General features: G+C 68.0%; 22 protein-coding genes (2 of these 22 only partly in view). 8 read left to right on the forward strand and 14 right to left on the reverse strand.

Going from position 1 to position 57,671, the window contains the following annotated elements; genetic code table 11:
* Both NV2_RS05735 and cobM read right to left on the reverse strand, forming a co-directional pair.
* Nucleotides 1-35,228, reverse strand: the 5' portion of a protein-coding gene (locus NV2_RS05735) for a non-ribosomal peptide synthase/polyketide synthase (protein ID WP_245662457.1). Its footprint begins 8,632 nt before the window's first position; only the first 35,228 of its 43,860 coding nucleotides appear in the window; its start codon is at nucleotides 35,226-35,228; its stop codon lies off the left edge, out of view.
* Nucleotides 35,229-35,691: 463 nt separating this feature from the next.
* The gene (gene cobM, locus NV2_RS05740; RefSeq protein WP_067870222.1) at nucleotides 35,692-36,459 is read right to left on the reverse strand and encodes a precorrin-4 C(11)-methyltransferase; all 768 of its coding nucleotides are present in this window, start codon (nucleotides 36,457-36,459) and stop codon (nucleotides 35,692-35,694) included.
* 78 nt (nucleotides 36,460-36,537) lie between these two features.
* Here cobM and NV2_RS05745 point away from each other — a divergent pair, with 78 nt between their 5' ends.
* From NV2_RS05745 to NV2_RS05755, 3 genes are all read left to right on the forward strand, one after another.
* Nucleotides 36,538-36,864: a hypothetical protein gene (locus tag NV2_RS05745; protein ID WP_157102755.1), complete on the forward strand. Its 327-nt coding sequence runs from the start codon at nucleotides 36,538-36,540 to the stop codon at nucleotides 36,862-36,864.
* Nucleotides 36,865-37,060: 196 nt separating this feature from the next.
* Complete coding sequence (locus NV2_RS05750; protein WP_067870226.1) at nucleotides 37,061-37,726, forward strand: phosphoribosylanthranilate isomerase; 666 nt, start codon at nucleotides 37,061-37,063, stop codon at nucleotides 37,724-37,726.
* 147 nt (nucleotides 37,727-37,873) lie between these two features.
* Complete coding sequence (locus NV2_RS05755; RefSeq protein ID WP_067870228.1) at nucleotides 37,874-38,752, forward strand: phosphotransferase enzyme family protein; 879 nt, start codon at nucleotides 37,874-37,876, stop codon at nucleotides 38,750-38,752.
* 43 nt (nucleotides 38,753-38,795) lie between these two features.
* On the opposite strand, the gene NV2_RS05760 is transcribed toward NV2_RS05755, so the two are convergent.
* The 3 genes from NV2_RS05760 to NV2_RS05770 all read right to left on the reverse strand — a co-directional run bounded on the left by NV2_RS05760 (nucleotide 38,796) and on the right by NV2_RS05770 (nucleotide 41,160).
* Nucleotides 38,796-39,221 carry a PPOX class F420-dependent oxidoreductase gene (locus NV2_RS05760; RefSeq protein ID WP_067870230.1) on the reverse strand — a complete coding sequence of 142 codons (426 nt, stop codon included), beginning with the start codon at nucleotides 39,219-39,221 and terminating at the stop codon, nucleotides 38,796-38,798.
* A gap of 68 nt (nucleotides 39,222-39,289) precedes the next feature.
* The gene (locus NV2_RS05765; protein WP_067870232.1) at nucleotides 39,290-39,907 is read right to left on the reverse strand and encodes a response regulator; all 618 of its coding nucleotides are present in this window, start codon (nucleotides 39,905-39,907) and stop codon (nucleotides 39,290-39,292) included.
* Nucleotides 39,904-41,160, reverse strand: coding sequence for a sensor histidine kinase (locus NV2_RS05770; protein ID WP_084473924.1), 1,257 nt, complete (start codon nucleotides 41,158-41,160; stop codon nucleotides 39,904-39,906). The genes NV2_RS05765 and NV2_RS05770 overlap by 4 nt, the downstream gene beginning before the upstream one ends.
* A gap of 160 nt (nucleotides 41,161-41,320) precedes the next feature.
* On the opposite strand from NV2_RS05770, the gene NV2_RS05775 reads away from it, so the two are divergent.
* Both NV2_RS05775 and NV2_RS05780 read left to right on the forward strand, forming a co-directional pair.
* Nucleotides 41,321-42,370, forward strand: a complete 1,050-nt coding sequence (locus NV2_RS05775) for an ABC transporter permease (RefSeq protein WP_067870234.1) — start codon at nucleotides 41,321-41,323, stop codon at nucleotides 42,368-42,370.
* 23 nt (nucleotides 42,371-42,393) lie between these two features.
* Entirely contained in the window at nucleotides 42,394-43,122 is a 729-nt protein-coding gene (locus NV2_RS05780) for an ABC transporter ATP-binding protein (RefSeq protein WP_067870236.1), read from the forward strand.
* An 88-nt stretch (nucleotides 43,123-43,210) separates the two neighbouring features.
* Here NV2_RS05780 and NV2_RS05785 read toward each other — a convergent pair whose 3' ends face one another.
* The 6 genes from NV2_RS05785 to NV2_RS05810 are packed head-to-tail and all read right to left on the reverse strand — an operon-like array spanning nucleotide 43,211 to nucleotide 51,273.
* Entirely contained in the window at nucleotides 43,211-45,154 is a 1,944-nt protein-coding gene (locus NV2_RS05785) for an acetoacetate--CoA ligase (RefSeq protein WP_067870238.1), read from the reverse strand.
* 38 nt (nucleotides 45,155-45,192) lie between these two features.
* A complete protein-coding gene (locus NV2_RS05790) occupies nucleotides 45,193-46,005 on the reverse strand; it encodes an HpcH/HpaI aldolase/citrate lyase family protein (protein WP_067870240.1) in 813 nt (270 codons plus the stop codon).
* 3 nt (nucleotides 46,006-46,008) lie between these two features.
* Nucleotides 46,009-46,512: a MaoC family dehydratase gene (locus NV2_RS05795; RefSeq protein WP_067870242.1), complete on the reverse strand. Its 504-nt coding sequence runs from the start codon at nucleotides 46,510-46,512 to the stop codon at nucleotides 46,009-46,011.
* Nucleotides 46,509-47,669 carry an acyl-CoA dehydrogenase family protein gene (locus NV2_RS05800; RefSeq protein WP_067870244.1) on the reverse strand — a complete coding sequence of 387 codons (1,161 nt, stop codon included), beginning with the start codon at nucleotides 47,667-47,669 and terminating at the stop codon, nucleotides 46,509-46,511. The genes NV2_RS05795 and NV2_RS05800 overlap by 4 nt, the downstream gene beginning before the upstream one ends.
* A 3-nt stretch (nucleotides 47,670-47,672) precedes the next feature.
* Nucleotides 47,673-49,691, reverse strand: coding sequence for an acetyl-CoA carboxylase biotin carboxylase subunit (locus NV2_RS05805; RefSeq protein WP_067870246.1), 2,019 nt, complete (start codon nucleotides 49,689-49,691; stop codon nucleotides 47,673-47,675).
* A gap of 4 nt (nucleotides 49,692-49,695) precedes the next feature.
* Nucleotides 49,696-51,273 (reverse strand): carboxyl transferase domain-containing protein, encoded by a 1,578-nt coding sequence (locus NV2_RS05810; protein ID WP_067870248.1) that lies wholly within the window; start codon nucleotides 51,271-51,273, stop codon nucleotides 49,696-49,698.
* A gap of 94 nt (nucleotides 51,274-51,367) precedes the next feature.
* Between NV2_RS05810 and NV2_RS05815 the strand changes: the two genes are divergently transcribed.
* Complete coding sequence (locus NV2_RS05815) at nucleotides 51,368-51,961, forward strand: SACE_7040 family transcriptional regulator (RefSeq protein ID WP_067870250.1); 594 nt, start codon at nucleotides 51,368-51,370, stop codon at nucleotides 51,959-51,961.
* Between the two features lie 22 nt (nucleotides 51,962-51,983).
* On the opposite strand, the gene NV2_RS05820 is transcribed toward NV2_RS05815, so the two are convergent.
* Nucleotides 51,984-52,427 (reverse strand): SRPBCC family protein, encoded by a 444-nt coding sequence (locus tag NV2_RS05820; protein WP_067870414.1) that lies wholly within the window; start codon nucleotides 52,425-52,427, stop codon nucleotides 51,984-51,986.
* A 309-nt stretch (nucleotides 52,428-52,736) separates the two neighbouring features.
* Here NV2_RS05820 and NV2_RS05825 point away from each other — a divergent pair, with 309 nt between their 5' ends.
* A complete protein-coding gene (locus NV2_RS05825; RefSeq protein WP_067870416.1) occupies nucleotides 52,737-53,996 on the forward strand; it encodes a TetR/AcrR family transcriptional regulator in 1,260 nt (419 codons plus the stop codon).
* 36 nt (nucleotides 53,997-54,032) lie between these two features.
* On the opposite strand, the gene NV2_RS05830 is transcribed toward NV2_RS05825, so the two are convergent.
* Both NV2_RS05830 and NV2_RS05835 read right to left on the reverse strand, forming a co-directional pair.
* The gene (locus tag NV2_RS05830; protein WP_307613040.1) at nucleotides 54,033-54,878 is read right to left on the reverse strand and encodes an NUDIX hydrolase; all 846 of its coding nucleotides are present in this window, start codon (nucleotides 54,876-54,878) and stop codon (nucleotides 54,033-54,035) included.
* On the reverse strand, nucleotides 54,832-55,224 hold the full coding sequence (locus NV2_RS05835) for a hypothetical protein (RefSeq protein WP_067870254.1): 393 nt from the start codon (nucleotides 55,222-55,224) through the stop codon (nucleotides 54,832-54,834). The genes NV2_RS05830 and NV2_RS05835 overlap by 47 nt, the downstream gene beginning before the upstream one ends.
* A gap of 563 nt (nucleotides 55,225-55,787) precedes the next feature.
* On the opposite strand from NV2_RS05835, the gene NV2_RS05840 reads away from it, so the two are divergent.
* Nucleotides 55,788-57,671, forward strand: partial view of an ATP-binding protein gene (locus NV2_RS05840; RefSeq protein ID WP_084473931.1) — the 5' portion only. 177 nt of this gene lie beyond the right edge of the window; 1,884 of the gene's 2,061 nt are visible here — the first part of the coding sequence; its start codon is at nucleotides 55,788-55,790; its stop codon lies off the right edge, out of view.

Here is a 57,671-nt window from a genome sequence, read left to right on the forward strand (position 1 = left end):
CGGTCCCGGTGCGTGTCGATGGTGTCGTCCAGCAGTGCGGCCAGCGTCGCGGTCCGGTCCACCGGACGAGCGGTGGCATTACGCTCCGACACCAGCGCGGCGCGTTCGCTCGCCTGCAGCAGGTCGATATCGCCGACCGCCGCCGCGGGCGTCGCCACGATCGTCTCCAGCAATCGGACGAAGCGCTGCACGAAGCCGCCGACCGTCTCCCGATCGAACAGGTCGGTCGCGTAGGTGAAGATCCCGGTGATGCCCTCGGGCGTACCGGTCTCGCTGTAGCGGTCGGTCGCGATCAGGTGCAGGTCGAACTGCGAGAGCTGGGTGTCGAAGTCGACCCCGGAGACCCGCAGCCCGGGCAGTTCCAGCGTGGCCTGCGCCAGGTTCTGGAACGACAGGCCCACTTGGAACAGCGGGTGCCGCGCGGTGGAGCGGATCGGGTTGAGCACCTCGACCAGCCGCTCGAACGGCACGTCGGCATTGGCGAACGCCTGGATGTCGATATCGCGCTGGCGAGCCAGCAACTCGGTGAAAGCGGCGTTTCCGTCGACCTGGGTACGGAACACCAGGGTGTTGACGAACATGCCGATCAGATCGTCGAGCACCGCTTCGCCGCGTCCGGCCATCGGCGTGCCGATCGCGATGTCGTCGGCGCCGGACAGGCGCGACAGCAACACTGCGAGAGCGGTGTGCACCACCATGAACAGCGTCGCACCCTCGGTGCGGGCGAGATCGATGAGCGCCCGGTGCAATTCGGCATCGATGCGCACCTCGACGGTGCCGCCGGCGAAGCTCTGCACGGCCGGGCGCGGGCGATCCGCGGGCAGGTCGAGCTGATCGGGCAGCTCGGCCAGAGCGCGCTGCCAGTACGCAACCTGCTTGGCGGCCAGCGAATCCGGATCGTCCTCGCTGCCGAGCAGCTCCCGCTGCCAGATGCTGTAGTCGGCGTACTGCACCGCCAGCGGCGCCCAGTTCGGTGCCAGTCCCTCGGCCCGGGCCGCGTAGGCGGTCATCAGATCGCGCGTCAGCGGGCCCATCGAGGAACCGTCACCGGAGATGTGGTGTACCACCATCGCGAGGACGTATTCACCTGCGGCGGTCCCGGTTTCGGCGGCATCGGCGGCAGTGTTGTCGGGGCGCACCTCGAGCAGGGCGACCCGCAGCGGCACCTCGGTGGTGACATCGAAGCTGGTGCCCATCAGCGCGAGCACCTCGGACTCCACCCCGGCGGAATCGGTGACCCGGACCTCGAGCTCCGGAATCGCCTGGGCCGCGGGCAGGATCACCTGCACCGGCCCCTCGTCGGTCTGCGGGTACACGGTGCGCAGGATCTCGTGGCGCGCCACCAGATCCGCCATCGCCGCGCGCAGTGCCGAGATGTCCAGCGCGCCGCTCAGGCGTACCGCGACGGGCACGTTGTAGGCGGCCGACGTGGTGTCGAACCGGTTCAGGAACCACATCCGGTTCTGCGCCAGCGACAGCGGGATCCGCGCGGGTCGTGGACCGGCGGTCAGCGCGCGGCGCCCCCCGGCGCCGGCGTGCTGTTCCACCCGCACCGCGAGCGCCGCGACCGTGGACGCCTCGAACAGCAGCCGCACCGGTACCCGTGTATCGAGCGCCTCTCCCAGACGGGCGGCCACCTGCGTGGCCAGCAGCGAGTTACCGCCCCAGGCGAAGAAGTCGTCGTCGCGGCCCATGGTGCCGGTGTCCTTGCTGAGCACCTCGGCGAAGGTGCCGGCCACGATCTGTTCGATCGGGGTCACGGGCGCGCGGAACACCGCCTTCTCGAAGGCCGGTTCCGGGAGCGCGGCCCGATCCAGTTTGCCGTTCGCGTTGAGCGGCAACGCATCCAGCGGCATGAAGACCGACGGCACCATGTACGAGGGCAGCTGCTCCGCCAGCGCGGCCTGCAACACCTGCTTGTCGGTGGCGCTGCCGACCACGTAGGCCACCAGCCGGTCGCCGATGTGCGGATCGGTGTGTGCCACCACCGCGGTCGCGGTGACGCCGGGCTGCCGCGCCAGCACCGACTCGATCTCACCGAGCTCGATGCGGAAACCACGGATCTTGACCTGGAAATCGGTACGACCGCGATAGTCCAGCTCCCCGTCGGCATTCCAGGCCACCAGGTCGCCGGTGCGATACATCCGCTCGCCGGTGCCGAACGGATCGGCGACGAAGCGGTCCGCCGTCAGATCCGCGCGCCCGAAGTAGCCGCGCGCCAGCTGCGTGCCGGACAGATACAGCTCACCCGAGACACCCACCGGAACCGGCCGCAGCCGCGAATCCAGCACGTACACCCGGCTGTTCCACTCCGGCGCACCGATCGGCACCGAATGCTCGTCGGCCTCGGTGACACGGTGGCCGGTGATCGAGACCGCGGCCTCGGTCGGACCGTACAGGTTGAACAGTGCGGCTTCGCCGGCCTCCAGGAACCGGCGCGCGGTCGCCGCGGGCAAGGCTTCACCGATGGCCAACACCCGCTGCAGCGAGGAGCTGAGCATGCCCTCGCTCTCGGTGAGCAGGGCGTCCAGCATCGACGGCACCACATGCAGCGTGGTGACCGCGGTACCGAGCATCAGCTCGTTGAGGTAGGCCGGATCGCGGTGGCCGGCGGGCGCGGCCATCACCAGGCGGCCACCGCAGGCGGCCGCGGTCCAGAACTCCCACACCGACAGGTCGAACGTCGCAGCGGTCTTGAGCAGCACCGAATCCGCGGCGCCGAGACCGAATTCGGCGACCTCCCACAGCAACTGGTTGACAATGGCACCGTGCGAGACCACCACGCCCTTGGGGCGCCCGGTGGAACCGGAGGTGAAGATGACGTAGGCCGCATTCGCCGGAGTGAGCTCGCGCAGTCGTTCCGGCGCGGTGATCGGACCCGACGCATATCCGGACAGTTCCAGGCGATCCAGTTCGATGACCGGTCGCCGCGGGGTCCAGGCCAGGGCCGCGGGCGCCCCGTCGGTCCCGGAGGCCGCCACCGTCTCCGAGGTACTCAGCACACATGCCGGTGCCGCGGTCTCGAGGATGTACTCGATGCGCTCGGCGGGCTGTCCCGGATCGACCGGCACATAAGCGGCACCCGTCTTGGCCACCGCGTACATCGCCACGATCAGCTCGACCGAGCGATCCAGCGCCAGCGCCACCCGGTCCTCGGTACCGATACCGCATTCGATCAGGTAGCGGGCCAGGCGGTTCACCCGGATGTCGAGATCACCGTAGGTCAGCACCTGCTGCGCGACACCGGTCGCTTCCGCGTCTGCCAGCAGCGCAACCGCCGTCGGATCGGCAGCCACCGTCGCGTCGAGCAGCGAGACCAGGGTGGCCTCGGTATCGACCGAATGAGCGGTGTCGTTCCATTCGGAGAGGATTCGCGTGCTCTCCGCCGCGTCCAGTAGGTCGATATCCCCGATCGGGGCGCTCGCGTTCGCCAGTACCGCATCCAGCACCAGCACGAACCGGTCGGCGAAGCTCTGCACCGTCGACTCGTCGAAAAGATCGATGGCGTAACCGAATTCGGTGATGATCTCGGCCGGTGCACCGTCCTCGGCATACCGGTCGTAGAGCGTCACGTGCAGGTCGGTTTTGGCCAGCTGGGAATCGAAATTCACCGCGCTCACCGACAGACCGGGCAACTCCAGTTCGGTCTCGGCCAGGTTCTGGAACGACAGCCCCACCTGGAACAGCGGGTTGCGGGCGGTGGAGCGCACCGGGTTGAGCACCTCGACCAGCCGCTCGAACGGGACATCGGCGTGGGTGAAGGCCTCCAGGTCGCGATCGCGCACATCGGCGAGCAGTTCGGCGAAGCTCGCGTTGCCGTCGATCCGGGTGCGGAACACCAGCGTATTGACGAACATGCCGATCAGATCGTCGAGTTCACGTTCGCCGCGACCCGCGATCGGCGTGCCGACCGCGATGTCGTCGGTGCCCGACAGCCGCGAGAGCAGCACCGCCAGCGCGGCGTGCACCACCATGAACAGCGATGCGTTGTTGGCGCGTGCCAGCTCCTGCAGGCGGGCGTGCCGGTCCGGATCGATCTCGAACCGAATCGCCTTGCCTTGGAATGACTGTGCCGGCGGGCGCGGCCGATCGGTCGGCAACTCCAGCTGGTCCGGCAGACCGGCGAGGGCGGCGGTCCAGTAGGCCACCTGCTGGGCGGCCACCGACTCCGGATCGTCCTCGGAGCCGAGCACCGCCCGCTGCCACAGCGCATAATCGGCGTACTGCACCGGCAACGGAGTCCACTGCGGCACCTCACCCTGCACCCGGGCCGCGTAGGCAGCCATCACATCCCGCGCCAGCGGTCCCATCGAGGAGCCGTCGGCCGCGACGTGGTGCACCGTGAACGCGAGCACATGCTCGTCGACCCGCCCGTCGGGGCCGGTGATGGCGAACAGCGCAACCTTCAGCGGTACCTCGACGGTGACGTCGAAGGTGGTCATGGCGAATTCGAGGATCCGGTCGAGAAGCTCGTCCTCGGCAACCGCTACCGCTTCCAGGGCGGGTGCGGTGTCCGTCGCCGGCAGGATGACCTGCTGTGGGCCCTCCGCCGACCGCGGATAGGTGGTACGCAGCACCTCGTGCCGGGCCAGCACGTCACCGAGGGCATGTTCCATCGCCGTGACGTCGAGGGCGCCGGACAACCGCACCGCGAGCGGGATGTTGTCGACCGCGGAGGTCGTGGTGTCGAACTGGTTGAGGAACCAGTAGCGCTGCTGGGCCGGCGACAGCGGAATCCGGTCCGGTCGCGGTCCGGCGAGCAGCTTCGGCCGCGTCCGGCCGGAGCCGGCGCCCTGTTCCAGGCGTGCGGCCAGCGCCGACACCGTGGAGGCCTCGAACAGGTCCCGCACCGCCAGTTGGATATCGAGGGCGGCACCGAGCCGGGCGGTCACCTGGGTGGCGATCAGCGAGTTGCCGCCCAGGTCGAAGAAGTCGTCGTCGAGGCCGACTCGCGGCACCCCGAGCACATCGGTGAAGGTGCCGGCGACGATCTCCTCGATCGGCGTGGCGGGGGCCCGGAACTGCCGAGTCTCGAATACCGGCGCCGGCAGCGCCTTACGATCCAGCTTGCCGGTGGCGCCCAGCGGGAACGCATCCAGCACCACGTAGGCACTGGGGACCATGTAGCCCGGCAGCGCCGCGGTGAGCTCGGTGCGCACCGCATCGGGGTCGACGGTGGCGCCGGCTGCCGGCACCAGATAACCGACCAGCTGATCGCCGAGCCGATCGTCGGAGCGCACGACCACCACGGACTGAGCCACCGAGTCCAGCGCGGTCAGTGCGGACTCGATCTCGCCGAGTTCGATGCGCAGCCCGCGCAGCTTGATCTGGAAGTCGGTGCGGCCCAGATATTCCAGTTCGCCGTCGTGATTCCAGCGCACCAGGTCGCCGGTGCGGTACATGCGCTCACCGCTACCGAAGGGGTTGGCCACGAACCGATCCGAGCTCAGATCGGCGCGCGCGACGTACCCGCGGGCCAGTTGGTCACCGGCCAGATACAGCTCGCCCGCCGCCCCGGCGGCCACCGGATGCAGCCGTGCATCGAGCACGTACACCCGGGTGTTCCACACCGGGCGCCCGATCGGCACCGCGACGGTGTCGGCGGCACTCACCTCGTGATAGGTGACATCGACGGCGGCTTCGGTGGGGCCGTACAGGTTGTGCAGGCCGGCACCGGTCAGTTCGATCACGCGTTGTGCGGTCGTCGCCGGCAGCGCCTCACCCGATGCGAAGATCCGCTCCAGGGACACCGTGGTCTCCGAGGCTTCCAGCTGCGCGACGAACACCGACAGCATCGACGGCACGAAGTGCGCGGTGGTGACGTTCTCGGCTGCGATCAGCTCGGCCAGATACGCCGGATCGCGGTGACCGTCCGGTTTCGCGACGACCAGGCGAGCACCGACCTGCAGCGGCCAGAAGAACTCCCACACCGACACATCGAAGGTCGCGGGTGTCTTCTGCAGCACCACATCGTCGCTGTACAGGTCGTATTCGTCCTGCATCCAGGCCAGGCGGTTGACGATCGCGGCCTGGCTCACCGCCACCCCCTTGGGGCGGCCGGTGGAGCCGGAGGTGAAGATCACGTACGCCGTGTGCGCGGGGCGCAGCGCGGTGCGGCGGTCGGCGTCGGTCAGCGGGTCGCCGGAGTAGTCCGACAACTCCAGCTCGTCGATGGCCACGACCGTCCGCCCGTCGGCGCCCAGCGCCGGGTCGTGACTGTCGGCCGTGGTCAGTACGCAGACGGGTTCCGCGGTAGCCAGCACGTACTCGTTGCGCTCGGCCGGGTGGTCCGGATCCAGCGGCACATAGCCACCACCGGCGACGGTGACCGCGTACATGCCGACGACCAGTTCCAGGGAACGCCGCATATGCAGTGCGACCAGCGAATCCGGACCCACGCCCTGCGCGACGAGGTGGCGGGCGAGCCGGTTCACCCGGTCCGCCAGCTCACCGTAGGACAGAGTTGTCCCCTCGAAGGTGAGCGCCGGTTCCGCCGGATCGCGCTCGACCTGCATGGCGAACATCGACGCCAGGGTCAAGGTGGTGGTTCCGGCCTTGCGTCCGAGCACCACCCGGTCGACGTCGTAGGCGGTGGCGTTGCGGTTGCCCAGGATGGCGTGCCGCTCGGTGACGTCGAGCAGCTCGATGTCACCGAGCGGTGCGGCCGGATCGCCGACGACCGCGGTCAGCATCCGCACCAGGCGTTCGGCGAAGCCGGTGACCGTGCGCGCATCGAATATATCGGTGGCGTAGGCCAATTCGGCCGACATGCCCTGCGCGGAGCCGTCCTCGGCGAAGCGCTCGGTCAGGTTCAGATGCAGATCGAACTTGGCAGTCGCCACATCCAGCGGGAGCGCGGCGACCTCCAGCTCCGGCAGGGCGAAGGAGGCCGCACCGGTGTTCTGGAACGACAGCATCACCTGAAACAGCGGATGCCGGGCCTGCGAACGCGCCGGATTCAGAATCTCCACCAGCCGCTCGAACGGCAGATCGGCATGACCGAATGCGGCCAGATCGGAGTCCTTGGTGCGGGCGAGCAGTTCGGTGAACGACATCGCCGGGTCGACGCCACTGCGCAGCACCAGCGTGTTGACGAACATGCCGATGGCGTCGTCGAGCACCTGCTCACCACGGCCCGCCACCGCGGTGCCGATGGCGAGATCGTCGCTGCCGGACAGCCGCGCCAACAGGGCCGCGAAGGCCGCGTGGGTCACCATGAACAAGCTCGCACTGTGCGTGCGGGCCAGCGCGTTGAGCTGGTGCACCAGCTCGGCATCGAGTTCGAACTCGTGTACCGCACCGCGGTAGGAGGCCACCGCGGGCCGCGGCCGATCGGCCGGCAGGTCCAGCTGGTCGGGCAGACCGGCCAGCTGCTGCGACCAGTAGTCGACCTGCTGGGCGATCAGCGACTGTGGATCTTCCTCGGAGCCGAGCGTATCGCGTTGCCACAGTGCGTAATCGGCGTACTGCACCGGCAGCGGCGCCCAGCCCGGTGCGGTGCCGACCGACCGTGCGGCGTAGGCCACCATCACATCACGGGCCAGCGGCCGCACCGACCATCCGTCACCGGAGATGTGGTGGACGACGAACACCAGCACATGCTCCGGCGCGGCTTCCGCCGCACCATTGCTGCCGGGGTGCTCGACGCGCAGCAACTTGGCACGCACCGGTACCGCCTCGGTGACATCGAATCCGGTGAGTACCAGTTCACGGACCCGTCCGGGCAGTTCGGCCGCGCTGACCGGCTCGGCATCCAACTGCACCGCATCGCGGTCGGCGGGCAGGATCACCTGCACGCCTTGACCTTCGGAGGTTTCCGGGTAGACGGTGCGCAGCACCTCGTGCCGTTCCAGGACATCGGCGACCGCGTCACGCAGCGCGGCGACATCCAGCGTTCCGGTCAGCCGGACCGCCATCGGAATGTTGTTGACGGCGCTGGCGGTGTCGAAGCGGTTGAGGAACCACATCCGCTGCTGTGCGAGCGACAGCGGAATCTCGGCCGGGCGCGGGGCCGCGACCAGGGCGCGACGGCCACCGGAACCGGCGTGGGTTTCCAGCCGGGCCGCCAGTGCGGCGACGGTGGGTGCCTCGAACAGGGTCCGCACCGGCAGCCGGGTATCGAATGCCTGACCCAGCCGGGCGACCACCTGGGTGGCGATCAGCGAGTTGCCGCCCAGTTCGAAGAAGTCGTCGTCCAAGCCGACCGGGTTCGCCTCGATATCGATGCCGAGTACCTCGGCCACCGTCGCGGCGACGATCTCCTCGACCGGGGTGGACGGGGCGCGGAACGTACGCGCCTCGAAGGCGGGCGCGGGTAGTGCGCGCCGGTCCAGTTTGCCGTTGGCGGTCAGCGGCAGTGCGTCGAGCACCACGAGCGCCGCGGGGACCATATAGGACGGTAGCCGGGCCGCCAGCCGGGCACGGACCTCGTCGGTGTCGATCTCCCCGGCACCGGGTGCGGGCACGACATAGCCGACCAGCTGTTCGCCGACCCGGTCGTCGCTGCGCACCACGGCCACCGATTGGCCGACGGAACCCTGTGCGGTGAGCGCGGATTCGATCTCGCCGAGTTCGATGCGCAGACCACGCAACTTCACCTGGAAATCGGTACGTCCCAGATATTCGATGGCCCCGTCGGCACCGCGCCGCACCAGGTCACCCGTCCGGTACAGGCGGGCCCCACTGCGGCCGAACGGGTTCGCGACGAAGCGGTCGGCGGTGAGATCGGTACGGCCGAAGTAACCGCGAGCCAGCTGGGCACCGGCCAGATACAGCTCACCCGCGACGCCCGCCGGTACCGGATGCAGCCGCGCATCCAGGATGTAGGCCTGCGCATTCCACACCGGTGTGCCGATCGGCACCGCGCCGTCTATATCGGCGGCGACCGGCATGGCGGTGGCGTGCACGGTGAATTCGGTGGGCCCGTACAGGTTGTGCAGTTCCGCGGTGCCGATGCGGCGGTAGGCCCGCGCGGCGTCGGCGGTGAAGGCCTCACCGGCGATCAGCAGCACCCGCAACGAGGACACGTCCACGACGCCACCGGGGGCCGCGCTGCCGGACTCGACACTCTCGGAGAACACCGACAGCATCGAGGGAACGAACGACGTCATCGTCACCCGGTGCGCCGCAATCACTTCGGCGAGATAGCCCGGATCACGGTGGCCGTCGGGCGCGGCGATCACCAGCCGCGCTCCGGCAGCGGTGGCACCGAACAGTTCCCACACCGACACATCGAAGGTGGGCGGTGTCTTGAACAGCACCACCTCACCCGTGCCGATGCCGTATTCGCTGGTGATCCAGCGGATCTGGTTCACCGCGGCGGCATGCGATACCGCCACGCCCTTCGGGCGTCCGGTGGAGCCGGAGGTGAAGATCAGGTAGGCCAGGTGCTCGGGCCGCAGTGGCGCGCGACGCTCGGTGTCGTCCAGTTCACCGACCGCGAATCCGGACAGGTCCAGCTCGTCGATCCGGACCGGCCGGACGGTGTCCGCACCGCCCTGCGCTCGCTCGATATCGGCACCGTCACGCCCGGTGGTGAGCACCGCGACCGGCGCGGAGGTGTCGACCACATAGCGCACCCGCTCGTCGGGCTGGTCGAGGTCCAGCGGCACGTAGGCACCACCGGCCGCGAGCACCGCATAGGAGGCGACCACCAGATCGAGCGAACGCCGGATCGCCAGCGCCACCCGGGTTTCCGGTGCCACACCGGCCTCGACCAGATAGCGCGCCAGCCGCTGCACCCGCTGTGCCAGTTCGGCGTAGGTGAGCGTCACCCCGTACTCGGGGTCGACCACCGCGATCTCGTCGGGAGTCAGGCGGGTCTGCTCGTCGAAGTCGGCGAGCAGCGTCGCGGGCCCCTCGCGCCGCGACGGCAGATGCCGGGCGGTGTTGTTCCAGGCCCGCAGTTCACGGGCAGCTTCGGCGGGCGCGAGCAGATCGATATCGCCCACCCGGGCGCCGGGCTCGGCCACGATCGCGGTCAGGATCCGCACCAGGCGTTCGGCGAAACCGCTCACTGTCGACTCGTCGAACAGATCTGTGGCGTAGACGAATTCGGCGGCGATACCGGTCGGCGCCGTGACGCCGTCGACCGTGGCGCTCTCCTCGGTGAGTACCAGTTGCAGATCGAACTTCGCGGTCTCGATCGGCAGTTCGACGCCGCTCACGGTCAGTCCCGGCAGTTCCAGCGTGTTCTGCCCGGTGTTCTGGAACGACAGCATCACCTGGAACAGCGGATGCCGGGCCTGCGAACGCGCCGGATTCAGAATCTCCACCAGCCGCTCGAACGGCAGATCGGCATGGCCGAAGGAGGCGATATCGGTGCCACGCACCGCCTGCAACAGATCGGTGAAGCGCGCGCCGCCGTCGATCTCGGTGCGCAGCACCAGGGTATTGACGAACATACCGATCAGGTCGTCGAGTTCGCGTTCACCGCGGCCTGCCACCGGGGTACCGATGGCGATATCGGTTTCCCCGCTCAACCGGGACAGCAACAGCGCCAGGGCGGCGTGGGTGACCATGAACATGGTCGCGCCGCGGGTGCGGGCCAACTCGGCCAGCCGGGCATGTGTCTCGGCGTCGATGTGGAAGGTGTGGGTGGCGCCACGGCCCGAGGCGATCGCCGGGCGCGGCCGGTCGGCCGGCAGGTCCAGTTGTTCGGGCACGCCGTTCAGCGCGTCGCGCCAGTAGGCGATCTGGTCGGCGATCACCGATTCCGGATCGTCCTCGCTGCCGAGGACGGCACGCTGCCAGAGCGCGAAATCCGCGTACTGCACCCGCAACGGCGCCCACGCGGGCTCGCCGCCGTCGACCCGGGCACCGTAGGCGGTCATCACATCGCGGGTCAGCGGGCCCATCGAGAAACCGTCGGCGGAGATGTGGTGCACGACCAGCGCGAGCACATGCTCGGTGGGACTGATCTCGAACAGCCGGGCCCGGAACGGCACCTCGACGGTGACGTCGAATCCGGTGCCGACCAACTCGGAGATACGCAGCGGCAGTTCGGCTTCGGTCACCTCGATCGGGGACAGATCCGGAATGACCCGGCCGGTGGCGACGATCTCCTGATATGCGGTGCCGTCGACCTCGGGATAGCGGGTGCGCAGCGATTCGTGACGCGCCAGCACATCGGCGACCGCGATCTGCAGCGCCTGCCGGTCGAGCAGACCCGACAGCCGCACCGCGGCCGGGATGTTGTCCACGGCCGAACCGGGATCGAAACGGTTGAGGAACCACATCCGCTGCTGTGCCAGCGACAGCGGCACCAGCTCCGGGCGCTGCTGCGGTACCAGCGAGGCGTGCGCGCCGGCACCGGAGCGGGACTCGGCCCGCGCTGCCAGCCCGGCGACGGTCGAAGCCTCGAAGATCTCCCGCACACCGAGCCGGGTGTCCAGCGCGGCCGAGAGGCGTGCCGCCACCTGGGTGGCGATCAGCGAGTTACCGCCGAGGGCGAAGAAATCGTCGTCCAGGCCGACACGATCCGCACCGAGGATCTCGGCGAAGGTGCCCGCCACGATCTGTTCCACCGGCGTGATCGGGGCCCGGAACACCGCCGCCTCGAATACCGGCGCGGGCAGGGCCTTGCGGTCCAGCTTTCCGGAGGCGTTGAGCGGGAACTCGTCGAGCACCATCACCACGGACGGGACCATGTAGCTCGGCAGCCGCCCGCCCAGTTCCTCGCGGACGGCCTCGTCGTCGACCGGAAGGCCCGGGGTGGCGATGACATAGGCCACCAGCTGGTCACCGGTGTGCTGATCCCCGCGCACCACCACGACCGCGCGGTCGATCTCGTCGAGTCCGGTCAGCGCGGACTCGATCTCGCCGAGTTCGATCCGCAGACCACGCAGCTTGACCTGGAAGTCGGTGCGGCCCAGGTACTCCAGCTCACCGTGTTCGGTCCACACGACCAGGTCGCCGGTGCGGTACATGCGGTCACCGCGGCCGAACGGGTTGGCCACGAACCGATCCGAACTCAGGTCCACCCGTCGCACATAGCCGTGTGCGAGCTGGGCGCCCGCCAGATACAGCTCACCCGCGACACCCACCGGGACCGGGCGCAACCGCGAGTCCAACACGTACACCTGCGTGTTGAACACCGGGCGGCCGATCGGCACCGTATCGGTGTCGGCGTCGGTGACCTGGTGATACGTGACGTCCACCGCGGCCTCGGTCGGGCCGTACAGATTGTGCAGCGCGGTGCCGGTGAGCTCGCGCAGGCGTTGCGCGGCGGCCGGTGCGAGCGCCTCGCCGGAGGCGAAGACCAGTCGCAGCGTGGTGCATTCGGCCGCACGGGCTTCGGCGACGAATACCGCGAGCATCGACGGCACGAAGTGGGTGACACTGACCTGCTCGGTCACGATGGTCTCGGCCAGATAGGCGGGGTCACGATGCCCGTCGGGACGGGCCACCACCAGGCGGGCGCCGATCTGCAACGGCCAGAAGAACTCCCACACCGACACATCGAAGGTCGCGGGCGTCTTCTGCAGCACCACATCGTCGGCGGTCAGACCGTACTCGGCCTGCATCCACACCAGCCGGTTCACGATCGCCGCATGCGGCACCGCCACACCCTTCGGGCGGCCGGTGGAACCGGAGGTGAAGATCACGTACGCGGTATCGGCCGGCCGCAACGGATGGCGCCGGTCGGCGTCGGTGATCGGCTCGGTCGAATAGGCGGACAGCTCCAGCAGGTCGATCCGCACCTGGGCGGTATCCATACCGAGATCGTCGCCGGAGGTGAGCACGCAGATCGGATCCGCGGTCTCCAGGATGTACTCGGTGCGCTCGGCCGGATGATCCGGATCCAACGGCACATACGCACCACCAGCAGCCACCACCGCGTACATACCGACAACCAGATCGACCGAACGCCGCATCCCCAAGGCCACGAAGGTATCGGGGCCCACACCACGTTCGATCAGCCAGCGCGCCAGCGCATGGACGCGGGCGGCGAACTCGGCGTAGGTGAGCGACTCGGATTCGAAGCTGAGCGCGATGGCGTCGGGGGTGCGCGCCGCCTGATCCTCGAACATCGAGACCAGCGTCGCGGTCCGGTCGACCGGGTGGCCGGTGGCATTCCAGCCCGACACCACGAGATCGCGTTCGGCCGGTTCCAGCAGTTCGATCGCACCGATCCCGGACTCCGGTTCGGTGACCAGGGTGTTCAGCACCCGCAGCAACCGGTCGGCGATGCGCTGGATCATGTTCTCGTCGAACAGGTCTCGCAGATAGCCGGCGCGGATCCGCAGCTGGTCACCGAGGGCGGCGATCAGGCTCAGCGGATAGTGGGTGGCGTCGGTGGCCTCCAGGCCCGCCACTGCCATACCGTCGATATCGGCGGCCTGGCGCTGGATGCCCTCGGCATCCACCGGATACGACTCGAACACCACGAGGGTGTCGAACAGGCCACCGATGCCGATGGCGTCCTGAATGTCGGCCAGACCGAGGTAATGGTGATCGAGCAGGTCGGCCTGCTCGCCCTGCACGCGGGTGAGCAGCTGCTGCGCCGATTCCGCCGGGTCGATGTGCACCCGCACCGGAACGGTGTTGATGAACAGCCCGACCATCGACTCCACCCCGGCCAGCTCCGGCGGGCGGCCCGACACGGTGGTGCCGAACAGCACGTCGTCGCGACCGGTCATCCGGCCCAGCACGATGCCCCAGGCGGTCTGCAGGACGGTATTGGTGGTGACGCCCATCCGGGCGGCGAACTCGGTGAGCCGCGTGGTCTGCTCCCGGTCGAGTTCGAACACGTACTCGTCCGAGAGTGCGGTGATCTCACGCCCGGCGTCCGGCCGGGCCAGCAGGGTCGGTTCGGTGACCCCCGACAGCGCCGCGTTCCAGGCCGCGAGCGAAGCCGGACGATCCTGCTGCGCCACCCATTCCAGGAAGTGCCGGTAGGAACGCACGGCGGGCAGCGCACTGGCGTCGGCGTGCGTGGCGTACAGCATCAGCAGATCCCGCATCAGCAGCGGCATCGACCAGCCGTCGAGCAGGATGTGGTGATTGGACACCACCAGCGACCAGCGCTGCTCGGCGACCTGGATCAGAGTGAACCGGATCAGCGGCGGCGCAGCCAGATCGAAGCGATCGGTGCGGTCGGCCTCGATCAGGTCGGCGGCCTCACCGCTCGCGCGGCGATCGTGTTCGGCCCAGGCGACACGCACGCCGTCGAGGACCACCTGCACCGGATGGCCCTGTTCGTCGGTGACGAAGGCGGTGCGCAGAGTGTCGTAGCGATCGATCAATGCCTGTGCGGCACTGCGCAGCCGGGCCGGATCCACCCGACCGGTGAGGTCGAGGACCGCCTGCCCGGTGTAGACGTCGACCGAGGCGGCCGCGAGTTCGGCGTGGAACAGCAGACCGGCCTGGAGCGAGGACAGCGGCCAGATCTGCGAGACCGCACCGAAACGCTGCTCCCAGCCCTCGATATCGGTCTGTTCGACCCGCACCAGCGGGAAGTCCGAGGGGGTATGACCGCCCGCACCGGCCGATTCGGCATGCCGGGCAACCGCTGCCAGTGCGGTCGTCCACAGTGCACCGAATTCGCGGACCGCAGCCTCGTCGAGCAGGGTGGTCGGATAGCCGATGCGCGCGGTCAGGCGGTCCCCCACCACGATGGCATTGATATCCAGCGGCGCCATCGCCGGCATATCGTCGTCGTAGGCGCCCGACAACTCGCCGAGTTCCGGCGCCGGAATCCAGCCGAAACCGCGCAGTGCCTCGGGCACCGCGTTGTCGGAGACCCGGCCCAGGTAGTTGAAGCTCACCTGTCCCGGCAGCTCGGCGGGCAGCTGCGCCGCCGTGCGCGGGTTCAGGTAGCGCAGCATGCCGTAGCCCAGGCCCTTGTCGGGCACCGCGAGCAGCTGTTCCTTGACTGCCTTGAGCACCGGCCCCATCGCCGGTCCACCCGTCAGCGCGGCATCGATGTCGAGGCCCGACAGGTCGAAGCGGACCGGGAAGATCGCGGTGAACCAGCCGACCGTGCGGGACAGGTCCGCGCCCGGGACCACATCTTCCTCACGACCGTGCCCCTCGAGGCGCACCAGCGCACTGTCGGAATGGCTATCGGCGTGTGCGGCACGCCATTTCGCGACCGCAAGCACCAGCGCCGCCAACAGCGCATCGTTGACACCGCCGTGGTACAGCGCGGGCACGGTGGTCAGCAGGGCCTTGGTGACCTCGGCGGAGACCTCGACCTCGACCTTGTCGGCCACCGCGGACACGTCCACGCTCGGATCGAACGCACGCTCGGTCAGCAGCGGATCGGGGCCTTCGACGACCGCACGCCACAGATCGAATTCGTCGTCGCGCTCGGCGGCGACCCGTTCCAGCGCGTGCGCCCAGGTGCGCATGCTGGTGGGTGGTGCGGCCAGTTCCGGGGTCTGCCCGGCCGACAACTGTCCCCAGGCGGTGACGAAATCGGGGACCAGGATGCGCCAGGACACACCGTCGATCACCAGGTGGTGGGCGACGACGATCAGACGTCCGGCGCGGTCGGCGGAGCTGGGCTCCAGCCACGCGAAGCGCACGACCACACCGGCTTCGGGATCCAGCCGGTCGAGTGTGGCGTCGAGCGCGGTGGTCGCGATCTCGAACAGTCCGGCGTCGTCGACCGCGGCATCGAATGCGGTGTGATCGACGAGCGCGTCCACATCGACGGTGCCCGGTGCGGCGGTCTCCACGATCCATTCCGCGCCGGCATGCCGGCGCAGCCGCGCACGCAACATGTCGTGGCGGTCCACGACGGCGGCGACGGTGGCCAGCAGCCCCGCCCGATCGATGCCGAGCGGCAACTCCAGTGCCAGCGCCTGATGGAACCGGCCGAACGAGCCGGCCCGCTCCACCATGAACTTCGCGACCGGCGTCAACGGCATCGTGCCGACGCCACCGCCGGGCAGCTCGGCCAGTGCGGGCACCGAATCAGACTGTCCGGCAGCGGATTCGGCAACGGCAGCCAGTCCGGAAACAGTGCGCTGCTCGAAGACGTCACGCGGGCTGAACACCACGCCGCGGGCCTTCGCGCGCGACACCAGCTGGATCGAGACGATGGAATCGCCGCCGAGCGCGAAGAAGGAATCGTCGACGCCGACCCGCTCGATGCCCAGCACCTCGGCGAACACCTCGGCGATGGCATGCTCCACCGGCGTGCGGGGCGCCCGGAAGGTGGTGTCGGTGGCGAACTCCGGTTCCGGCAGCGCCCTGCGGTCCAGTTTGCCCGCCGGGGTCAGCGGCACCCGGTCGATCACCATGATCGACGACGGCACCATATACCCGGGCAACCGCTGTTCCAGCGCGGTGGTCACCGCAGCCACATCGATCGTATTTCCCGGCACCGCAACCACATACGAAACCAGCGAAGTGGCGCCGGCACCCCGGGTGTGACCGAGGGTCACGGCGAAATCGACCGTGTCCTGCGCGGTCAGCGCCGCGTCGATCTCGCCCAGTTCGATGCGGAAACCGCGGACCTTGACCTGGAAGTCGGAGCGGCCGACATATTCGACCTCACCGTTGTGATTCCACCGCACCACGTCACCGGTGCGGTACATCCGCTCCCCCGGCTCGTACGGGTTGGCGAGGAATCGTTCGGCACTCAGACCCGGCCGCGCGTGATATCCACGGGCCAGCTGGACACCGGACAGATACAGCTCACCCGCGACGCCCACCGGGACCGGGCGCAGCCGCGAATCCAGTACCAGTGACTGCATACCGCGGATCGGGCCGCCGATGGTGACCGGATCGCCCGCGACCAGCGGATCACTGATGTTGGTGGCGACGGTGGCCTCGGTCGGGCCGTAGGCGTTGTGGAAGCGGCGCGGCGTGCCGTCCGGAGTCACCGACCACTTGGCCACCTGTTCGGCGGTCACCGCCTCACCACCGGCGATCACCACGCGCATCCCGGCCAATGCCTCGGGATCCAGCGTGGCCAGCACCGACGGGGTGATCAGGCCGTGGGTGACGCCGTCGCGGGCGATCAGTTCGCTGAGCTCGGCACCACCGTAGGTGCCGGGCGGCACCACGACCAGCGCACCGCCCGCACCGACGGCGAGCAGGAATTCCAGAATCGAGGCGTCGAAGCTGGGCGAAGCGAAATGCAATGCGCGCGAATCGGAATCGAGCTGGTACCGCTCGTTCTGCTCGGCGCGGAAGTTCGCCAGGCCGGCGTGGGTGACCACGACCCCCTTGGGCACACCGGTGGATCCGGAGGTGTAGATGACGTAGGCCGGATGGTCGATCCACAACGCACGCACCAGGTCCGCGTCGTCGATCTCCATGGCGGAGTAACGGGCGGTGTCGAGTTCGTCGAGGATCAGCCAGTCCGCCGATTCCGGCAGATCCGCACGCACCGAAGCCACGGTCAGGCCGACCGGGGAACCGGAATCGGTGACCATGTGGTCGATACGGTCGGCCGGATAGGACGGGTCGATCGGCACGAACGCCGCGCCGGTCTTGGTCACCGCCCATTCGGCCAGATAGCTGTCCGCCGATCGCGGTACCGCCACCGCGACCAGATCTTCGGCGCCGATACCGCGTTCGATCAGCACCCGGGCCAGGCGGTTGGAGCGCTCGTCGAGTTCGCGATAGGTGAGCGTGACACCGTCGGCGATCACCGCGGGCGCCTCCGGATCGCGCGCGACGGCCTCGGCCAGCAACTGCGGCAACGTCCGCGCCGCGACCGCCGGGCCGCCGGTACGGGCGAGCAGATCGGCGCGCTCGGCCGGGTCGAGCACATCCACCGCGCCGACCGCGATCCGCGGGTCGGTGGCGACGGCATGCAGGACCCGGATCCAGCGATCGGCGATCTCGGAGGCGGTCTGCTCGTCGAACAGATCGGTGGCATAGATCAGGCTCAGCGCCATCCCGTTGGCGGCCGCACCACCGGCGGCACCGGAACGCTCCGACAGCGTGAACTGCAGGTCGAAACGGGCGATGTTCTCGTCCCGGTCCACCGTGGAGACGGTGAGGCCGGGGAGTTCGAGACCGGCGCGGTCGAGGTTCTGGAAGGCCAGCATCACCTGGAACAGCGGGTTGCGGGCCTGCGAACGTTCCGGTGCCAGCAGTTCCACCAGCCGCTCGAAGGGCACGTCGGCGTTGCCGAAGGCCTCCAGGTCGGTGTGGCGGACCCGATCCAGCAGTGCGGTGAACGGCTCGTCGGCCTCGATCCCGGTGCGCAGCACCAGCGTGTTGACGAACATGCCGACCAGATCGTCGAGGGCGGCCTCACCGCGTCCGGCGATCGGGGTGCCGACGGCGATATCGTCGGATCCCGACAGATGCGCGAGCAGCACGGTCAGACCCGCGTGCATGACCATGAACAGCGATGAACCCTGTTCACGGGCAACATGTTCCAACGCGCCGATGAGTTCGGGCGTCAGCGTGCGATGCAGTTCCGCACCGGCCAGCGAGGCGACGGCGGGGCGCGGGCGATCGGCAGGAAGGGAGAGTTCTTCCGGAATTCCGTCGAGGGAGCGGTGCCAGAAGTCGACCTGCCGGGCCAGCAGCGACTGCGGATCGTCCTCGGAACCGAGGACCTCGCGCTGCCAGACCGCGAAGTCCGCGTACTGCACCTCGAGGGGCGCCCAGGTCGGGGCGCTGCCCTGGGTGCGCGCGGTGTAGGCGGTCATCACGTCGCGGGCGAGTGGGTTCATCGAGAACCCGTCCGCGGCGATGTGGTGCACCACCACGACCAGCACGTACTCGTCGCGATGCACCTGGAACAGCCGGGCGCGCAGCGGCACCTGGTCGGCGACGTCGAATCCGGTGGCCGCGAACTCGGTGATCGCGGTGGTCAGATCGGTGTCGGACACCGGGTAGGTGCGCAGGTCCAGCACGATCTGCTCGGCCGGGACCACCACCTGGACCGGAGTGCCTCCGTGCTCCGGGTAGCGGGTGCGCAACGACTCGTGCCGGCGCACCACATCGAAGACCGCCAATTCCAAAGCGGCGGTGTCGAGTTCACCGGACAACCGCACCACCAGCGGGAGGTTGTAGGCCGCCGAGGAGGTGTCGTACTGGTTCAGGAACCACATGCGCTGCTGGGCGAACGACAACGGCACCGGGTCGGCACCCGCGCGGGTTCGTGCGACCAGGCGCGGACGGGCCGCGTCGCCGGTATGTGATTCCAGCCGTGCTGCCAGTGCTTCGACCGTGGTCGCCTCGAACAGCGCCCGTACTCCCACCGTGGCGCCGAGGGCGGCACCGATCCGGGATACCACCCGGGTGGCGATGAGTGAGTTGCCGCCGAGTTCGAAGAAGTCGTCGTCGAGGCCGACCCGTTCCACCTCGAGCACCTCGGCGAAGACCGCGGCCACGATCTCCTGGACCGGGGTCTCGGCGGCGCGGAAGGCGCGCGCCTGCACCGCCGGTGCGGGCAGCGCACGGCGGTCCAATTTGCCGTTGACAGTCAGCGGGATCCGGTCGAGCACAACGAATGCCGAGGGCACCATATAGGCGGGCAGCCGCTCGGCCGCGCCGTCGCGCACCTGTACCAGCGGCGGCTCGGTCTCGCCCGGGGGCGGCACCAGGTAGGCGACGATGCGCTGATCGCCGGGCTGATCCTCGCGGACCACGACCGCGACCTGCGCGACGCCCGGCTGTGCCAGCACCGCGGATTCGATCTCGCCGAGCTCGATCCGGAAGCCACGAACCTTCACCTGGTCGTCGGCCCGGCCCAGGTACTCCAGTTCCCCGAACCGGTTCCAGCGGGCCACGTCGCCGGAGCGGTACAGCACCGCACCCGGTTCGCCGAGCGGATCGGCGACGAACCGAGCCGCGGTCAGATCGGGGCGGCCCAGATATCCGCGCGCCAATTGCGGTCCGGCGATATACATTTCACCGGCCACGCCGACCGGTACTGGATGCAAGCGGTCGTCGAGCACGTACACCCGCTGTCCGGCGATCGCCCGACCGACCACCGAACCCGTTGCCGCGGCGATCGTTTCGGCATCGAGAACGCGATGCGATACGTGCACCGTGGTTTCGGTGATGCCGTACATGTTGACCAGTCGCGGCGCGGTATCGCCGTGCCGTGCCACCCAGTCGCCCAGCCGGCGCAGCTCCAGCGCCTCACCACCGAACACGACATAGCGCAGCTCCAGCGGTGCGCCGCCGGCCAGCCGGTCGGCCTCGGCCAGCTGGTAGAACGCCGAAGGGGTCTGGTTGAGCACCGTCACCCGGTCGCGGCGCAGCAGTTCCAGGAACTGTTCCGGCGAGCGCGAGGTGTAGTAGTCGACCACGACCAGGGTGCCGCCGAACAGCAGCGGACCCCACAGTTCCCACACCGAGAAGTCGAAGGCGAAGGAGTGGAACAGTGTCCACACGTCGTCGGCACCGAATCCGAACTCCCGATCGGTATTGGCGAACAGCCGCACCACGTTCCAGTGCGCCACCGCGACGCCCTTGGGGCGGCCGGTGGAGCCGGAGGTGTAGATGACATAGGCGATACTGCCCGGGGTGAGCGGCGCATTGCGGTCGGCGTCGGTGATCGGCTCCTCGCCCGCATCCACCATTTCCGGTGTGTCCGCGCTGAATCCGTCCATCAGCACGATCGGCAGGCCGGTCGGCAGTTCCACCTCGCTACCGCCGTCGACGATCACACCCGCCGGGCGCGAATCCGCGAGCACATAGGCGATGCGGTCGGCCGGGTAGCTCGGATCGATCGGCACGTATCCGGCACCGGACTTGATGACCGCGAGCAGCGCCACGACCAGGTCCAGCGACCGCGGCAGTACCACCGCGACCAGGGTCTCCGGCCCGGCACCATCGGCGATCAACCGGCGTGCCAGCTGGTTCGCCCGTCGGTCCAGTTCGGCGTAGGTCATCCGGTCGGTGCCGAACTTGACGGCCACCCGATCGCCGTGCGCGGCGACCGCGGCATCGAACAGGTCCGACAGGGTCACCGACGGATCGGCGAAGAGCCCGGCACCGCCGTCGGCACCGGAGGACACCCACCGCTGCGAGACGTCCAGGAGTTCGGATTCACCGAGCAGATCGATATCGCCGACGACCGTGCTGCCGTCGTCGGTGATGCTGCGCAGGATCCGCACCAGCCGCTCGGAGAATGCGGTGATCGTTTCGGGATCGAACAGGTCGGTGGCGTACGTCCACGCCAGTGTCAGCCCGGCGGCGTCGGCGGCCTCGCCCACGGTGAGCTGGATGTCGAATTTCGACATCCCGGGATCAGCGCCCTGCACCTCGAGGTCGAGGCCCGGTAGTTCGACGGTGGTGGCGTCTCGCGCACCGGTGGCCTCGAAGGTCAGCGCCACCTGGAACAGCGGGTGGTGGGCCTGCGAACGCACGGGGCTGATCACATCCACCAGACGCTCGAACGGCACATCGGCGTTGGCGAAGGCCGCCAGGTCGGTGGCCCGGACCTCACTCAGCAGTTCCGGGAAGGTCGCGTCGGGGCGCACCGGGGTGCGCAGCACCAGGGTGTTGACGAACATGCCGATCAGATCGTCGAGAGCACGCTCGCCGCGACCCGCGATCGGGGTGCCGATCGCGATATCGGTCTCCCCACTCAGCCGGGCTGCCCAGGTGGCCAGTGCCGCATGCATCAGCATGAACAGCGTCACCCCGTGTGCGCGGGCGTACTCGGTGAGCCGCTCGTGCAGATCGGCCTCGAGCGAGAACTCCTGTGTCGCACCGGAGTTGGTAGCGATTTCGGGTCGCGGACGGTCCGCCGGAAGGTCGATCTGCTCCGGCAGGTCACGCAGCTGTTCGGCCCAGTAGCCGATCTGACCCGCGGCGACCGAGGCTTCGTCGTCCTCGGCACCCAGCATGTCGCGCTGCCACAGCGCGTAGTCGGCGTACTGCACCGGCAGCGGCGTCCACTGCGGCGCCTCGCCGCGCGAACGCTCGGAGTATGCGGCCACCACGTCGCGCAGCAGCGGCCGCAACGAGAAACCGTCACCGGCGATGTGATGCATGACCAGGACGACCACATGCTCATCGGCGCCCGATTCCAGCAGGGTCGCACGGAACGGAACCTCGGCGGTCACGTCGAAGAAGACGTTCACCAGCTCGGCCACCCGCGCGGGGATCTCGGCGGCGGCCACCGTCTCGGCCACCAATTCCACTCCGGCCTCCGCCGCCGACAGCACCCGCTGATAGCCGTCACCGGCGACCTCCGGGTAGATCGTCCGCAGCGACTCGTGCCGAGCCACCACATCGGCCAGCGCGGCGGCGAAGGCCTCGCGGTCGAGGGTTCCGGTGAGCCGAATCGCCGCCGGGATGTTGTTGACCGCGGTGCGGCTGTCGAAGCGGTTGAGGAACCACATCCGCTGCTGCGCCGGTGACAACGGCACCAGTTGCGCCGTTTCGCCGCCGGGTAGCTGCACCGGTTCGGGGCGCTGCCGGGCGGTCAGCGGGTGCCGCCCGCCCTGTCCGGCACGGGTCTCCAGGCGCGCCGCCAGCGCGGCCACCGTGGTGGCCTCGAACAGGGTGCGCACGCCTACCTCGGTATCCAGAGCCGCGCCCAGCCGGGCGGCGACCTGCGTGGCGAGCAACGAGTTGCCGCCCAGTTCGAAGAAGTCGTCGTCGAGACCGACGCGTTCGACGCCGAGCGCCTCGCCGATCACATCGGCGACCGCCTGCTCCACCGAGGTCGCCGGAGCGCGGAAGGTCTTGGCGGCGAAGGTCGGCTCGGGCAGTGCCCTGCGGTCGAGCTTGCCGGAGGCGTTGAGCGGGAAGCTGTCCAGCACGACGAATGCCGCGGGCACCATGTATGCGGGAAGATGCTCGACCACAGCGGTTTTCACCGCTTCGACCTCGATCTGCGCACCGGCCGCGGCCACCAGGTAGGCCACCAGCTGGTCGCCGGTGCGCTCGTCGGAGCGCACCACCACGACAGCCTGGCCCACGGCCGGGTCCGCGGTGAGCGCCGACTCGATCTCGCCGAGCTCGATCCGCAGACCACGGACCTTCACCTGGAAGTCGGTGCGGCCCAGATATTCGAGTTCGCCGGCCCTGGACCACATCACCAGGTCGCCGGTGCGGTACATGCGCTCGCCGTCGGCGAACGGGTTGGCCACGAAACGATCGGCGGACAGATCCGGCCGCGCCACATATCCGCGGGCCAGCTGAGCGCCCGCGAGATAGAGCTCGCCCGCAACCCCGACCGGCACCGGGCGCAACCGCGAATCCAGCACGTACACCCGGGTATTGAAGACCGGGGCGCCGATCGGCACCGTGGCGGTGTCGGTATCGACGACCTCGTGATAGGTGACGTCGACGGCGGCCTCGGTCGGGCCGTACAGATTGTGCAGGCGCGCACCGGTGCGGCTGCGCAACTGCTGTGCCACGGTCGCGGGCAACGCTTCACCGGAGGCGAAAACATTACGCAGACCGGAACATTCGGCCGCGGCGGGCTCGGAGACGAACACGGCCAGCATCGAGGGCACGAAGTGGGTGACGGTCACGCCCTCGCGGCCGATCACCTCGGCAAGGTAGGCCGGGTCGCGATGCCCGTCCGGGCGGGCCACGACCAGGCGGGCACCGGCCTGCAACGGCCAGAAGAACTCCCACACCGACACATCGAAGGTCGCGGGCGTCTTCTGCAGCACCACATCGTCGGCGGCCAGGCCGTACTGGGCGTGCATCCACACCAGCCGGTTCACGATCGCCTTATGCGGGACCGCCACCCCCTTGGGGCGTCCGGTGGAGCCGGAGGTGAAGATCACGTAAGCGGTATTGGACGGACGCAGTGGTTCCGGACGATCGTCGTCGGTCAGCGGACCGTCGCCGTACGCGTCCAGCTCCAGCCGGTCGATCCGCACCTCGGGTGCGATTTCCGGTGCGGCCGAGACGGTGTCGCGCAACGGCTCACCCGAGGTGAGCACACATACCGGGCGTGCGGTCTCCAGGATGTATTCGGTGCGCTCGGCCGGATGATCCGGATCCAACGGCACATACGCACCACCGGCAGCCACCACCGCGTACATACCGACCACCAGATCGACCGAACGCCGCATCCCCAGAGCGACCAGCGATTCCGGTCCGACGCCCTGATCGACCAGCCAGCGCGCGAGCCGGCGCACCCGGATCGCGAACTCGGCGTAGGACAGACTCGTCCCCTCGAAGATGACCGCGGTCGCGTCGGGAGTGCGCGCGACCTGGGCCTCGAACAGCGAGATCAAGGTGGCAGCGGCATCGTCGGACACCGTCGGCAACGCGGCGTCGATCGGGAATTCGGTGTCGTTCCATCGCCGCAGTACCAGCGCCTGCTCGGCGGCGTCGAGGATCGGCAGCGCGTCGACCGCGATCGACGGTTCGGCCGCGACCGCACGCAGTACCCGCACGAAACGGTGTGCGAACGATTCGGCGAACGCGTCGTCGAACAGATCGGTCGCGAAGACCAGTTCGGCGTCCATCGCGGCATCCGCGCCGCTGCCGGCCGGCCCCTCGCTCAGGGTCAGCTGCAGGTCGAATTTCGCTGTCTGTGCATCGATTCCGAGTTCGGCGACCGTCAGCCCGGGTAGTTCCAGGGCCGTGCGGCCGAGGTTCTGGAACGACAGCATGACCTGGAACAACGGATGCCGTGCCTGCGAACGTGCCGGGTTGAGCACCTCGACCAGCCGCTCGAACGGCACATCCGCATGAGCGAAGGCCTGCAGGTCACGCTCGCGGACCTGTGACAGCAGTTCGTTGAACCGGATATCGGGATCGACTTGCGCGCGCAGCACCAGGGTGTTGACGAACATGCCGACCAGATCGTCGAGGGCGCGTTCGCCACGCCCGGCGACCGGAATACCCACGGCGATATCGTCGGTGCCGCTCAGCCGCGACAACAGCGCGGCGAACGCGCCGTGCACCACCATGAACAGCGTGCTGTGCTGGCGCTGTGCCACCCGGTTCAGCGCATCCACCAGATCGCCGGGCACCCGGAACCGGTGGGTGCCGGCCGCATAGGAGGCGACCGCGGGGCGCGGGCGGCTCGACAGCCGCAACTCGTCGGGCAGGCCGTTGAGCGCGTTGTGCCAGTAGCCGAGCTGTTCGGAGATCACCGAACGCGGGTCGTCCTCCGAGCCGAGCGATTCCCGCTGCCAGAGCGCGAAATCGGCGTACTGCACCGGCAACGGTGTCCACCCGGGCTCCGACGCGGCGGTCCGGGAGAGGTACGCGGTCATCAGGTCGCGTACCAGCGGGGTCATCGAGAAACCGTCGGTGGCGATGTGGTGTACCACCACTATCAGCACGTACTCGGGCTCCGCAGCAGCATCCACCAGCCGGTACAACCGCAGCCGGGTCGGCGGGACGGCCGTCACATCGAAGCCGCGGCCGACGAATTCGGTGAGTGCGCCCGGCAGATCGGCCTCGGTCGTGTCGACGACCTCGAGATCGGGGACGGCCCGGGTCGCGGGCAGCACCTGCTGATAGGCCACGCCCTCGTGTGAGGGATAGATCGTGCGCAGCGACTCGTGCCGCGCCACCACATCCGCGATCGCGATGCGCAGCGAGTCGACATCGAGTTCGCCGGTGAGCCGGACCGCGGCGGGGATGTTGTTGGTCGCCGAATCGGTGTCGAACCGGTTGAGGAACCACATCCGCTGCTGCGCCAGCGACAACGGCGGATATTCGGGGCGGTCCGCCACGGTCAGCGCCTGGCGGACACCGGAGCCCACATGCGATTCCACCCGCGCGGCCAGTCCGGCCACGGTCGGTGTCTCGAAGACGGTACGCACGCCGACCTCGGCGTTCAGCGCCGCGCTCAGCCGTGCCACCACCTGGGTCGCGATCAGCGAGTTGCCGCCCAGGTCGAAGAAGTCGTCGTCCACGCCGACCGGGTGTTCGGCGGTGTCCAGGCCCAGCACGTCGGCGAAGGTCGCCGCCACGATCTCCTCGATCGGGGTGGAGGGGGCGCGGAATTCGCGGGCGGCGAATACCGGCTCCGGCAGCGCACGCCGGTCCAGCTTGCCGTTCGGGTTCAGCGGCATCGCATCGAGCGTGACGATCGCCGCCGGAACCATGTAGGAGGGCAGTTGCTGCCCCAGGTGCACGCGCAGCGCCTCGAGATCGATCACACCACCGGGCGCCGGGACCACGTAGGCGACCAGTTGATCGCCCAGTCGTGCATCCGAACGCACGACCGCGACGGCCTGTGCCACCGATTCGTGTGTGACGAGGGCGGATTCGATCTCCCCGAGTTCGATCCGCAGGCCGCGCACCTTCACCTGGAAGTCGGTGCGGCCCAGGTAGACGATGGCCCCGTCGGCGCTGCGGCGCACCAGGTCACCGGTGCGGTACATGCGAGCGCTGTAGTCGGAGAACGGATTCGCCACGAACCGATCCGCGGTCAGATCGGTGCGCCCCAGGTAGCCGCGCGCCAGCTGATCGCCGGCCAGATACAGCTCACCCGCCACCCCTTGGGGGACCGGATGCAGCCGCTCGTCGAGCACGTAGGCCTGCGCATTCCACACCGGTAGCCCGATCGGCACGGCGCCGCGTACCGCGTCGGCCACGGCGGCGTGGGTGGCGTGCACGGTGAATTCGGTGGGGCCGTACAGGTTGTGCAGCCGCGCCGCGGACACCCGGCGGAACGCCTCGACCGCATCGGAGGTGAACGCCTCACCGGCGATGAACAGCGCCCGCAGCGAGGTCAGCGCGGAACTGTCGACTGCGCCGGAGAACACGGTGAGCATCGAGGGCACGAACGAGGTCATGGTGACCTGCTCTGCCGCGATCACATCGGCGAGGTAGCGCGGGTCACGATGACCGTCGGGTGCGGCGATCACCATCCGAGCGCCCACCGACAACGGCGCGAACAGCTCCCACACCGAGACGTCGAAGGTCTGCGGTGTCTTGAACAACACCACATCGTCGGCATCGATGCCGTATTCACCGGTGATCCAACGGATCTGGTTCACCACCGCACTGTGCGGCACGGCCACGCCCTTCGGCCGGCCGGTCGAACCGGAAGTGAAGATCGTGTAGGCCGGATTCGACGGTCGAAGCGGCGCGATCCGGTCGGCATCGGTCAGCGGATCCTCGGAATACCCGGACAGATCCAGTTCGTCGAGCCGCAGCACCGTCCGGTCGCCCGCATCGAAGTCCGCGACGTTCGCCGCAGTGGTCAGCACGCAGATCGGTGCCGCGGAATCGAGGACATGGCCGACGCGTTCGGCGGGCTGGTCGATGTCCAGCGGCACATAGCCGCCGCCGGCCTCGAGCACCGCGTACATCGCGACGACGAGGTCCAGTGAACGCCGCAGTCCCAGCGCGACCCGAGTCTCCGGACCCACACCCGCGGCGACCAGGCGGTGCGCCAGCCGATGCACCCGCGCGGCGAATTCGGTGTAGGTCAGCACGGCACCGGAATCGACGACCGCGACAGCATCCGGGTGTGCCCGGACGGCCTCGGCGAACAATTCCGGAAGCAGTGCGGCCGAACCGATCTCACGCGTGGTGTAGTTCCATTCGCGGATCTCGCGATGCGCCTCGAGTGCATCGATCAGCGCGATGTCACCGATCGGGCGATCCGGATCGGCCAGCACCGCCGCCAGGACGCGATCCAAGCGCTTGGCGAAGCCCGCGATCGTGGGTTCGTCGAAAAGGTCCAGCGCATAGGAGAACTCGGCGGACATCCCCGCCACATCGCCGTCGGCGTCGGGCGCCTCCTGCAAGGTCAGCTGCAGATCGAATTTCGCGGTGCGGGTGTCGTAGTCGACACCGTTGACCGACAGCCCGGGCAGTTCCAGGCTGGCCTGACGAATGTTCTGGAACGCCAGCATCACCTGGAACAAGGGATGGCGCGCCTGCGAACGCGCCGGATTGAGCACCTCGACCAGCCGCTCGAAGGGCACATCGGCATGCGCGAATGCCTGCAGATCGGTATTGCGCGCCTGGGCCAGTAGTTCGGCGAAGCTCGTCTCGGCGACGACCTCGGTGCGCAACACCAGCGTGTTGACGAACATGCCGATCAGATCATCGAGCGCGGCCTCCCCGCGGCCGGCCACCGGGGTGCCGATCGCGATATCGGAGGTACCCGACAGTCGCGCCAGCAGAATCGCCAGAGCACCGTGCACCACCATGAACGGGGACGCGTTGTTCTTGCGGCCGAGTTCCACGATGCGCCGCTGTGTTTCGGGCGAGATGACGAAGGAATAGGTGCCGCCGCGGTAGGTGGCCACCGCGGGGCGCGGCCGGTCGGCGGGCAGCACCAATTCGTCCGGCAGATCCGCGAGTTCGCGTGTCCAGTAGCGAATCTGGTTGGCGATCAGCGAGTTCGGATCGTCCTCCGAACCGAGTACCTCGCGCTGCCACAGCGCGTAATCGGCGTACTGGACCGGGAGTTCGGTCCAGGCGGGCTGTTCCCAGTTGGTACGCGCGGCATAGGCGACCATGACGTCGCGTGCCAGCGGATGCATCGACCAGCCGTCGGCGGAGATGTGATGCACCACCATACCGAGCACGAACTCGGTCTCGCTGACCTCGAAAAGCCGTGCGTGCAAGGGTACTTCGCTGGTGACGTCGAACGACATCGAACCCAGCTCGACCAGATGATCGATCAGATTGTGCTCGGTCACCGGCACCGGAGTGAGATCCGGAACGATCTGGGCGGCATCGAGCACCACCTGCACCGGTGAGCTACCCGTTTCCGGGAATACCGTACGCAGTGATTCGTGCCGGTCGATCACGTCGATGACCGCGACCTGCAGTGCCGCCACATCCAGCTCACCCGAGAGTCGCATGGCGACCGGGATGTTGTTCACCGCGGAGGACGTGTCGTATCGGTTGAGGAACCACATGCGCTGCTGGGCCAGCGACAACGGCACCTGCTGCGGACGTTCCCGCGCCACCAGCGACTTGCGGGCGCCGTCACCCGCGTGCGACTCCACCCGAGCCGCGAGCGCGGTGACGGTGCTGGCGTCGAACAGCATGCGGACCGGAACCCGGGTATCGAGTGCGCTGCCCAGCCGGGAGGCCACCTGGGTGGCGATCAGCGAGTTGCCGCCCAGATCGAAGAAGTCGTCGTCGGCGCCGACTCGCGCCAGACCGAGCACCTCTCCGAAGATCTGGGCAACGATCTCCTCGATAGGTGTTGCCGGAGTACGAAATTCGCGCACCTCGAAGACCGGTGCGGGCAGCGCTCTGCGATCGAGCTTGCCGGAGGCGTTCAGCGGGAACTCGTCGAGTACCACGACCGCCGAGGGCACCATGTAACCGGGCAGGCGGTCCCGCAGCGCGGTCTGGATCGCCGCAGCCTCGACCTCGTCGCCGGCGCCGACCACGTAGGCGACCAGCTGATCGCCGGCAACGGTATCGATCACCAGCACCGCGGCCTGGTTCACCTGCGGCAATTCGGTCAGCGCGGACTCGATCTCACCGAGTTCGATGCGCTGACCGCGGAACTTCACCTGGAAGTCGGTGCGGCCGATGTACTCCAGCACCCCGAGTTCGGTACCGGCCTCGACCTTCCACCGCACCAGGTCACCGGTGCGGTAGAGCCGCTGTCCGGGCTCCCCGAACGGGTCGGCCACGAAGCGCTCCGCGCTCAGATCCGCACGCCCGTAGTAACCGCGCGCGATCTGCGTACCGCTCAGATACAGCTCACCGGCCACCCCGGCCGGCACCGGTTGCAGGGCCTCGTCGAGCACGTAGGCGCGCGCGTTCCACACCGGGCGGCCGATCGGTACCGAGCCGCTGCCGACGGCGCCGACGGGCCAGGCGGTGGCGTTGACCGCGAATTCGGTCGGGCCGTACAGGTTGTGCACGGCGGCACCGCTGAACCGCCGGAACAGGGCCACCGTGGCCGGGGTCAGCGCTTCACCACCGACGAAGATGGCACGCAGCGAGGTGCATTCGGAGGCGGGCGCGGTGGCCGCGAACACCGACAGCAGCGACGGCACGAACGAGGTCATGGTGACCTGATGCCGCCAGATCACCTCGGACTGGTACAGCGGGTCCCGGTGCCCGTCCGGGGCGGCAACGACAACCTTGGCGCCGACCGCCAGCGTCGCGAACAGTTCCCACAGCGAGGCGTCGAAGGTGAACGGTGTCTTGTGCAGCACCACATCGGTGTCGCTGATACCGCTCGCGCTGATCTTCCAGCTGATCTGGTTGATCATCGCAGCGTGGTCGATCGCCACGCCCTTGGGCCGACCGGTGGAACCGGAGGTGTAGAGCACGTAGGCGAGGTTGTCCGGGCGCAGCGGGGTGCGGCGCTCGGCGGCCGTGACCGGGCCGGTCTCGAACTCGTCCAGCTCGAGCGTGTCGATCTCGAGCACCGGGCAGTCCCGGGCGGAGACTTCGTCGCGAGAGTTCGTCAGCAGCACCACCGGCCGCGAATTGGCCAGCACGTACTCGGTGCGTTCGGCCGGGTGATCGGGATCGATCGGCACATAGCCGCCCCCGGCCGCGAGTACGGCGTAGAGCGCCACGTACATATCGATCGAGCGGCGCATGCCGACCGCGACGAGCTGATCGGGCCCGACCCCGGATTCGATCAGCTTGCGCGCCAGGCGATTCACTCGTTCGGCGAATTCGGCGTAGCTGACCTCGCCCGCGGGATCGACGGCGCCGATGGACCGCTCGCCCGGATCGAACAGCAGGGCGGTGGCGTGCGGGCGAATGCGCACCTGCTCGTAGAACAGGTCCAGCACGGTGGTGAGTGCGGGCACCTCGTGCGCGGTGGCGTTCCACGCCTGGAGCACCTGGGCCCGTTCGGCCGGATCGAAGATCTCGATCTCGCGGACCAGCGAATCCGGTTCGGCCACCACAGCGTTCAGCACCCGCAAATAGCGGCGGTTGAATTCCGCGATGGTGGCGGCGTCGAAGAGATCGGTGGCGTACGACAGTGCCGCGGAGATGCCGGCCGGTTCGCCGTGCGCACCGCGCTGCTCGGTGAGCGTCCACAGCAGATCGAACTTGGCGATGTCGACCTCGAGCTCGTCCGCGGTGACCGACAGCCCGGGCAGTTCCAGAGCCGCATGCGACATCTCCTGGAACGAGAGCATCACCTGGAACAGCGGATGCCGCGCCTGCGATCGGGCCGGGTTGAGCACCTCGACCAACCGCTCGAACGGCACATCGGCGTGCGCGAAGGCCGACAGATCGGTGTCCCGGGTGCGGGTCAGGAAATCGCTGAACCGCTCGGCCCCGTCGACCTCCGAACGCAACACCAGCGTGTTGACGAACATGCCGATCAGATCGTCGAGCGCCTGCTCACCGCGACCGGCCACCGGGGTGCCGATCGCGATATCGGAGGTACCCGATAGTCGCGCCAGCAGTGCCGCCAGCGCCCCGTGCAACACCATGAACAGTGAAACACCCTGCGCGCGTGCCAGTTCCGACAGTCGAGCGTGCAGTTCCGGGTCGATGACGAAGGCCTCACGGCTACCGTGGAAGCTCTGCAGCGGTGGGCGCGGGCGGTCCGCCGGAAGTTCCAGCTGATCCGGAAGACCGGCCAATACCTCACGCCAGTAGGCGATTTCGCGGGACGCGACGGAATCAGGGTCGTCCTCGGCGCCCAATACCTGACGCTGCCACAGCGTGTAATCGATGTACTGCACCGGCAGCGGTGCCCACTGCGGCGCCTCCCCCTGGGCGCGGGCCAGGTAGGCGCCGGCCACGTCGCGGGCCAGCGGGCCGAAGGAGAAGCCGTCGGCGGCGATGTGGTGCACCACAAAGGCCACCGCGTAATCGTCGTCCACGCCCTCGGTATCGGTCACCCGGTAGATCCGTACCCGGATCGGCAGCTCACGCGAGACGTCGAAGCCGGTGGAGGCGAATTCGGCCAGCACACCGGGCAATTCGGTGGCCGGCAGCGGCGCCACCGGAATGACGAAGTCGACCTCGTCGATCGGCACCACCAACTGGAAACCGCCGTCACCGGATTCCGGGAAGACGGTATGCAGCGATTCCTGGCGCTGCATCACATCCAGCAAGGCCTTGCGCAATGCGTCGATATCGACGGTGCCGCGCAGCCGGACCACGAACGGCAGGTTGTAAGTGGGCGCGGCCGGGTCGAACTGGTTGATGAACCACATCCGCTGCTGCGCGGGCGACAGCGGCACCGGATCGGGGCGCTGCTGCGCGACAAGCGGTGGGCGAGAAGTGAATTCACCATCGGCACCGTGCTCGGCGGCCATCTCCGCACGGGCCGCGAGACCGGCCACGGTGGGGGTCTCGAACAGCGCGCGCACGCCCAGCGGCACCCCGAACGCCGCGGCGACCCGCGCAACCACCTGGGTGGCGACCAGCGAGTTTCCGCCCAGATCGAAGAAGTTGTCGTCGGCGCCGACCCGGGTCTGGCTCAGCACATCGGCGAAGACCCCGGCCACGATTTCCTCGGCCTGGGTTCGGGGGGCGCGGTATCCGGCGACATCGGCGCTGAACACCGGCTCCGGCAACGCCTTGCGGTCCAATTTGCCGGAGGTGTTGAGCGGGAAGGCATCGAGCACCATGATCGCGGAGGGCACCATGTACGCCGGAAGCTTCTCGGTCACGAACCTGGTGAGATCCGCCGCATCGATCGAATGTCCCGGCGCGGGAACGACATACGCGACCAGCTGTTGACCGGTCGCGGTATCGACCACCAGCACCACGGCCTGACTCACCGCCGGGTGGGCCAGCAGATCGGTTTCGATCTCGCCGAGCTCGATGCGCTGACCGCGGAACTTGACCTGGAAGTCGGTGCGGCCGATGTACTCCAGCACACCGGTTCCGTCGGGCCGCAACGCCCAGCGCACCAGGTCACCGGTGCGATACATCCGCTCGCCCGTGCCGAACGGACCGGCGACGAACCGATCCGAGGTCAGATCCGGGCGCCCGCGGTACCCGCGGGCCAGCTGCCGGCCACCCAGATACAGTTCACCCGGGGCACCGACAGCGGCCGGACGCAACCGCGAATCCAGCACGTACACATCGACATTCCATTCCGGAACACCGATCGGCACAGTGCCGGTGTCGGCCCCGGTGGCCTCCCAGTAGGTAACCGAGACAGCAGCCTCGGTGGGGCCGTACAGATTGTGCAGCCCGGCCGCCGGATTGATCGCGCGGAACATCGCGGCGGTCTCCGGCGGCAGCGCCTCACCGATGACGAACACCGCGCGCAGCGAATCACATTGACCGGCGGTGGCATGCGAGGCGAAGACGGTCAGCATCGACGGCACGAAGTCGGTGACCGTCACCGCATGCCGTTCGATCAACTGCGCGACGTACACCGGGTCGCGGTGCCCGTCCGGGTCGGCGACGACCAGCTTCGCGCCGACCATCAGGGGCAGGAAGTAGCCCCACAGCGACACGTCGAACGTGGTCGCGGTCTTCTGCAGGTAGACGTCGTCCTCGGTCAGCCCATACTCGTGCAGCATCCACAGCTGCTGATTGACGATCGCGTGGTGAGTGACGGCCACACCCTTGGGGCGGCCGGTCGAACCCGAGGTGTAGATGACGTAGGCGGTGTTGTCCGAACGCAGCGGCGCGAGCCGGTCGGCATCGGTCAGCGGCGCATCGGAGATATCGGTGGTGTCGAGCGTGTCGATCGGCAACTGGCGCACCGAATCCGGCAGCTCCACCCGGTCCGCGGAGCTGGTGAGCACGCAGACCGGTGCCGCACTGTCGAGGATGTACGCAGTGCGCTCGGCCGGATGATCCGGGTCGATCGGCACATACGCACCGCCGGCCTTCAGCACCGCATGCATGCCGACAACCAGGTCCAGCGAACGCCGCATGCCCAACGCCACCAGCGATTCCGGCCCCACCCCGTCGGCGACGAGGATCCGCGCCAGGCGATTGACCCGGGCACCGAATTCGGCGTAGGTCAGGGTCTGCCCGTCGAAGTCCAGCGCCGTGCGTTCCGGAGTGCGCGCGATCGCGGCATCCAGCAGGGCCGGCAGCGTCGTCGTCGGCACCTCGGCGACGACCCGGTTCCACCCGGTGACCGTGGCAGCGCGCTCGTCGGCAGTGGTGACCGGCAGATCCCACAGCCGGTCCTCGGCGGCGGCACCCAGGAAGCGATCGAAGAATTCCAGAAAGCGCGAATGATGCTGCCGCGCTTCGTCTTCGGAGTACAGGTTAGGGTTGGTCTCGAAGTCGATGGTCGACCGCGCGCCACCCTCGGTCTGGTAGAAGTTGACGCCGAGATCCTCGATGGAACCGGTGGAGAGCACATGCAACTGCCCCGGCGTGCTGTCCAGTACCAGCTCGTCCTGGAACAACATGATGTTGACCCACGGACCGAAGAACTCCGTGGTGACCACACCGTCGCCGGTGCCCGCCTCCTGGCTCGCGGCCGCACTGTCGCGGCGGATGTCCTCATGCCGGTAGCGCTGATGACGCAGCGCCCCCGAGACCTCCGTCTGCACCGATCCGAGCAGTTCGGCGACGGTGGTGTCGTGGCCGACATGCAGGCGCAGCGGGACAATATTGGAAGTGGCGCCACCCGAGCGCCGCATGACCGCGGTGGTGCGCGCGGTGACCGGCAGGCTCAGGATCACGTCCTCGGCGTCGGTCCACTGCGCCAGATAAGCGGCGAAACCGGCGATCAACAGTGCCGACGGCGCAGAGTCGTGCAACCGCACGGCCGCGGCGAGCAGCTCGTTGCGCGCGTCCGACAATGCGGCACCGACCACATTGTTGAGCGGGGCGGGCGGGGCCGTGCGACCGGCGAGGCTGGTGCCCTCCTCCAGCCCGGCGACCCGCTGCGCCCAGTGCTCCTTGTCGCTCCGGAATCGGGTGCTGTCACGGTAGGCGAGTTCGGATTCGACCAGCGCTCGCAGGTCCGACGCCTTCAGCGGCTTCGGCTCGGTCCCGGTGCGGTAGGCGGTGTAGAGCTCGGCGATCCGGTTGACCTGATTCACCGCGCCGTACCCGTCGAGCGCGATGTGATGGGCGCGCGAGTACCAGAACCAATGGTCGTCGGCCAGCTGCAGGGCGACCGAACGCACCAGGCGATCGGTGACCATGTTCAGCGGGTGCGCGATATCGGCACGCATCCACTCGTGCGCGGCCGCCTCCGGATCCTCGGCGTCCCGCAGATCGACATGGCTCACCCCGTCGTCGAGGGTGTGGTCGACATACTGCATCGGCTGCCCGTCGCGCTCGACGATGCGAACGAAACCGGAACCGAGTTCGTGCGAGGCGTCCAGGCTGGCCCGCGACAGCACCTCGACGTCGAGCGCACCGCGCAGGTCGACGTACTGGGCGATCGTGATCGGCACCTGGGGGTCCAGGTGCTGGGCATACCAAATTCCGAGTTGTGCCGGCGACAGTGGGAACAGCTCGTCCCCGGGCACTGCCGTGGGCGTTACCTCGCCGCCAGCTTCGCCGTTTCCGCCGAAATCCAGCCGGTCCAACCCGTAACCTCGCTTCCGGAACGCCTCGCGACGCTCCCCGATGACACACCGATACCGACGCTCACCTCAGCCGAGCGCAGCGTCCAATATCGGGGCACACTTCAGATTGCAATCAGACAAAAATTCTCAATGGACCTATCCGTCCACCGGCCCGATCTTGTTACATGGGCCCGACCACACCCGCCGGCCACGGATCGGGTTCGTTCCGAAATTCGCTGATAAACACCGAACCAATCTACCGCCCGGCACCGACAATCCGCGAAGATGCCTGGCTGCGCCTACAACAAACAGAGAACCGGAGCGAACAGCGGTCACGCAGGCCACATCGGGACCGATCCGCAGCCCCGATCACACCGCTACGACCCGCTCATACAGCCGAGGCGCCGGCGATGTCGCGAGTACGTCACGCGCCCGGACCGGACAGGGGCTGTCGCTCGCGGTGCGGGTCGTACAGATGCGACTGCGCGCAGTCGATCGCCGGGGTCAGCGCCCGCCCCACCAGCACCACCGCGGCCTGCCGCAGGCCCGCGGCGTCGACCTGGTCGGCGATATCGTCGAGGGTGCCACGCAGGATCTGCTGGCGCGGCTGGCTCGCCCGGTAGACCACCACCACCGGACAGTCGCCGCCGTACTCCTCCGCCAGCTCCACGGCGAGCTCCCGGATCCGAGTGATAGCCAGATGCAATACCAGGCTGGCCCGGGTCCGCGCGAAATTCCCGAGCGCCTCCGATTCGGGCATCGCCGTAGACCGCGCCCAGGTCCGGGTCAACACCACCGACTGCACCACCTCCGGCACGGTCAGCTCCCGCCCCACCACCGCGGCCGCCGCCGTATACGCGGGCACCCCCGGCGTCACATCCCACGCGACCCCCCGCTCGTCGAGCCGCCGCGTCTGCTCGGTCAACGCCGAATAGATCGACGGATCCCCCGAACACAACCGCGCCACATCCTTCCCGGCAGCATCAGCGGCCACACAGTGCCCGATGATCTGATCTAGGTCCAGCCCCTGTGTATCGACCAACTCCGCACCGGGTGCGCAATGCGCCAGCACCTCGGGGTCCAGATAGGTCCCCGGATACAGCACCACCGGCGAATCCCGGAGCAGGGCGACCGCCCGCAGGGTGAGCAGGTCCGCGGCTCCAGGGCCGGCGCCGATGAAATGCACGGTCATGTGGGGAGTGTAGGCACCCCTACCAGGGGCGTCCGAGCGCACTGCCCGCGTCATCCCTCCGTGCGCGATACTCGGCGTATGAAACGACTACTCGCTTGCGCAGGTATCGCTGCCGCCGCTGTGCTGGTGGCCGCACCCCTGGCCTCGGCCGACCCGAACACCGGCGGCGGACTCGACAACCGCCACGACTGGTCCGGCGAATTCGCCTCGCAGACCAACCCGCAGCTGTCCTCGCTGATCGTGATCAGCCCGTACGGCACCTCCCGGCCGCTCGTGTGCAGCGGTGGCGACGGACACTACTCGAAGTTCCCGCACGACTGCACCCAGATGGACGACCACAACGTCCCGCATGCCGTCGAGCGCGTCGTCCCGCTGGGCAGCGGCGGCATTTACATGTACCGCTGACCTTCGTCGTCTGCGCCGGCCCGAGTTCCGGTTCGGCGCAGACGTTTCCGAGGCCGGCGAAACGGACGGATGCGCCGCCGTCACCCCCGGCTCCAACTCCCAGCGCTACTGGACGTCTCCGGGAGTGCCACATCGGCGGCGTCAGCAGTCGCTCCGGGTAGGTCGTGCGCACATACTCAGAGAATGGGGGTAATCGGTGACCGTTCGGACGAAGATCTGCGGTATCCGGTCCGAGAACGATTTACGCATTGCGATCTCAGCAGGAGCGGATGCGGTGGGGTTCATCTGTGGGACAACCCATTTCACCGAGGACGGGCTGACGCGTGCACAAGCTCGAGAGCTCTCGGAGTCGGTTCCGCCTTTTGTCGACCGGGTGCTGGTGACCCACCTCGAAAACCCGGACGAGATCATCGAACTCGCGGCAGCAGTCGCGGTCGACACTATCCAGGTGCACGGCATGGTCACCGACGACACAGTCCGCCGGGTCGAGGAGAACTCCGGTGGACGGCGGATCGTGAAGGCCGTCCATGTGACGGGTAGTGCGGCTGTCTCCGCGGCAATCCGGACCGCACCGTACTGCGATGCGGTCCTGCTGGATTCGCGAACGGACGACCGTCTGGGCGGGACCGGCACCGTGCACGACTGGTCGATCAGCGCCGCGATCGTCGACGAACTGCGTGCACTGCACGTTCCGGTGATCCTGGCGGGTGGGTTGAACCCGACGAACGTCGCCGAGGCGATCGGGCGCGTCCGCCCCTTCGCCGTCGATGTCAACAGTGGCGTCGAGATCCCGGCGACCGGGGACAAAGATCCGGCGGCCTGTGCCGCATTCGTGCAGTCCGCACACAACACCCCGTTCTGACCCGCAGCAACGCGGGGCAGCGGCGGATCTGCGACACCGGCTGACTCCTGCCTGCCCGGTCGACCGGTGGGTGAACGCACATCGGGTCTCGACGTTGCCCGTGAAATTCGTTGGTGCGGCCGCCGACCTGGCTGGTAGAAGTCCGGTGTGGTCTATACCGATGTTCCGTTGACCGACGCCGTCCGGACCGCGGTCGCGGCCGAGTGGGGGTACACGGGCCCGGGTGAGCGCCTGCACGGTGGGGAGGAGTCCGCAGCCTATCGAGTCGGTTCGGCGGTGGTGAGAATCGGGCCGCTCGGGCGCGATGCCGCCGAGGTCGAGTGGTGCCACGGCATCGCTGCGGCTGCCCGTGCCGTCCCCGAGGTGGTGGCGCCGCTACCACGGGCGAACGGCTCGACAGTGGCCGTGGTGGCAGGTCGTCCGGTCACGGTCTGGCCGCTGGTCGAGGGGCATTGGGCAGACAGCGCGGATCCAGTTCAGTTCACCGAGGCGGCCGCCCTGCTGGCTCGCCTGCATCGGGCCTGGGCGGAGCATCGGCCACCGCGTCGGCCGCGTCGATCGTTCCTGGAGATCGGGCTCGACGGTACGCCTTCGGCCGAACTACCCGACTCCGAATTGGACCAGTGGCTGGCCGAGTTCGGCCGAACCGCGCGCACCCATCCGCTGCACGGCGACTACTACGAGGGCAATTTGCTCTCCCTCGACGGCCACGTGACAGCGGTACTCGATTGGGACGAAGCTCTCGTCGGCGCGCCGGAGCTCGAATTGGCTTCTGCTGCACTGGAGTTCGCCGATGTATTGAGCACCGACCTGTCCGGCGCCCGGGCGTTCGTCGACGCCTATCTCACCGCCGGCGGCACAGCCCGCGACTTGGACGACACCTCGCTCGCCCAGCTGATGCGGCACCGGCTGCGCCGGGAGGCGGTGTACTTCGGCGTCGCGGTCGGCCGTGGTGTCGAGCACGACGCCGGCGACCTCGACTACCACCGCAAACGCCTGGCTGCCTTCCACGCGCTGCGGCCGTGATGCACCGCGTCGGGCTCGGAACGGCCGACCGGCACAGCCCCGGCTACGCGGTCATATCGATCCCGCCCAGCACCTTCACCGGCCGCACCCGTACGACGAGCTCCCCCGGCACCGCATTGCGCTTACCGAACTCCTCGGCCTGGTCGGCGCCCATGTACCGGGCGGCGATGGCGGTGGCGGTACGCAGCAGTTCCGCGGGATCCTCGGAGACGGTTGCCCTGCCCTGCACCTGGAAGTATCCGTAGGGCGGTTCGTCGAGATCCACGCAGATGGCCACGCGCGGGTCGCGGAGTATCGCCTTGCCCTTCGCGGTGGTCTTACCGGTGTTGAACACCAGATCGTCGCCGTCGAGGATGAACCAGACCGGATTGACCACCGGTCGCCCATCCGAGGCGACGATGGCGAGCTTGCCGGTGCGAGTACCGGCCGAGAGGAATTCACGCACTTCGGGATCGGTAATGGAAGGCATGGGTCCACCTTAGGTGCCGGGCGACCATTCCGTTCGCCACGCCGGCACAGCCCGGACGCTCGGCGTGTTCAGATCGCCCCGCGCTCGCGGGCGCGGGCGACGGCGGAGGTGCGGGACTTCACGCCGAGCTTCGAATAGATGTGCACCAGATGGGATTTCACGGTTGTCTCACTGAGGAACAGATGTTTGCCGATCTCCCGGTTGGAATGCCCCTCGGCGACCAGGCGCAGCACCTCGATCTCGCGGGCGCTCAGGGTGGTGTCGGGTTTGCGGACGCGCGTCATCAGGCGCGATGCCACCGAGGGAGACAGCACGCTCTCGCCGGTCGCCGCACCGCGCACGGCGGCCAGGAGTTCCGGTGGCGGGGTGTCCTTCAGGATGTAGCCGCAGGCACCGGCTTCGATGGCACCGAGGATGTCGGCATCGGTGTCGTAGTTCGTGACGACCAGGACATTCGGCGGATCGGGCAGGGCACGCAGCGACAGCGTCGCGTCGACACCGGATTTTCCGGGGCCGAACCGCAGGTCCATCAGCACCAGATCGATGTCGGTGGTGCTGCAGACGGCGACGGCCTCCTCGGCGGTGGCGGCTTCACCGACCACCGTGATGTCGTCGGCGGAATCCAGCAGCGCACGCAGGCCGGCCCGGACTATCGCGTGGTCGTCGGCGAGCAGGAGGCGAATCACGACAGCCTTTCTTGCGGGATACGTTCGGCGGCAACAGGTTCTGCGATGGCAGCGGAAGGGTCCGAATCGGCGGTGTCGGTTCGCGGTGCGGTGTCTGCACCGCCCGGTTCCGCTACCGGAAACGAGACCGCGACGGCGGTGAGCCCGGGCTCGGACTCGACATCCATGGTGCCGCCCTGTTGTTCGACGCGGCTGCGCATGGCGCCCAGCCCGAAGGTGCCGCGGCCGAAGACCTCCGGGTCGATACCGATACCGTCGTCGACCACATCCAGGTGCACGGCGTCGTCGCTGTAGGTGAGGGTGATCCGCATCCGGTCCGCGCGCGCGTGCCGGACCACATTCGATACCGCCCCCTGCGCCACCCGCACCAGCGCGGCCTCGACCGGCATCGGCAACCGCATCGGCTCGCCCTCGACCACGGTGCGGGTACTGAGCCCGGGCCCCTCGGCGCGGCGCGCGATGCGCTCGAGCGCTTCGCTCAGCGACTGCCCTTCCAGGGCGGCAGGGGTGAGTTCGGCGATCAGCTGCCGGGTTTCGGCGAGATTGTCCGCGGCGGTTTCGCGGGCCAGCCGGATCTGCGGCAGGGCCGGATGGTCCGGTGCGTCGCGCTCGGCGGCGTGCAACAGCATTTGGATGCTGGACAGCCCCTGGGCCACCGTGTCGTGGATCTCCTGTGCCAGCCGCTCGCGTTCGGCCAGCTTGCCGGCGGTGCGTTCCTGTTCGGCGAGGGTCGCCCGGGTCGACAGCAATTCGTCGATGAGTCGTTGCCGGTCGGTCGCTTCCCGGAACAACGCCCGGTATCCGAGGCCGATCGCGATCGCCACCACCGCGCCGAACACCGGCCCGATCACCCCGGCGACGGACCACCCGTTGTGCAGGCCGTAGCCCACCACCGCGACCGCCGTCGCGCCGATCACCGCCGCCAGCCCCCACAGCCGCGGCAGCAGGTGCAGATAGAGGAAGAACAGCCCGAAGACCAGATATATCGCCTCGGGTGTGAGCGGCATCAGCGCCAGCCAGAGCACGGTGAGGCCGCCGAGCCACAGGCGCGCCGCCACCGGCCGCCCACGCAGCAGGCCGCCCCCGAAGTAGACGGCCAGGAACAACCCGGCCAGCACGATCACCGGCGCCGGATGGGTGGACCCGCCGGGCACGGCGGCTCGCACCACCACGACCACCGCGAGCGCCACCGTCAGCACATGCAGGCCGACCTGCAGCGCGGCGAAGACAGGGGTGAGCGGAGAGCGGTGCACAGTGCCAGCTTATGCGGGGTTACTACCGCGGCATCCATCGAAAGGCGGATTCGGCGCCCATCGTCCGGGAGTCCGGGAGTGTCCACGAGTCCGATGTCATCGCGGGTGTCGACGGCGAGAGTGGAGTCATGTTCGTCGCCCTGCGAAAGAGAGTGGAGTCATGTTCGTTGCCCTGCGAGATCTGATGGCCGCCCGCGGCCGTTTTCTGCTCATCACCCTGGTGGTCACCATGGTGGCACTATTGGTGAGCTTCTTGAGCGGATTGACCGCCGGTCTCGCACATCAGAATATTTCCGCGTTGGAGAAACTGTCCGGGAAATCGGTCGTCTTCGCCGATACGGGTGCCGATCCGTCCTTCGACTCCTCTGTCTTGTCCGGCGATCAGATCAGCACCTGGCAGCGTGGCGGCGACACCGTCGATCCGGTAGGGATCAGCCGCAGCCAAGCCACCCACGCCGGTGCCGCCCCCGCACAGGTGGCGGTGTTCGGGGTCGACGGTCCGGCCTTCGGCAAGCAGCAGGCTACCGAGCCCGGGACCGTCGTGTTGAGCAGCGCGGCGGCCGATGAGCTCGCCGCCGCTCCCGGGGACCGGATATCGATCGGTTCCCTCGATGTCACGGTCGCCGCGGTCGGCGACGACGACTGGTACGCGCATACCCCGGTGGTGTGGAGCACGCTCTCGGATTGGCAGCAGCTCGACCCACGCGGTGGCGCGGCGACCATTCTCGCCGTCTCCGGCGACGCGGACACCGATGCCTTGAACGAGGCCGCGCACACCCGCACCACCAGTGCCGACGGGGCATTGCAGGCGATCGGGTCCTATCAAGCCGAAAACGGATCGCTGACCTTGATGACGGTGATGCTGTTCGTGATCTCCGCGCTGGTGATCGGCGCCTTCTTCACCGTCTGGAATATCCAGCGCACCCCCGATATCGCGGCGTTGAAGGCGTTGGGCGCGACGACCGGATCACTGGTGCGCGACGCACTGGGGCAGGCATTGGTCGTGCTGCTCATCGGCGTGGGAGCGGGAGTCGCGGTCACCGCGATCGCCGGAACGTTCCTCGGTGGCAGCGTGCCGTTCGTGCTCAGTGCGGCAACCACAGTGGTGCCGGCGGTCGCGTTGATCGGACTGGGACTGCTCGGTGCGGTCTTCGCCCTGCGCTTCCTGCTCACCACCGATCCGCTCACCGCACTCAACCAAGCCCGCTGATCTTCCGACGCACAGGAGCTTTCATGTCCACCACTTTGACCGTCTCGGACCTGACCCTCACCTATCCCGACGGCGACGGCCGCATCACCGCACTCGACCGTGTCGGGCTCACGGTGCGCGGCGGTGAGATCGCCGCCATCACCGGGCCCTCGGGGTCCGGGAAATCCAGTCTGCTGGCGACGGTATCGACGCTGGTGCGCCCCGATTCCGGTCGCATTGTGCTCGAAACGGACGGCGGCCGTGTCGACCTGACGCAGGTCGGACGACGTGAAGCGACCACACTGCGCCGCGAGCAAATCGGAATCATCTTCCAGCAGCCCAATCTGATTCCGGCCCTGACCGCGATCGAACAGCTCGAGGTGATGAATCATCTCGGCGGACGCTTCGCCGTCTCACCCCGGCAGCGTCGCGAAACACGGACCAAGGCACAGGAACTCCTCGATTCCGTCGGCCTGAGCGGGCACGAGCACAAACGTCCGGCACAGCTGTCGGGCGGTCAGCGCCAGCGCGTGAACATCGCTCGCGCCCTGATGCATTCGCCGCACCTGCTGGTGGTCGACGAGCCCACGAGCGCATTGGACTCCGAACGCGGCGCGGCGGTCATCGACCTGATCGTCGACGTCGTCGGCGAACACGGAGCAGCCACTCTCCTGGTCACCCACGACCACGCACACCTGCACCGGATGGACGCGGTGTACCGCATGGTCGACGGACGCCTGTCGACTACGACGGCCGGCAGCATGGCCGCTTGACCAGCCGCCCCTGCCGGCGTCGTTCGACCGCCGGACACAGCGGTTCCGTCACGTCGAGCGCCGACCACGGGCCGCGGCGGCGTGTACCTCAGTTCCGCTGCTCCGGTGGTCGCACATCGGCGTACCAGGCCAGCAGGTCGGGATTGTCGACCGCGCTGCGTTCGACCACCCGGTCCGCGTCCGCGCCCTGGAACAGTTTCTTGATCGGCACTTCCAGCTTCTTACCGGTGCGAGTGTGCGGGATGCCCGGCGCGACGATGATCTCGTCGGGAACGTGGCGGGGTGAGGCCTGCGTGCGGATGGTGGTGTTGATGCGCTGTTTCAGCTCGTCGGTGAGTTCCGCGCCGGGTGCCAGGGTGACGAACAGTGGCATCCAGTATCCGCCGTCGGGTTGTTCGGCGCCGATCACGAATGCCTCCGCGATCTCCGGAACCTGTTCCACCACTTGATAGATATCCGCGGAGCCCATGCGGATACCGTTGCGGTTCAGGGTGGAATCGGAGCGGCCGTGCACCACGATGCTGCCGTGATCGGTGATCGTGATCCAGTCGCCGTGGCGCCAGATGCCCGGAAACATGTCGAAATATGCACTACGGTAACGGCTTCCGTCGGGGTCGTTCCAGAAGCGGATCGGCATGGACGGCATGGGTGCGGTGATCACCAGCTCGCCGACCTCGTCGCGGACCGGCTTCCCGGATTCGTCCCAGGCCTCGACCGCGGCTCCCAGGAACGGCGCGGACAACTCACCCGGCCAGACCGGAACCGTGGGCGCACCTCCGATGAATGCCGAGACCACATCGGTCCCACCGCTGATCGAGTTCACCTGCACCCGCTCACCGACGTTGTCGCGCAACCACAGTGCCGAGGACGGCGGTAGCGACGAGCCGGTGATACCGACCGTCCGCAGCGCCGACAGATCGTGTTCGCGCCGCGGCACCGCGCCGGCCTTGATACAGGCCAGAACGTAGCCGGGGCTGGTGCCGAGCACTGTGGTGCGGGTGCGCGCGGCCAGATCGAACAGCGTATCGGGGTGTGGATAGGTGGGGCTGCCGTCGTAACAGACGATGGTGGCCCCCACCAACAGGCCCGCAACCTGGAAGTTCCACATCATCCAGCTCGGGCTGGTGTACCAGAAGAACACATCGTCGCGGCTCAGATCCGATTGCAGCGCCGCGGCTTTCAGATGTTCGAGTAGTACCCCGCCGTGGCCGTGCACGATTCCCTTCGGCAGTCCGGTTGTGCCGGAGGAGAACAACACCCACAGCGGATGGTCGAAATCGACGCCTTCGGTGAACAATTCACCGCCGGGTGCGGCGACGGCAGCCCAGTCCAGCGCATCGGGCACAGCATTGCCGAGGCGCGAAACCACCACGGTCGCCCGCACACTCGGCAGCCCGGCGCGCAGCGTCGCGATATCGCCGGTCTTGTCGTGCTCCTTACCGCCGAATCGGTAGCCGTCGGTGGTGACCAGGACAGCGGGTTCCAGTTGACCGAGCCGGTCCAGCGCGGCCTTCGCCGAATAATCCTGCCCGCACGCGCTCCATACGGCGCCGATACTCGCCGTGCCGAGGAAGGCGATCACGGCCTCCGGAATGTTCGGCAGATAACCGACCACCCGGTCGCCCGGGCCGACACCGAGTTCACGCAGCGTGGCGGCGAACGAACCGGCGCGCTCGAGCAGCTCCGACCAGGAGACTTCGCCGAGTCCGTGCTGTTCGTCGATGGAGACGATGGCGGGCCGGTCGGTGCGCACATGCCGGGCAACCTGGTCGACATAGTTCAACCGCTGCCCGGGGAACCACTGCACATCCGGCATCGCGGTTCCCGACAGCACCGTCTCCGGCGGATCGCCGAGATCGAAGTACTCCCACAGCGCACCCCAGAATCCCGGCAGGTCCTCGACCGACCACTGCCACAGCGAACGGTAGTCACCGAACTGCGCGCCGGTCCGTTTCCCGGCGAAGCGCGCGAAATCGGTCACCCGCGCACCCGCGATATCCTCCGCGCTGGGCTCCCACTGCGGTTGCACCATCAACCTCCTACCACCGTTCGGTACATCTCGATCCGGAACTACCGCCCCGCGGCGCGCGCCAGGATCCGCTCCGCATGCCGCAGCACCGGACCGTCCACCATGCGGCCTTCGAAACTGAACACGCCACGGTTGTTCGGCACCTCCGCCAATACCCGGCGCGCCCAGTCGACTTCGTCGTCCGCCGGGGCGTAGGCGGCGCGAATCACCAGGAGCTGCTTGGGGTGGATCGCCACCTTCACGTCGTAGCCGACCGCGACAGCCTCGTCGGATTCCGCACGTAGTCCGTCCAGATCCGCGATATCCAGGTACACCGAATCCAGGGCGACCCTGCCGTACGCCTTGGCCGCGAGCAACACGGTCGAACGCAGCTGCCGCGCCACGTCGCGATAGGTGCCGTCGGCACGGCGGCTGGAGTTGCCGCCGAGCCCGGCAACCAGGTCCTCCGCGCCGGCCATTGCTGCGATCACATTCGGTGCCGCCACGACCTCTTCGGTGCGCAGCGCACCCAGTGGAGACTCGAACAATGCGATGACCTCGTAGTCCGACAGCAACGACACATGCTGCGCCGATTCGGCTTTCGGGAGCATCACCCGTCGATAGCAGGTGCCGGCCAGGGCCGCCAGATCCGCATCGAAGTGGGGGGTGCCTGCCGCATTGATCCGCACCACGGTCCGCTCGGGATCCAGCGGCGTGCGAACCAGCGCCTCGCGAGCGGCAGCCTTGTCACCCGCGCCGACCCCGTCCTCGAGATCGAGAATCACGACATCGGCTGCCGCCGCGGCCTTCTCGTACCGTTCACCGCGATCGGCGGGACAGAACAACCAGGCCGGACCGGGAATCTCCCAGCTCATGCGCTATTCCTCTCCGGCCGGACGCAGCCGGACCATCGTCTTGCGTACCGCAGTCGCCACCACATCCCCGTGCTGATTGCGGCCGGTATGCGCGAAGGTGGCGATCCCCTCTCCCGGACGGCTCTCGGATTGCCGCTTGGCGGTCACCAGCGTCTCCGCGTACAGCGTGTCGCCGTGGAACAGCGGCTTGGGAAATGCGATCTCGGAGAACCCGAGGTTGCCGACGATGGTGCCCTGGGTCAGCTGTGCCACGGACAGCCCGACCAGCGTCGAGAGGGTGAACATCGAATTGACCAGCCGCTGGTTGAACGGTGGTAGCGCATCGGAGAACGCCGCATCCAGATGCAGCGCCTGGGTGTTCATCGTGAGCGTGGTGAACAGGACGTTGTCGGCCTCGGTGATGGTGCGCCCGGGCCGGTGCTCGTAGAGCACGCCGACTTCCAGTTCCTCGAACCACAGTCCGCGCTGCACCACCCGGCGGGTCGGTTCGGTCGTCGGTTCGTTCACAGCCCCAGCTCCCGTCCGATCAACATCAACTGCACCTCCGTGGTGCCCTCACCGATTTCCAGGATCTTCGAATCACGGTAGTGGCGGGCGACGGCGTATTCGTCCATGAAGCCGTAGCCGCCGAAGATCTGGGTGGCATCACGCGCGTTGTCCATCGCGGCCTCGCTGGCGACCAGTTTGGCGATCGCGGCCTGCTTCTTGAACGGTTTACCCGACAGCATCAGTGCCGCCGCGTCGTAGTATGCGGTGCGGGCGGTGTGGGCGCGGGCCTCCATCCGGGCGATCTTGAACGCCACCGCCTGATTGCGGCCGATGGTGCGGCCGAAGGCTTCTCGCTCCCCGGCGTATTTCACGCTCTCGTCGACGCACCCCTGAGCGACGCCCACCGACAGCGCGGCGATCGCGATCCGGCCCTCGTCGAGAATCCGAAGGAAGTTCGCGTAGCCACGCCCCCGCTCGCCGAGCAGATTCGCCTGCGGCACCCGCACATCGGTGAGACTCAGTGGGTGGGTGTCGGAGGCGTGCCAGCCGACCTTCCGGTACGCGGGTTCGGCGACGAAACCGGGAGTGTCGGTGGGCACCAGGATCGCGGAGATCTCCTTCCTTCCCTCGGTCTCACCGGTCACCGCGGTCACCGTGACCAGCCGGGTGATATCGGTGCCGGAATTGGTGATGAACTGCTTGCTGCCGTTGATGATCCACTCGTCGCCGTCCAGCACCGCGGTAGTGCGGGTACCCCCGGCATCGCTGCCCGCACCGGGTTCGGTGAGTCCGAAGCCGGCCAGCGCGCGGCCGGAGGTCAGCAGCGGCAGCCACTGCTGCTTCTGCTCGTCGTTGCCGAAGCGGAATACCGGCATGATCCCCAGCGACACACCGGCTTCCAGGGTGATGGCCACACTCTGATCGACCTTGCCCAGCTCCTCGAGCGCCAGGCACAGGGCGAAGTAGTCACCTCCCATACCGCCGTACTCCTCCGGGAACGGCAAGCCGAACAGGCCCATATCGGCCATTCCGGAGACCACTTCGTAGGGGAAGGTGTGGTCGGCGTCGTGTTTGGCCGCCACGGGTGCGACGACCTGGTTGGCGAAATCGCGCACGGTCAGCGCCAGCTCCCGGTATTCGCCGGGAAGCGTGGCGGTGGAAAGGAATTCGCTCATGGATTACTTCTCCTCGTTCTCGGCGGCCGGTGCGGCGGCGATCCGGGCCAGGGTCTGTTCCACCTGCACCTGGTCTCCCGCGGCCACCAGCAGTTCCACGATTCCGGCTACCGGAGCGGTCAGCGTGTGTTCCATCTTCATGGCCTCGACCACCACGATGGGGGTGCCGGCCGCCACCTCGGCGCCGGGCTCGGCATGCACCGCGATCACCGATCCGGGCATCGGGCTGACGATCTCGGCCTCGGTAGCCTGTTCGTCCTCGCCGCGCACGCTCGCCTCGGCGATCTCGCGGACCGCGGCGACCCCGTCGGCACCGCCGACCCAGATCTGCCCCGCACCGGCCTCGGCCACCCGGTAGCGCAGCCGCATACCGTCGAGGGTGATCGAGACGATCTCGTCGTCACGCTGTGCACGCAGGGAGCACGAACTCGCGTCGTCGACGACGACCTGCGCATCCTCGGGGGATCCGGTGATCGATACGTGGACCACCCGCTCACCGCCGTCCAGACGCAGCACGGTGGGTGCCGCGGCACCGATGCGCCAGCCGTTCGGGACGTCCCACGGCCCGCGCGGCGTGTCCGGCCAGGCGGACAGCCACCGCGTCACAGCGGCCGCGACGAACTGCGCATCGGTCACGGCGGCAGCCCGGAAATCACCGGCCCGGCGATCGAGCAGTCCGGTGTCGAGGTCGCCGCGGCGGACCTGTGGATCCGACAGCAGGAACCGCAGGAAGTCGGTATTGGTTCGCACCCCCAGCACCTGGGTGCCGGCCAGAGCCCGGTCCAGGCGGGTGAGGGCGGTGTCACGGTCGGGGCCGTAGGCGATGACCTTCGACAGCATCGGGTCGTAGTCGCTGCCGATCACACTGCCGGTGCGCAGGCCGGAATCCACCCGCACACCGTCGCCGTCCGGCTCGGCGAGCGCCAGCACAGAGCCGCCGGTGGGCAGGAAGTCGCGGCCGGGATCTTCGGCGTAGACCCGCGCCTCGACGGCATGACCGGTCAGCACGATATCGTCCTGCTGGGCGACGATCTTCTGCCCACCGGCGACCCGGACCTGGCATTCCACCAGATCCACTCCCGTCACCAGTTCGGTGACGGGATGTTCGACCTGCAGCCGGGTGTTCATCTCCATGAAGAAGAATTCGTCGGGTCGGGCCGACGCGACGATGAATTCGACCGTGCCGGCACCGACGTAGTCCACGCTGCGTGCGGTATCGCAGGCGGCGGCGCCGATCCGCGCCCGGGTCTGTTGATCGAGCAGCGGTGAGGGTGCTTCCTCGATCACCTTCTGATGCCGCCGCTGCAGGCTGCATTCACGTTCACCGAGGTGCACGACATTGCCGAACCGGTCCGCGAGGATCTGCACCTCGATGTGGCGCGGAGTGTCGACGAACCGCTCCAGGAACAGGGTGTCGTCCCCGAATGCCGCGGCCGCCTCCCTTCGCGCACTCACCAGTGCGGCGGGCAGGTCGGCAGGCTCGGTGACTCGGCGCATCCCCTTGCCACCGCCACCCGCGGACGGCTTCACCAGCACCGGGTAGCCGATATCCTTTGCGGCGGCGATCAATTCGTCGTCGGTGAGGCCGGGGCGCGCTATTCCTGGAACCACCGGCACACCGAAATCGGCGACCGCCGTCTTGGCCGCGATCTTGTCGCCCATGATCTCGATCGCTCGCGCCGGCGGCCCCAGAAAAACGATGCCGGCCTGCTCCAGAGCGGCAGCGAATGTCGAATTCTCGGACAGGAAGCCATATCCCGGGTGCACGGCCTGCGCTCCGGAGCGCACCGCGGCGGCGACCACCTTCTCGATATCAAGGTAGCTCTGCCGGGCGGGCGCGGGTCCGAGCCGCACCGCGACATCCGCCTCGGCCACGTGCCGGGCGCCGGCATCGGCGTCGCTGTAGACGGCGACGGACCGAATTCCCATGGCGCGCAACGTTCGCATCACCCGCACCGCGATCTCGCCGCGGTTGGCGACCAGCACGGTGTCGAACGGCACCGGTTGAGATTTGTTCAGCATGTGATCACATCCGGAATACGCCGTAGGAGACAGGGTCGAGTGGGGCCTGCGCGCAGACCGACAGCGCCAGCCCGAGCACGGTGCGGGTGTCGGCGGGGTCGATCACACCGTCGTCCCACAGCCGGGCAGTGGAGTAGTACGGGTTGCCCTGCCGCTCGTACTGGTCCCGGATCGGCGCCTTGAACTTCTCCTCGGCCTCGGCGGTCCATTCGTCGCCGAGTTGATCGCCCCGGACCGTGGCCAGCACCGAGGCGGCCTGTTCACCACCCATCACCGAGATACGCGCATTCGGCCACATCCACAGGAACCGCGGCGAGTAGGCGCGCCCGCACATCGAGTAGTTGCCGGCGCCGTAGGAACCGCCGATCACGACGGTGAGCTTGGGGACCCGGGCGCAGGCCACCGCGGTGACCATCTTCGCGCCGTGTTTGGCGATGCCGCCGGCCTCGTAGTCGCGGCCGACCATGAAGCCCGTGATGTTCTGCAGGAACACCAGCGGGATACTGCGTTTGTCGCACAGCTCGATGAAATGCGCCCCCTTCTGGGCGGATTCACCGAACAGCACACCGTTGTTGGCGACGATACCGACCGGATGCCCGTGGATGCGGGCGAACCCGGTGACGAGGGTGCGGCCGTACTCGGACTTGAACTCCTGGAATTCCCCGCCGTCGACGACCCGGGTGATCACCTCGTGGACGTCGTAGGGCGTGCGCAGGTCCACCGGGACCACGTCGTAGAGGTCGGTCTGCGGCGCGATCGCGTCGACCGGCTCGGCGATATCCCACGGGCTCGGGGCCTTCGGGCCGAAGGTGCCCACGATCCGGCGCACGATCCGCAGCGCATCCTCGTCGCTGTCGGCCAGGTGGTCGGTGACACCGGATGTGCGCGAATGCAATTCGCCGCCGCCGAGTTCCTCTGCGGTGACCACCTCCCCGGTCGCCGCCTTCACCAGCGGCGGGCCACCGAGGAAGATCGTGCCCTGATTGCGCACGATCACCGCCTCGTCGCTCATCGCGGGCACGTAGGCGCCACCGGCGGTGCACGATCCGAGCACCGCGGCGACCTGAGGGATCCCCTCGGCGCTCATGGTGGCCTGGTTGTAGAAGATCCGCCCGAAATGTTCGCGGTCGGGGAACACGTCGTCCTGGTGCGGCAGATGCGCGCCGCCGGAATCGACCAGATAGAGACACGGCAGCTTGTTCTGCAGCGCCACTTCCTGGGCCCGCAGATGCTTCTTGACCGTCATCGGGTAGTAGGTGCCGCCCTTGACCGTCGCATCGTTGGCGACGATCACACATTCCCGGCCCGATACCCGCCCGATGCCGCCGATGACACCGGCACCCGGACAGTCGTCGCCGTACATGCCGTCGGCGGCCAGCGGCGAGAGTTCCAGGAACGGACTACCGGGGTCCAGCAGCCGGTCCACCCGCTGCCGCGGCAGCAACTTGCCCCGGGCCAGATGGCGCTCCCGGGCCCGCTCGGGTCCGCCCAGCGCTGCGGCCGACAATTTCGCGCGCAGCTCGTCGAGCAGCGCGAGGTGCGCGGCCCGATTGCCGGTCTGCACGTCCTGCGTAACGGTCATCACGCCATCCTGCCCATTTGGTTAGTGGCCAATAACTGAAATCCAAGATAATCTTGACTAACTGAAATGTCCAGAAGTGCCGACAGGAGGGGTGATGGGCAGCAGCGATGCGGTCGCCCCGACACGCCGCGAGCAACTCAAGGCGCAGCGGCGGCAGCAGCTGCTCGATGCGGGTGCGCGATTGATCGCCGATCGCGGTTATCCCGGTGTACGGCTCGATGATCTGGGTGCGGCGGCCGGAATCAGCGGCCCGGCCGTATACCGGCACTTCCCCAACAAGGAAGCGGTGCTGGTGGAATTGCTGGTGGGGATCAGCACCCGGTTGTTCGACGGCGGGAAGGCGGTGACCGAGCGGGCCGGGTCGCCCGGCGAGGCGCTGGCGGGCCTGATCGACTTCCATCTCGACTTCGCACTCGGTGAGCCCGAACTGATCCGGATCCAGGATCGCGATCTGGAGAGCCTGCCCGAGACCGCCCGGCGTCAGGTACGCCGGCTGCAGCGGCAGTATGTGGAGATCTGGGTCGCGGTACTGCGTGAACTACACCCGGACCTGCCCGAACCCGCCGCCCGGGTACGCGCACACGCCACCTTCGGTCTGATCAACTCCACCCCGCACAGCGCCTCCCCCACACTCGCTGGACGGGCCCGGCCGATTCTGCGGGAAATGGCATGGTCCGCGCTGAGCTGACGGTGCCGGGCCGGATACCCATTCAGTCCCGGCGCAGTTCCTGATCGGCAGTGGACAGGACCGAGTGCAGTCCGAGATACACCACCGGCAGTAGGGCCATGGTCCATGCCGCGGCGAAAAGCGGTGTGGCGAACTCGATCTGAGACTTCCATCGCACTCGTGTCCCCGAGGGGTGGTCGTCGAAGGTGACCTCGCCGGTCTGATGCCCCAGCGGCGGAAAGGATTTCAGGATCCGATAGCGGAAACAGGTCGGCGGATCGTAATCCACCATCTCTTCGGTGAGACGCAGCAGCGGGGTCACCAGCAGCCGGACCGCACCGATTCCGTGTTCGGAGATATTGCCCGGACGAACCGGGGTGACACGGCGAATCACCGGAACACGTTGGTAATTGGTGGCGTCGCTGATCCAGTCGAAAACATCTACGCGGGGTGCCCGGACGATTCGTTCCACGTCCAGCGTACGCATCGAGATTCCCTTCGCCGCCACGTCTCGAGTCCACTCGATCGGCGGGCGGCCGATCGCATTTCGGGTCCAGCGGAGCCTACGGCTCCCCCGTCCCGGCGGCCAGGGTTGGGCACGGAACCGATGCGGTTTCGAGACGAGTCGGCAACCACACCGCGCCACTACCGTGATGTCGGTAACGTGGGCCTCGTCACGACCACCCGGAAGTTTCCGGAACCGGCGGTAACACCGAGCATCCACCGCCGACCCGATCGCTACCATGGCTTTTATGAGTGCCGAGGAATGCAGCCCTACCACCATCGGGTCGGAGCAGTGACCGTACAGCGTGGCACCGCGAGCCCCGCAGAACAGCCGACAACAAAGCCGGCGGAGCGGGTGATCCGCCGACGCCCCAAGAACCGTCGTGCCCAGATCGCGGCAACCTCGGCGGCCGCGTTCGGATCCCTGGGCTATCACGGCGTCAGCATGGAGGACATCGCGTCCCGGCTGGACATCTCCTCGGCCGCACTGTACCGGCACTACCCCAGCAAGTACGCACTGTTCCGGGAGGAACTGCTGCGCCTGGGTGCGCTGACCGTCGAATCGACCGCCGTCTCCCCCGAGAACGCCGACCTGCCGATCGAGCAGCGCATCGACGGTGTGCTCGACGCCATGATCGCCGCGACCATCGCCAACCGGCCGACGGTGACCCTGGCCCGCTGGGAGGGCCGCTATCTCGACGCCGATGACGGTGCCACGCTGGACGAGCAGTTCACCACCTCGATCCGCGCACTGGCCGATCTGTGCGGTGAGTTGCGACCCGAAGCGACGCGGGCGGATCGGCTGGTGCGGGCCGTGGCCATTCTCAGCATCGTCAGCAGCATCGGCGACCACCATGCCGGCCTGCCGGTGAAATCCCTTACCTCCGTGCTGAAGTCGGCTTCCTGGTCACTGATCCGGGCAGATCTGCCGCAGAGTTCGGCACCGGCGCACACGCCCCGCCCGGCGGAGATTCCGCAGTCCTTCAAACATGAACTGCTGCTGAAGAAATCGGTGGAGCTCTTCCACGAGCGCGGGTACCCGAACGTGAGTGTGGAGGACATCGCCACGGCAGCGGATCTGTCGGCGGCCTCCGCGGTGTACCGCTACTACCGCAGTAAGAGCGATCTACTCGCAGCGGCCTTCCGGCGTGCGGCCGATCGGGTGTCCGGCGCGATCGGCCCGGCCACCGCCGCCTCGAACTCGCCCGCCGAGACACTGTCCACGCTGATCGACCTCTATGTGACGGGATCATTCGCCGAGCGGGAGCTGACCTTCGTCTACTACGCGGAATTCAGCCATGTACCGGCCGAGGAACGCACGGTGCTGCGCAACATTCAGCGGCTGATCGTCGCGGAATGGGTCAAAATGCTGGTCGCGGTGCGCCCGGAACTGTCCGAGGCACAGGCGCGCATTCTGGTGCAGGCCGGATTCGCGCTGGTGGTCGATCTGGGACGGGTCTTCGACGACGAGAAGGGACTCTGCCCACCCGAGCGGGTCGGTGCGTTGGTCGAGACCATCCTGTTCGGGCAACCGCGCACCGGCAGCCGATAACCGCAACCGGATGCGTCCCGGTCGGGACGAACCAGGTCAGGACGGGCGCAGTATCGGTGGATGGAGTACCTGCGCGGGCCCGGCCCGGTACAACTTGGCGGGCCGGCCACCGTCACGCGTGGTGGTAGCTCCGGTGGATATCACGAACCCCGGGGCAGTGGTGACCTTGCGGTGGAAGTTGCGTGGATCCATGGCCGTACCCCATACCACTTCGTAGACGCGGCGAAGTTCGGCCACTGTGAACTCGCGGGCACAGAATGCCGTGGCGAGCGGAGTGTTCTCCAATTTTGCCCGGGCTCGTTCGACACCGTCGGTAAGTATGCGGCGATGGTCGAAGGCCAACCGCCCCTGTTCGGCCAGCAATTCCGGCACCGACCAGATTCCTGCGGCCGTTGCGTCCGAACCCGCCTGCGGGGCAGGAAGATTCGGTGTCATTGCCAAATAGGCGGTACTGATGACACGGCCCCGCGGATCACGACCCGGTTCACCATAGGTCGCGAGCTGCTCGAGCGGCATTCGGTCACCGCGAATTCCGGTCTCGTCACGCAGTTGCCGCACTGCCGCCGCCGAGAGACTCTCCTCGGCCCGAACGAAACCACCAGGTAATGCCCATCTTCCGCGATAAGGAGCATAGAGCCGCTGAATCAGAAGCGCACACAAAGTGTCGTTGGCAGTGTGACGAGTCCCCAGGGTCAATACCACCAAAGCGACCGAGACCCCTGCATTGAGGCGAAAAGCACTGCCCATAACGGCATTGTAATCGTCGCTCCGATGCCGAAACGCCGCTGAAATCACACACCGTGGTGCGGGCCCGCCCGACGGGCCCGCATCGGGTTCAGGCGCTTGCCGCCACGAAGACGAACGGCCCGAATTCGTCCACATTGCCACCGGTCCAGTCCCAATGCGAGACCGGATCGACAACCACACCGTCCTGCAACAACAACCGCCAGCCGCCCTCGTCGTGTTCCCAGACATCACCGTCTACATCGACGTACAGACCGCGAGCGACCGGTTCCGCACTACCCCGGACCGCGCAACCGGTGGCCGCATACCTGCCCAGCACCCCTTCCCCGGGCCGGTCCGAATGAATACCACCACCCACCAGAGCCTCATCGGCCAGCCGCGCGACCGCGCGTGCCATTGCCACGAATCGACCCACCGGAACAGCCATCACCTGATCGGTTTGCACGAACGAGTCTCCCGCCTGCACATCATCGGATAGGTTCACTGCTTCCGGTCCGCCGGGCCGGATACGAATCCTGCTCTGACTCATCATTTCCCCTGCCTTGCGCCGGCGAATTCACTCGCTGCGATAACTGACGGACGAACCATTCGAAACCTCCCCATCGATGCAGGTTTACCGGTCTCAGCCTTACCCATCTCACTTCTGGTTCACTTCCGGTCACACCGGTTCGGTCCGAGCGGTCGGTTCCCGAGGCGACGAAGATCACGCCGCGACGGGAAAGCTCATCCGGGAAGCGGCACCGAATCACTGAATAGTTGATCGAGCAGACGGACGCAATCCACGGGCGTAGGAACGACCGGGCGACGTAGGACCGGAATCCCTGCACCGCAGGTGAAAAGAGAGGAACGCACGCACCCCACACCATTAATCCTACTGAACGGAAACTTTATAACGATTCCGCAACTGCGAGGCTAACGTTGGACAGGGTCATTAATTTATAGTACAGATTCTGACTTAAATCAGGTGTCCATCGACTGGCTCGTCAGACCACAGCGAACCGTCACGGAAGGGTGTCCGGGGATGTCGCAGTCGCAGGGGGTTTAAGCATGGCTGACCGGCGTATCCATGTCTTGGGGCCGATGCATATCTGCTTCGATGGCCGGCCCGTCCGGCTGGCGGGGCGGCTGACCCGCGCGCTACTGGCTCGCCTGGTCATCGCACGAGGACGTGCAGTCTCCACCGACCGTCTGGTCGAAGAATTGTGGAACGGTGAACCGCCGTCGAAGGCCACCGCCGTACTGCAGGTGCATGTACACAACCTTCGACGGCTGTTCGAACCCGACCGACCGGCCCGCGCCCCGGCGACCGTGGTGGTCTCCGAGGGCCTCGGATACGCGCTGCGCCTGCCCGATACCGATGTCGACGCATGGCAGTTCGAATCGCTGCTGGACGAATATCTGCGGGTGATCCGCGCCGAGCATCCGCCCGAGCCGGCCGTTCGCCTCCGGATGCTCGACGTCGCACTGCAATGCTGGGACGGCCGGGCACTGGAGAGTTTCGCCGACTACGCCTGGGCCGCAGCAGAGACGGAACGGTTGACCGATCTACATCTGACCGCCGGAGAGATGCGGGCCGAGGCGGCGCTGGAACTCGATCGCACCACCGAGGTGATCGGCGCACTGCGCTGCACCGTCGAGGAACGGCCGGACCGCGAGGAGAGTGTGCGATTGCTGGCTCTGGCCCAGTATCGGCTGGGCCGCCAGACCGAGGCGCTGGCGACCTTGCGGCGCACCTCCGAGTTCCTCACCCGCGAAATGGGTCTCGACCCCGGGAGCCGCATCCAGGCACTGGAGACCGCGATCCTGAACCAAACCGATCCGAGCAGCGCCGGCGCGGGCCCCACGGCAACGATCACCGCCGCCGGTCCGGCGACGACCGCAGCGGAATGCGGGTACTCGTTACAACGGGAGCTCGCGCTGCAGGCGTCGCTCGAGGCCGCCGAACACGGCGCCCGGCTGGTCTGGGTCTGCGGCGGACCCGGTTTCGGTAAGACCACACTCACCAGCGCCGTCTCCACCGAACTGACCCGACGCGGCTGGACAGTGGCCACGGGTAGCTGCCCGCAGGTCGAGGGCGGCCCGCCCGCCTGGGTGTGGGCCGAGATCGCCACCCGCTTCGGCGCCGATCCGGACGCGCGCCCCGATCCGCTCGGGCCGTTCGAGATCGCGCAGGTACTCGCCGGTCGCTGCCGGACCGCGATGGCCGACGGCCCACTGCTGCTGGTGCTGGAAGATCTGCACCGCGCCGACAAGGCCACCATGCAGATACTCCGCCAAACCGTCAGCTGGTTGCACGATCAGCCGCTGCTGGTCATCGCGACGCTGCGCACCACCGAAGCGCCCGATACGGTGCGCGAATCGATGGCCGCTCTCGCCGAGCCCACCGCGGCGTACCTCGAGTTGGCCGGAGTCGATCCGGAAGGGGTGCGCGCCATCGCCCATACGGCCGGCCTCGCCGACATCGGCAGTGACAGCCTCACCCTCCTGCACCGCCGCACCGGCGGAAATCCGCTGTTCCTGCGCGAACTCACCGCGGCGATGGCCACCGGGGCCGATGTCCGCGACCTGCTGCCCACCACTCGCGGCGTCATCGAACAGCAACTGGCCCGATTACCCGGCCCGGTGCGTGATGTCCTCGCCCACGTCGCCGTCTGCGGCGACCGCGTCGATGCCGCGACACTGGTATCGCTGACCGGCCTGGCCGAATCCGTGATCATCGAGCACATCGGCAGCGCCGAGCTGGCCGGGATCGTCGCCATCGATCACGACGGGCGAATCCGGTTCGCCCACGACCTGATCCAGGACACCGTACGCGCGAGCATTCCGCAGTTGCGTCGAATCCGGATGCAGCGCAGCGCACTGGAGTTACTCGACGAACAGACCTCTCCGGAAGGCACCGCCGTAGCAGTATCGGTCGACCAGGGTCATTGT

The organism is Nocardia vermiculata NBRC 100427 (genome assembly GCF_001613265.1).
GTDB lineage: Bacteria > Actinomycetota > Actinomycetes > Mycobacteriales > Mycobacteriaceae > Nocardia > Nocardia vermiculata.

What these genes read in the sequence shown, in the direction of transcription:
- cobM (WP_067870222.1), bottom strand. Translation starts at nt 36,459, where the DNA reads ATGACCGTGCATTTCATCGGCGCCGGCCCTGGAGCCGCGGACCTGCTC.
- NV2_RS05745 (WP_157102755.1), top strand. Translation starts at nt 36,538, where the DNA reads ATGAAACGACTACTCGCTTGCGCAGGTATCGCTGCCGCCGCTGTGCTG.
- NV2_RS05760 (WP_067870230.1), bottom strand. Translation starts at nt 39,221, where the DNA reads ATGCCTTCCATTACCGATCCCGAAGTGCGTGAATTCCTCTCGGCCGGT.
- NV2_RS05775 (WP_067870234.1), top strand. Translation starts at nt 41,321, where the DNA reads ATGTTCGTTGCCCTGCGAGATCTGATGGCCGCCCGCGGCCGTTTTCTG.
- NV2_RS05780 (WP_067870236.1), top strand. Translation starts at nt 42,394, where the DNA reads ATGTCCACCACTTTGACCGTCTCGGACCTGACCCTCACCTATCCCGAC.
- NV2_RS05785 (WP_067870238.1), bottom strand. Translation starts at nt 45,154, where the DNA reads ATGGTGCAACCGCAGTGGGAGCCCAGCGCGGAGGATATCGCGGGTGCG.
- NV2_RS05790 (WP_067870240.1), bottom strand. Translation starts at nt 46,005, where the DNA reads ATGAGCTGGGAGATTCCCGGTCCGGCCTGGTTGTTCTGTCCCGCCGAT.
- NV2_RS05800 (WP_067870244.1), bottom strand. Translation starts at nt 47,669, where the DNA reads ATGAGCGAATTCCTTTCCACCGCCACGCTTCCCGGCGAATACCGGGAG.
- NV2_RS05805 (WP_067870246.1), bottom strand. Translation starts at nt 49,691, where the DNA reads ATGCTGAACAAATCTCAACCGGTGCCGTTCGACACCGTGCTGGTCGCC.
- NV2_RS05810 (WP_067870248.1), bottom strand. Translation starts at nt 51,273, where the DNA reads ATGACCGTTACGCAGGACGTGCAGACCGGCAATCGGGCCGCGCACCTC.
- NV2_RS05815 (WP_067870250.1), top strand. Translation starts at nt 51,368, where the DNA reads ATGGGCAGCAGCGATGCGGTCGCCCCGACACGCCGCGAGCAACTCAAG.
- NV2_RS05820 (WP_067870414.1), bottom strand. Translation starts at nt 52,427, where the DNA reads ATGCGTACGCTGGACGTGGAACGAATCGTCCGGGCACCCCGCGTAGAT.
- NV2_RS05830 (WP_307613040.1), bottom strand. Translation starts at nt 54,878, where the DNA reads ATGTGGACGAATTCGGGCCGTTCGTCTTCGTGGCGGCAAGCGCCTGAA.